Below are 57671 nucleotides of genomic sequence, written 5' to 3'. Positions count from 1 at the left end.
GATTCATAGTAGATGATTTTATGTTCTAAATCGACCATATCCTCTTCTACGTAAGGGAATGGTATGGTACTAAGATCTTTTACCTCCACCGTATCAGTAGAGCCCAGGAGTCGGCCAGAAATGTGGCGACCACGTACGCCAGGAATCTGCTCTTCTAAGCCATCCTTGCCAGCGATTAGTGCACTAATAAGTTGATAAAAAGCTTCTTCCCCCTCACCTTGTACGACATAGTCCACAGCAGCACAACGATTTAAGATTTCATCGGCTGTGAAAGACACCTCCGGCCCACCTAAAATAATTTTAATATCTGGTCGCACAGCTTTCACCATGTCTACTACATGTAAAGTCATCTCAATATTCCAGATATAGCAAGCAAAGCCCAATACATCTATATTACGCTCTGTAATATCGCTAAGAATATGTAAAACAGGCATATTAATAGTATATTCTACTATATCGTATGCCTGTCCGTGAGCCTGCCCATACGCTTTGAGATAACGCAAAGCCAAGGAAGAATGTATAAATTTTGAGTTTAATGTGGATAAAACTACGTTCATAGGTCCCCTTTAAATCATCGAATGGCTCAGCCACCGTCTAGTCATAATATATGTATTATACCATTAAAAGAGACTAAATATAATAGAAATAATAGCACCCACTAAAATAACAACAGTTGCGACAGTGAGAATGATACTGCCAAAGAATACAACAGCAGCCAAAATAATCGCTAAAACAATAAACAAGACAATTCGACTAAGCCAGCTTGTACTAGTAAAGCTATACACCTTAACTTTCGGTTCATATTGATTGTTTTCATCGTAATATTGTTGCTCGTCATTGATATTGGTTGGCGTTGAATCTACATGGACGGAATCGCCTACCTCTTCAATAGTTACACCATCAAATTCTCGTCTCTCATCATCGGATAATACGCGTGTATTAGGTTCACCAGAATAAGTACTGCGACTATAAGTATCATCTGATTGACCATTTCTATATGTATATTGATTATTGTTTATATTGTGTTGATCATTCATATGTATTTCCTTTATATGAACAAAGAATAATAAATTTTATACAATTTATTATACCATATTTTACCATCATAATGGCAAATAGAAATCCCTTCAGATATAAAGCCATATATCTGAAGGGATTATTTTTTATATTGCTTAATGCTAATATATGTTAACACTCATATCAGTCATTTAAGAATTTTTTAAGTAATTCATTTACCATTCCCGGATTAGCTCGGCCTTTAGATTCCTTCATAACTTGACCAACTAAGAAGCCTATAGCCTTACCATTACCACTCTTGAAGTCTGCTACTGGTTGTGGATTATTAGCAATAACTTGCTTAACAATTTCTTCAATAGCACCAGTATCTGTGATTTGAACTAGACCTTCCTCTTTTACAATAGTATCAGCATCCTTGCCGGATTCCCACATGGATACGATAACTTTTTTCGCGATTTTACCGGAAATTGTACCTTTATCGATAAGAGCAATCATACCAGCCAAGTTTTCTGGGCTTACTTTAGATTCAGCAAATGTTAAACCGCTTTCATTAATCATCTTGGACAAGTCACCAAGCATCCAGTTGGCCACAGTTTTAGGATCTGCACCTGCTTTTACAGTAGCATCTAAGAAGTCTGCAGTCTTACGAGATACTGTGAGAATTGTAGCATCCTCACGAGACAAGCCATATTCAGATACAAAACGTTCAATCTTAGCATCTTGTAATTCTGGCAGTGCACGGCGCACTTCTTCGATTTTTTCGTCTGTAATTACGATAGGTACCAAATCTGGTTCTGGGAAGTAACGGTAATCGTTTTCTTCGTCTTTTTTACGCATCCCAAGCGTGATACCTTGTGCATCATCCCAAGTACGTGTTTCTTGATCTACTTTGCCGCCAGCTTCGATTAACTTAGCTTGACGCAATGCTTCATATTCAACAACTTTTTGAATTGCAGTTAAAGAGTTAACATTTTTAGTTTCTGTACGTGTACCAAATTCTGTAGTGCCACGTAAACGTACGGATACGTTACAGTCACCACGCAAAGAGCCCTCTTCCATACGACCGTCAGATACTTCTAAATATTGCAAAATAGAACGTAGTTTTTCAACATAGGCTCTCGCTTCTGCACCGGAACGAATATCTGGTTCGGATACGATTTCAAGAAGAGGTACACCAGTACGGTTATAGTCAACATTAGAAGATTTAGAATCGGAAATCGTGTTGCCACTATGAACGAGTTTACCAGCATCTTCTTCCATATGAATACGGGTAATACCAATGCGTTTAGTTTCACCATTAACCTCAATATCTAAATGACCATTTAAGCAAATTGGCAAATCATATTGAGATATTTGATAGTTTTTAGGCAAATCTGGATAGTAATAGTTTTTACGGTCAAATTTGTTAAAGTTTAGTATTTTACAATTCAATGCTAAGCCTACTTTGATAGCAAATTCTACTACTTGTTTATTTAACACAGGCATAGCACCAGGTAAGCCTAGGCATACTGGGCATACATGTGTATTTTGATCACCGCCGAATTCAGTGGTACAACCACAGAAGATTTTAGACTTAGTCTTAAGCTCTGTATGAACCTCTAAACCAACGACTGTTTCGTATTTACTACTCATAGAGAAACCTCCCCAGTTGGTGCTACTAATTGACAGTCTGGACGTGCTTGTTCAAATGTGAAAGCGGCACGTAACAATGTTTCTTCACCCATAGCAGGGCCAAGCAATTGTAAGCCGATTGGCAAATTACTGCTGCTCATACCTGCTGGAATACTAATACCTGGAATACCTGCAAGGTTAGCTGGTACTGTACAGATATCCTCTAAGTACATTGCCAATGGGTCGTTTGCTTTTTCACCAAATTTATAAGACGTATTAGGTGCCGTTGGTGTTAAAATCAAATCCACTTTGGAGAATGCTTCATCAAATTCATTTTTAATGAGGCGGCGGACTTTTAATGCTTTCAAATAGTAAGCATCATAGTAACCAGCGCTCAATACATATGTACCTAACAAGATACGGCGTTGTACTTCAGGGCCAAAACCTTCTGTACGAGTTTTAGTAGACATGTCTACTAGATTATCTGCAGGTACGCGCATACCATAGCTTACGCCGTCATAACGAGCCAAGTTGGAGCTTGCCTCTGCCAATGCGATGATATAGTATGCAGACAACGCATATTTAGAGTTAGGCAAGGAAATCTCAACGATTTCAGCACCTAATTTTTTATACGTTTCGATAGCCTCTTCCATAGCTTTGCGAACTTCACTATTGAGACCTTCACCAAAGAATTCTTTTGGCACACCAATTTTAAGATTTTTTACATCATTTACAAGAGCTGTAGTGTAATCCACACGAGCACCTGGAATCGATGTAGAATCCTTTTCATCGTAACCAGAAATAGCATTCAATACCAATGCAGCATCCGTTACATCCCGTGTAACAGGTCCGATTTGATCTAAAGAAGATGCAAAAGCAATAAGGCCGTAACGGGATACATTACCATAGGTTGGTTTTAAACCTACTACGCCACAGAAAGAGGCTGGTTGACGAATGGAGCCACCTGTATCAGAACCGAGAGCCCAAATTGCAGAACCACTAGAAACAGCAGCTGCACTACCACCAGAAGAACCACCCGGTACACAGTCAATATTCCATGGATTAGTCGTTTTTGCTAATGCAGAATTCTCTGTAGAACCGCCCATAGCAAATTCATCCATATTAAGTTTACCAAGGCTAATATAATGATTGTCTTGTAAGCGCTCGATAACAGACGCATTATATGGAGGCACAAAGTTTTCTAACATTTTAGACGCACAAGTTGCGGGTTCGTCTTTGATACAAATATTATCTTTAATTGCACCAGGAATACCAGCTAATGGAGAAATCGCTTCACCTTTAGCAATTGCTTCGTCTACAACCTTAGCTATAGTTAAAGCACGGTCATGAGAATCTGACAAGTACGCATGCACAGTCGGTTCCACTTTAGCTTTATGAGCAATAACAGCATTCGTCAATTCAACGGCACTGATTTCTTTATTCACAAGTTTTTTATGTAATTCATGAATTGTCGGCACAGCAAAATCTCCTATTCTTGTACAACACGAGGCACTTTAAAGTACCCATCTTCTGCTTCTGGAGCATTGGATAAAGCTAACTCATGATCAAGGGATGGTTTCTTTTCATCCTCTCTAAATACATTGTGTAAAGGTACAGCATGAGCCATTGGTTCAACACCATCTAGTTCTAATGCATCTAGTTCAGCAACATAGGTCAAGATGTCAGACAACTCTTTTTCTACATGTGCCATATGTTCTTCTTTAACTTCCAAACGTGAAAGCAAGGCGATTTTTTTTATTTCCTCTTGGCTGATTTTCATCGGAACACATCCTTTCATAATTACTTATTATAAAGCATAGATGTATTATTTTCAAAGGAATTACTATATACCTATACAGCGGCTTTACGTAGGACGGAGTAAGCAGGTATAGTAATTCTTTTTTTACTAATTAATGCTAATAAAACGGGGCCCATCAAAAATTAAATATCTTCTCCGAGTTCTTTTAATAGCTCTACGAACTCTTCTTCGTTTATCACACGAATACCCAATTCATTTGCTTTAGTGAGTTTACTACCACTATCTTCACCAGCTACGACGAGTGTTGTCTTCTTAGAAACGGAACCAGTAACCTTAGCCCCATGAGCTTCAAGGATTTTACCCGCTTCAGTGCGTCCCATCACCTCAAGTTTGCCTGTGAGAACGACGATTTCGCCTTCCATTTGATTGCCTGCAGCTTCTACTACATCTACGGTCATCTTAAGACCAGCTTGAGTTAAGCCTTCAATAATTTCCTTATGTGCTGGATCTTGACGATATTCAACGATGCTATCTGCCATTGTGGGCCCGATTTCTTCAACTGCTACTAGTTCATCCTTCGTAATAGTCATGAACCGATCTATAGATTGCACCACATTAGCAATTGTAGTTGCAGCCTTTGAGCCGATTAAACGAATTCCCAATCCATATAATACACGGTCTAAACCACGTGATTTAGAGTCATCAATAGCTTTCACCAAATTTTCTGCAGATTTTTTACCCATACGGTCCATCGTAACAAGTTGGTCTACAGTTAAATGATATAAATCAACCACATTTGTAATTAACTTGTTGGTGATCAAATTTTCTACGATACTAGGACCAAGGCCATCGATATTCATAGCGTCACGAGAGGCAAAGTGGATAATTTGTTCCTTTTCAATAGCTGGACAATGTTTATTCGTACATCGAACTGCCGCTTCTCCTTCACGACGAACTGCAGGAGATTCGCATACAGGACATGTATTAGGAATTGTAAAAGGAATTTCGGAGCCATTTCGCTTTTCAGGAACAACACGGATAACCTCCGGAATGATTTCCGCCGCCTTGTGAATAATAACGTGGTCACCAATACGAATATCCTTTTCATCGATAAAATCTTGGTTGTGTAATGTAACTCGGCTTACATTCGTACCAGATACAAATACGGATTCCAGCTCACCAGTAGGAGTTAGAACCCCTGTGCGACCTACATTAATGGTAATATCTTTAAGGATTGTTTCCACTTCTTCAGGTGGATACTTGTACGCAGTGGCCCATTTAGGATCCTTTGCAGTGCTACCAAGAACCTCTTGATCATCAAAGCTATTTACCTTAATAACCATTCCATCTGTATCATATGGAAGTTCATGGCGCTTATCACCCCAATAATTAATGGCTTCAATTACTTCATCAATTGTTTTACATACACGATAATGAGGATTTACAGAGAACTTAAAGTTCTCTAAGCTCTTAAGCAATTCCTCTTGGCTATGAATATTGGCTCCCACTTCAGAACCTATAGCATATGCGAAAAATGCTAAATTCCGGTTAGCAGCAATAGCTGGGTCTTGTTGGCGTAAGGAACCTGCTGCAGCATTTCGGGGATTTACAAAGGTCGGGAGACCTTCTTCATCACGTTCTTCATTAATACGTTTAAATTCACTATGAGGCATATACGCTTCACCACGAACTTCGATAAACTCAGGCGCATTATCTAAAAATAATGGAATAGATTTAATGGTACGTACATTAGCTGTTACATCTTCACCAACGCGACCATCACCACGCGTAACAGCACGGACAAACATACCATTTTCATAGTGTAAATTAACCGCTAAGCCATCGATTTTTAGTTCTACAACATACGAAGATGGCTTATGGCCTAGTTCCTTTTCTACACGATTTCCAAATGCTCGTACTTCATCAGCATTAAATACATTACTAAGGCTTAACATAGGACGTCCATGAACGACCTTTTCAAAAGAGCCTTCCACCTTCATACCAACCCGTTGTGTTGGAGAAGATGGCACAATATATTCAGGATGAGCAGTTTCTAAATCCACAAGCTCACGATATTTTTTATCATATTCAAAGTCGCTCATAGTAGGAGCATCCTTTACGTAGTATAAGTACTGCGCATGAGTGAGTTCCTGTTGCAACTCTTTAATTCTATCTTTCGGATCCATTTTATATCCTTTTTTACAGAAATATAGCTATTTAAATAATTGTATATGTTCCCCATTTAACCATATACATAATTAGGATAATCATCCCTTTTTAACTGGTGCAAATTTTGCCATTACAACGCGCACACCTTGTGTAGGAAACTCAATGGTCAATTTCATACCAGCACCTTCACCAGTTACGTTGATTACTTTGCCATTACCCCATTTACTATGAATCGCCGTATCGCCCACCTTCCAGTCAGCAATTACTTCATTACGTACAATTGGCTTCGTCACGGGGCGGCTAGTAACACTCATATGTTGAGGTACATGACGTTTAATATCATCAGGCACTTTACGCTTAGCACGTAAGCCATCTACTAATTCTTCGGGAATTTCATCGATAAATCGAGATGGTAAATAACTACTAGTACGGCCAAATACTGTTCTAGTAGTGGCATTAGAAATATATAATTCCTTTTCAGCACGCGTAATGCCTACATATGCAAGACGACGTTCCTCTTCAATTTCTTCAGGGTTCATCAAGGTACGACTATGAGGAAATAAACCTTCTTCCAAACCACATAAGAATACGATAGGAAATTCTAGACCCTTTGCGGCATGTAATGTCATCAATGTCACCTTAGACTCTTCTTGCTCGAAAGAGTCTACATCATTGACAAGCGCGACTTGCTCTAAAAAGTCCTCTACAGTACCAGATGGATTTGTATCTTGGAAGTCTTTTGCCACAGATAAAAGCTCACCAATATTCTCAGCACGAGCTTGATCTTGTGGGTCTGTACTCTCTTCTAATTGTGCTAAATAACCTGTTCTATCTAGAATAGATTCCAAGATATCTAGTACAGTTCGATTTTCCATTTCAGATACAAGAGTAAAGATGAGAATACCAAATTCTTCTAATTTTTCCTTAGTTTTTCCCTTAATAGAATCAATTAAATGTAATTGCGTAAGCGTCATAAATAAAGATGTACCATTCGTACGAGCATATTCTTGTAGCTTAGCAACCGTAGTGGCCCCAATACTCCGTTTAGGCACATTGATAATACGCAACAAGCTCAAATCATCAAAAGGATTATATAATACACGTAAATATGCTAAAACATCTTTAATTTCCTTACGATCATAGAACTTTGTGCCCCCTACCATCGTATAAGGTAAGGCCCGCTTAATAAGTGCTTCCTCAAGGACACGAGACTGGGCATTTGTACGATATAAAATGGCCATATCCCCGTATGGAACATCGTGAATATCATGTTTCTTTGCGATTGTGTCACCGATAAAAGCAGCTTCCTCATGTTCAGATTGAGCCGTAAAATGCTGGATTTTCGCACCTTCCGTCTTATCGGTCCAAAGATTTTTCTCTGGACGTCCCTCATTATTATCGATAACAGCATTGGCTGCATCGAGGATAATTTTAGTTGAACGATAGTTTTGCTCCAATTTTATAGATGTGCAATTAGGATAGTCTTTTTCAAAATCCAAGATGTTTTGAATATCTGCACCACGCCAAGCGTAAATACTTTGGTCAGCATCCCCTACGACGGTGATATTCTTCCAATGTGAAGCTAATAATTTCGCCAATAAATATTGTGCATGGTTCGTATCTTGATACTCGTCAATCATGACATAACGGAAACGATGACTATATTTATCAAGAACAGCTGCATTAGACTGTAATAATTTAACGGCTACTAATAAAAGATCATCAAAGTCTAATGCATTATTCTTGCGCAACTCCCGCTCATAATACTCAAAAACATCGGCAACCTTTTGTTGGTAAAAGTCTCGCGCTTGTTTTCTAAAATCAGAAGCAAAAAGCAATTGATTCTTAGCATCAGATATGGCAGCTATCATAGCCCCTACTGGATAGTATTTATCATCCAAATTTAATGCTTTCAATGCGGCCTTAATAACAGCTTGAGAATCAGATGTGTCATAGATAGTAAAATTGCTGTTATACCCTAAGAAACTATCGATTTCAAAGCGTAAAAACTTAGCACAAAAACTATGGAATGTACTAAGCCATATACGATTTGCCACATCGCCTACAAGACCTTCTACACGGCTTTTCATCTCTTTTGCCGCTTTATTGGTGAAAGTAATGGCCAATATTTCATAAGGATTAACACCTTGTGCCAATAAATGTGCAATACGAACTGTTAAAACCTTTGTTTTACCAGATCCAGCACCGGCTAAAATCAATAAAGGGCCTTCCGTATGCTGGACAGCTTGTTGTTGTTCTTTATTTAAACCTGTTAATAATGAATTCATCGGAATACACCTATTGCCCTTACATATACAACATAAACTCCAAATATACATAAATAATCTTTAAAAATCTATCAAACAAGTATGTATAGTTAAAAGCTAAATTGTTATAAGTAAATAAACACATCTATAATAGCAATTACAATATACATGCAATATACTTGAAGTCCTATAAATAGAGAAGAAGAACGTTGCGAGCAACGTTCTCTTTTAGTTTGTATACTATTTCATGGCACCAAGAATTGGTGGTACAATTTGTTTTTTACGAGACATAGTATTAGGTAAGAATACACCATTATCTTTTATTTCTTTTTCAAATGCTTTAGTAACTACAGCTTCTACATCACCACTAAACAACAATGTTGTACTCTCATCGAGAATATTTGTAATCATGATGTAAGATGCATCGTAGTTATTAGTGCTGCGAAGAGCCTCTAAAGCTTGTACTAGCTCGCCTTGTTTAGCCAATACATCAGTTGTATCCATAACAGAAATTTGACCGATAGAAATAGTCTTACCTGCTTCAGAGAACTCTTTCATGTCGGTACGAACAATGTCATCATTAGTTAAATCAGAAATATCTGCTCCCGCTTTCAACATATCTAGCCCATAGGACTCAATATCTACGCCAGCGATTTCGGCTAATTTATGAGCCATTTCTTTATCTGTTTCTGTACATGTTGGAGAACGGAATAATACAGTATCAGAAATGATAGCAGATAACATCAAGCCTGCAATGCCTTTAGGAATTTCTTGATTATTCTCCATGTACAATTTAGTAATGATTGTATTGGAGCAACCAACTGGTTCTAAACGCATAAATACAGGTCCATCAGTTTCGAAATCACCAATACGGTGATGATCAACTACACCACACATATTCATGGATTTGTAACCATCAATAATTTGTTTGGATTCATTATGGTCCGTTAAATACAAGTTGCCGCCTTCTGGAGCAAATTCTTCCCAATTCTTAACAATTTGTGGGTGTTCAAAGCCAAAATGATTCAAAATATATGTTGTTTCTTTGTTAGCTTCACCTGCACAGACTGGAGTTGCTGGTGTTCCCATTTGTGTTAGTAAGTTAGCAAAGGAAATAGCAGAACAAATTGAATCCGTATCAGGGCTTTTATGACCTGCTACATATGTTTTTACATCACTCATAATATACCTCTTTTATATTAATTTCATACTTAATATCGACTTACGTCAATCCGATTTTTAACTATATCATTATATCATAAATCATACAAAAAAACACGCCACTACTAAGTAGTGACGTGTTTTTAACATTCTATAAAATTATCTAATATAAATGATTAGTCGTGATTCTTTTTGCGGTTTGTAAACAAACCAGGTCCAATTGTTTCAATGATGATAAACAACATTGGAATGATAAAGATACCAAACAATGTAGCTGTTGTCATCCCTGCTACTACAGTAATACCCATAGAAGTACGTGCACCAGAACCAGCACCACTAGATACTGCCAATGGTAATACACCAAGGATAAATGCAAAGGATGTCATCAAAATTGGACGCAAACGAATTTTTGCAGCTTCGATAGCAGCATCAACAACATTCATACCACGCTCGTCAACGCGAATCTTAGCATACTCGATAATCAAAATCGCATTTTTCGCAGCCAAGCCAACCAAGGTTAAGAGACCGATCTGCATATAAATATCATTTGCTAAGAAATATCTGCCTGTGAAGTTCAATAAGAATGGTACTAAAGAAGCACCAATCATACCAGATGGTACGGAGAACAATACGGCAAATGGAACCTTCCAAGACTCATATAAGGCAGCCAAGATTAAGAATACAAAAACAAGCCCTAAACCTAGAATCAACATAGTTTGAGAACCGGCTTTTAACTCTTCACGAGATTGCCCTGCCCAATCATATGTATAACCAGCAGGTAATGTTTTAGCGGCGGCCTCTTTTAATGCATTGATAGCATCACCAGAGGAATATCCTCTAGCTTGAGAACCACCAATTTGTACGGCCATCGCATTATCAAAGCGAGTAATGCTAGATGGTGTACCCGTTTGTTCCTTTGTAATATAGTTAGAAACAGGTACCATTTGGCCATTACTATTTCTAACAGCTAACATATTAAGCTGATCTGCATTTTGACGATATGCGTCTTCCGCTTGGACTACAACCTTATAGTTTTTACCATAAGTAGTAAAGTCGTTAACTTGAATACTACCGTAGAACCCTTGCAAAGTAGTAAAGATATCAGCTAATGCTACACCATCTTGAGCCGCTTTTTCACGATTTACATCAAATTGTAATGTTGGCGTAGATGTATCAAAAGTAGTATAAATGGATTGAATTGCTGGGCTCTTACGAGCTTCCGCAATAAATTCATTAGTACGATCAGCCATAACTTGTGGACTATCGCCAGCTTTATTGATGATGTACATACTAAAACCACCAGTTGTACCCAAACCAGGAATGGATGGTGGATTCATAGCAATTACAGTTGCTTCTGGTACACCTTGAGCGGCAAAACCAAAGGTTTGACCAACCATTGCATTAATAGAAGTTGCAGCAGTAGTACGATATTTCCAGTCAGACATAGTAGCAAAAATTACACCAGCACTAGACTTTTGACCACCACCTAAAAGGTCAAAACCAGCGACAGTAAATACTTCTTGGAATAATTGTTCATCCTTAGGTTTTTCAGGATCATTTTTTTCTTCCAAGAAAGATGCAATTTTTTCAAGTGTAGCCATAGTCCGTTCAGATGTAGCACCAGGTGGCTCATTAATAGCAATCATGTAGTAACCACTATCTTCAGCTGGTACGAAAGAAGTTGGTAAGAAGTGGAATACTAAGGCTGTACCACCTGCAAATACTAGCAATGTAATAACAGTTAAACTCAAACGATGGCTTAAACGAGCTAATTGGATGCCATACCAATTACTGAATCGTTCTAGAGCAGCATTAAACTTATTTAATTGGCGATGTAACCAATCTTCACGATTTTTAGATATATGTGGTTTCAACATTGTAGAACATAATGCTGGTGTCAACACAAGTGCAATAATAGCTGAAATTACAACGGAAACAGCAATCGTTAATGCAAACTGTTTGTAAAGGATGCCTGTCATACCACCCATGAAAGCAACTGGTACAAATACAGCAGTCAATACAAAGGCAATACCAATTACTGGTCCTTGCACATTTTCCATTGCTTTAATAGCCGCCTCTTTTGGAGGTAAACCATTATATTTTAACTCATATTCAACAGCCTCTACCACTACGATAGCATCATCAACAACAAGGCCGATAGCCAAAACCATGGCAAAAAGCGTCAAAGTGTTAATAGAGAAATCTAATAAAACAAAAGCGCCAAATGTGCCAAGCAAAGACACTGGCACAGCAATCATAGGAATGATTGTGGATCGCCAAGATTGTAAGAAGACATATACTACAACTAAAACAAGAAGCAATGCCTCTACAAATGTATGCTCAACCTCATTAATAGATGCACTTACGAATTTAGTATTATCTACAACTACATTATATTGCATATCTGGTGGGAAGGATTTAGATTGCTCATCTAGAACCTTCTTAACATTAGCAATTGTTTCTAATGCATTAGCATCATTTTGTAGGGAAATAGCAAAACCGGCAACCTCTTTATGAGCAGATTTTGCGATGAAGTCATACCCTTCAGCCCCAATTTGAATACGGGAGACATCTTTTAGATGTAATACCTTACCATTAGTGCTTTTAATAGCAATATTGCCAAATTGTTCAGGTGTTACGAGACGTCCATCAATTTTGATAGGATATTGAAAGGCTTGTTCACCATTTGTAGGGTTTTTCCCTACTGTACCTGCTGCGGCTTGTAAGTTTTGACCTTTTATAGCCGCCGTAACTTCAGAGATCGTAACACCAAGTTTTTGCATCTTCGCAGGATCCAACCAAATGCGCATAGAATAATCAGATCCGAACTCCTGTACAGAACCAACGCCCTTAATGGATTTGATTGTATCCATCATATAATTGGTACCATAGTTCTTTAAGAATGTTGCATCATATGTGCCATTTGGTGAACTCAAAGAGAATATAAGTGCCATATCACCAGAAGATTTAGTAGTTGTAACACCTACAGCCTGTACCTCTGAAGGCAATTGTGCAAGTGCTGCTTGAACACGGTTTTGCGTATTAACCGCATCCATATCAGCATCTGTACCTTGATTGAACTGAACAGTCAACGAATAGCTACCGTTACTGGAACTATTAGATGTCATATAGTCCATATCTTGTACGCCTACAATCTGCGTTTCAATAACACTGGCTACTGTATCATTAACAACTTGAGCAGTTGCACCAGTATAAGCAGTATTAACTTGAACTGTAGGTGGAGAAATTTGTGGATATCGAGCTACCGGAAGGTTCATCATAGAGATAAGCCCTACCAACGTGATAACAATGGCTATTACGATGGCAAAGATAGGTCGATTAATAAAGAATTTCGACACGATCTATCCTCCTTTTATTTTGTAGCTTTCAACTGTTCTTTAGTTAGTAGTTTGCCATTTACTTTTACGCCATTTTTCACCTTAGTTAAGCCGTCAACGATGATTGTATCACCAGCAGCCAAACCAGATTTAATGATCGTTTCATTACCTTTAGTACCACCAATCTCTACTGTCTTTTGTTCTACTACACCAGCTGCATTTACAACATAAACAAAGTTTTTGTCCATGATTTGTAAAATTGCACGACTTGGTACAAGGATTGCATTTTTAATCTTTTCACCAGGAGAAACAACAGTAGCATACATATTAGGTAATAATAAATGATTAGGATTTGGGAAGGACGCTTTCAATACAAGCTTACCCGTAGATTGATCTAAACTCTTAGCCGCTTGCACGATAGAACCAAGTTCATTATATGTTTCGCCATCAGCAAGTTTTAATTGAATATTTGGACCATTAGAATCATCCGTTGTAGGATTCTTCATAAAATCAAGATATTCTTGCTCAGTCATACTAAACTCAACGAAGATTGGATCAATAGAATCGATTGTAACCAATGTAGTAGAGCCAGCCTGAACATAAGTGCCTGTATCTACGTCATCCATGCGTAATGTACCAGAATATGGTGCATATACCATGGTATCCCCCATATTATCTTGAGCAATTTTCACGGATGCTTCATACGCTTCATAAGTAGCCTTAGCTTGCTCTGTAGCACTACGTTGCGTATCTACACGTTGTTGAGCAATCGCATCTTGTGATGCCAAAGTTTCATAACGTTGAAGATCTACTTCAGCATTTTTCAAGTTTGCATTAGCTTGAGCTGCTTGTGCTTCTGCATTAGCAAGACTCGCTTCATATTGACGAGAATCAATTCGATATAATGGTTGTCCCGCTACTACTTGTTCCCCACCTTTTACAAACTTCTCAACAATATAACCACTTACACGAGCATGTACAGCTACAGAGTTCTCCGCAACTACAGTGCCAGCAAATGTTTGATCAACTTGTGTATCACTTGCTGTAAGTTTATATGTATTAACATTAATCTCACCAGCTTGCTGTTGATTGTTGCCACACCCTGCAATCATCACAGCAGACATTACGAGAGCTGCTAACATACGGGAATAACGATACTTCATTATCTGTACTCCTTTTCAGAAACGAATCATTCATGTCACATAATTTCATAAATATCTTTATATATTTTACAGGATTCTATAGATAAAGTCAATTTTTCCGATACCCCTCTACCTTTGTAGAACATAGATAAAATCTGATTAAACCCACATATATTGTATACAACAAAAATGTTAAAAACTATTGACATTTTATATTCAATATGAACTTAAATAGTTTTAGAATTATAAAACTATATATTACTAGTTTACTTTTTTTCAGTTAATACCGTATAACCATGATCCTCAACTAAGATTACTTCATTATTGTTTATCGGCACTAATGGTATCTTATCTTGATAAGTATCTAATGTTTTCTGAGCAGTCTCTTCAAATGGATACTCTCCTAAATGAGGCACAACATAATGATTAAATACATTTACACCCATATAATCATCTAATTCAGATGCTATACTTTTATCATCCATTATCTGATTATATTCAATATTTTCAGACATAATAATTGCGCCAGCAGATTCACCAATATATAATGAGCCTTCTTTGATTCTTTCATAAAGTAGGCCTATAAGATTTTTCTTTTTCAGCTCTTGTAATAGATAAAATGTGTTACCACCAGATATACAGATACATTCAGTCTTTGAAAGTTTATTCTTTAAATAATCTTCATCATATTTAGAAATATCAATAATTTCCAATTCATATCCTAAAGACTTTAACATCTCAACACCTTCATCAATATATCCAGTATATGGTTCAACATTTCCAGCAGTAGGAATAAAAACTATTTTATTCGAAATCATTTTTGAAAGATACTTTTTTGTTATATTTTTTGTTCCTGCTAAATATGACATAAGTAAAATTTCCATGCTTTATCACCTCAAAGACTCTTTATTTAAATTAATTTGAAAATTTTATTATTAATATACAAAAAACCGCCTAAGAATCTACCTAGACGGTTTTAAAACCACTTAATCGGCTTTCCTTTATCTATTATAGCCGAATAATCACAAATTTATCTGTAAGCGCAAACTTATTTCTTAAAATGTACGCTTCTTATTTGGTGGAGATGAGGGGAGTCGAACCCCTGTCCAAGAGTGTTGCCATATAGACTTCTTCGAGCACAGTCTATGATTGAGATCTCGGGTTGCTATCACTCACAGACAAGCTACACAACCCCAGTTCATATTGTCTCGCCTAATTCATATGAACAACTAAATTAGACCAGCCTACTGTTTGACGTCCATTCACACTTGGTAGGCACAAGTATGAGGGACGTAGCTTATGCAGCTAATGCAAAATTTTCTTCTGCGTTTAAATGTTTTTCCACCGTTTAACGGCCTCATGGAACGCCGACTCGCTATCTATACCACACGCACCCCTGTCGAAACCTTTACATCCCCGTGCGTCGGTCTCATAATTATAATCCCATTTAATACAGCTGTCAATTATACAGAGCCTTTATAATTCAGTTAAATCTATAACTTTTAGATTACTTTATCCACTAATACAGATGAAGCTATTATATAGAATCAAAAAATTAATTCAATTCTTTGATAGCTTTATCCAATGTCCGGCACACATAATCAATTTGTTCTTTATTATGAGCAGCTGTAACGGTTAAACGAATTCTACTTTCACCAACAGGAACTGTAGGAGGACGTATCGCCGTACCTATAATTCCAGCGTTGTATAAATAATTTGATACTGTTAGAGTATCCTCATTGCTACCGATAAGTATTGGGAAAATTGGAGTTTCATTCGTGGCACATATTCCTATAGAATTTAAGCAATCTGCCATATAGTTCACATTATTTTGTAGTCGCCTTAAAACAGATGTATCAGACTCAAGAACATGTAATGCAGCCAGGGCTGCCCCTATGTCAGCAGGAGATAATGCAGTGGAGAATATAAAGCTACGACTCATATTCACAAGATAATCAATGATGGTACTATTAGCAGCTACATAGCCGCCAACAGAACCTAACGATTTGCTCAATGTACCTAGCTGAATATCTACTTCTTTCTCGAGACCATAATAAGCAGCCGTTCCATGACCGTTACCAATGGTCCCCGTCGCATGAGCATCGTCTACCATAAGTAAAGCATTATACTCACGGCTAAGCTCGTAGAGCTTATCTAGTGGAGCTATATCGCCGTCCATGCTAAAGACCCCATCTGTGACAATGAGCTTACGTGCATTACGATCTACTTGTTTAAGTAAACACTTTAACTTCTCTACATCACAGTGACTATAGGCTTTTACAGTAGCCTTACTCAATCTACAACCATCAATAATACTAGCATGGTTTAATTCATCGCTAAAAATGGTCATATTTTTATCTGCTATGGCAGAAATAGTACCTACATTTGCCATGTATCCAGTATTAAACACGAGAGCTTTTTCTGTATTCTTAAATTTTGCTAGTTCTCTTTCAAGATCTGTAAACAAGGGAAATGTACCGGATACCAAACGCGATCCACCTGATCCAGTACCATATTGTTGAGCTCCCTTAATAGCCCCCTCTATTACACGTTCATCAAAAGTAAGACCTAAATAATTATTTGACGCCATCATCAAATATTCTTTATCATTTCTTTTAACACGTACTGCGTCTATAGGACAATATTCCGTTAATGTGCGCAAATTTAGGTTATTAATTTTATTATCTAATTGCTCTTGGAAGAATTTATACATACGATCACCACTGAACAAGTACAGGTTCTTTTTCCAAGTACTCAATTACGCCTTCCAAATCAATATTCGGCTTAACAAAAAATACACGTCCCCCTAAATTAGATCCAATTCCCTTCATATTAGGGATGCGATGGTAAACACCATTACAAGCGACGTAGCCTATTGTGTAATCTGGATCATCAGACCAACATAATTCACCTACAATCCCCTCTGCAGATTGCACTTTAGAAGCCAATACTAAGGCCTCTCTCATATGTTCATTTTTCCCTAGTTTTTCCGAATCAAATGAATCCATATGACTCACGCGAACACCACGGTTACCAGAATCTATGCGCTCACCAGAAATTGCGTCAACCAACATAGCACCTCGCATAGATGAATCCAAACCTTCTAATAGTAAAATAGCATGTTTAACAGCAGTTTCAGTAATATCAGCGCCCTGTAAAAGTTCAACAGCTAATTGATGCGCCTCAGCAACAGTATTAGCAAAATGTTCATTTACTTTTAAGCATTCTATATATGTAATTGTTTCTGAAGTAATCAAGTCCACTGTAATATTAATAAAATCAGCTGTCCCCTTACTATGATGCAGCGCTCGTTCGGCTAAAGACTGAGCGATAGCTCCAACTTGATTTAAGGTCACAATGCGTTCTGCGCCAGAAATATGGTGGCCCCCGTTTTCATGGGGACCACCTTGAGCCGCGCGCATACGCACACTATATAATTCGTCCATTATGATACCTTACCTTTAACTACATTACTTTGAGGTACTTGGTTGTGAATTTTATGGAATACTTTCACAAATACTGGTGCCATAATTACTGTAAAGATCATACCTGGAACTGCGAGAGCTATCATCGGTAATGCAGCCTTACCAACGTATAAAGACAAAGATAATCGCGCTAAAGCAGATGCAATTGGACCAGAAACCATAATACCTATCATGTGATTATGGCACATCCAAAGAATTAGTCCCACAATGAGCCGGAATTGCATAGCAATCATAACATTTAAAATGGTTTGAGTACCTAATGCTAATCCTATTAAACTAGATAAACAACCACTTATAATATACTTTTTAAATCCGAATACGGCACATATCGCTACCGCCAACGGGGCTGATAATTGAAACTCTATACCTGGAATGACATTAGGTATTTTAATAGCCCCTAATACAGTAATCATGGCAGTTAAAATAGCAACCTCTGTAATGTACCGAATGTTCTGATTCATAATGTATCTCCTCTACTTAGAAAATGTCAACTACAAACACCTCTTATTGTTTACATTATAAATTCTCACTGTATTTTTATCAACCACTAAAAATAATACAGTTAACAAATATACAAAAAAAGAACCAAGCCATATCGACTTGATTCCTTATGATTCTTAATATTTTTGTTGTTCTTTGATTCGCTTAGCAATATCGCGCTTGGCATCACGTTCCGCCATATCTTGACGCTTGTCATAAAGTTTCTTACCAGTTACTAAACCTACAGTAACCTTTACATAACCGTGACTAAAATGAAAGTTTAGCGGCACTAAAGAAAATCCTTTTTCCTTAACTTGAGCATGTAACTTATTGATTTCAGATTTATGCATCAACAACTTGCGTGTCCGCTCCGGTTCATGGTTAAAACGATTACCTTGTTCATACGGACTGATATGTACACCATACAACAAAATTTCCCCTTTATCTATACGACAAAAGCTGTCCTTAAGATTAAGCTTACCTTGACGAATAGACTTTATTTCAGTTCCTGTTAAAGCAATACCAGCTTCATAGGTTTCATGAATATGAAAATCATGACGCGCCTTACGATTGTCAGCAATAAGCGATGGGCTAGATTTCTTTGCCATATTCCCCTCTATCGTTTACGTTTACTTTTAGATTTTTTAGATTGACTACGTTTTGTAGCTTTATTTGACTTCTTGCGACTCGATTTACCTTTTTTAGATTTTTTACTGAAAGCATCATATCTAGAACGCCCAGCTTTTGAATCATCTCGTTTAGAAGTTTTTCTACCGTTTTTTCGGGATGACTTTCGCCCCTTTAGATTTCCAAAACTATCACGACTAGTAGCATAGTCAGAGCCACTACTCAATTGTTCTTGGATAGCCATCAGATTATCTACTTCACCAAGAACAAAATCGATTTGTTTCTTTTCTACATCGGCTTTTACAAGTGTAACAGTAACCTTTTCACCTAAGTGATAGGTTTTACCTGTCCGCTTACCAACAAGAACAAAATGTTCTTCGTCAAAGAAATAATAATCGTCGTTCATCATGCTAATATGCACGAGACCGTCGATACCATTCTCTAACTCTACGAACATGCCAAAGGAGGTTATGCTCGCAATAGTGCCTTCAAAAACTTCGCCTACAAATGGAACCATGTATTGAGTCTTCTTTAGATCAGTAGTTTCTCGTTCTGCCTCGGTTGCCACTTGTTCTTGTATGGAAGAATGTTCCACAGCACCAGCTAAGAAAGCTTCATCTACATCTCGTTTAGAGTATCCACCCTTCCAGTGCATATCCGCTTTTAAAAGTCGATGTACCATCAAATCCGGATAACGTCTAATGGGAGATGTAAAATGCGTATAGCAAGTGGATGCTAACCCAAAATGGCCGACGTTTTCAATGCTATATTTCGCTTGCTGCATAGAACGTAAGGTCATAATTTGAGCCACTTGCTCAATATCTTGTCCCTTCACTACATCAAGGATTTTTTGGAAATCTCGTGGTGTTACACCATCAGCACTAAGGACAAGATTTTGACCTAAATAATGTAATACCTTTTGGAATAAATCCAATTTTTCTTCACTAGGATGTTCATGAATACGATATACCGATGTACGTTGAGTATCCTTTAAATGCGTAGCTACCGTCTCATTAGCAATGAGCATACATTCTTCGATAAGTCGCTCTGCCATAGTTCGATCGCGTTTTACGATACGCAACGGTGTACCATCGAGATCAAGTAATACTTTATATTCCGGAAAATCAAAGTCTAATGCCCCTCTACGACGACGCATACGATTTAAAATCTTAGAAATTTCTGCTAAGTCACGAAGCATAGGAATAAAATCTACTAAATCGTCAGGAATAATGTTTTCCTCTAACGCTTTATAAACTTCTTTATAACTACAACGTCGGCCTACATGGATAATAGATGGACGAATACGATAATTAACAACTGTACCTGAATCATCAATTTCCATCATACACGTCATAGCATAGCGATCTTCGTGGGCATTTAAACTACAAATACCATTCGATAATACCTCTGGTAACATTGGTACTACGCGGTCCACTAAGTAAACTGAAGTCCCCCGCTTGTATGCTTCATTATCAATAGGCTGGCCTGAAGTAACATAATGACTAACATCCGCAATGTGTACGCCTAGCTCATAATTACCATTTGGTAATTTACGACCACTTACAGCATCATCAAGATCTTTTGCATCTTCTCCATCGATAGTTACCATTTGTAAGTCTCTAAGATCCCACCGCTTCAGATCTTCATGAACAATAGTATCTATCTTCTCACTTGCCTCAATTACCTCTTTAGGGAATGCAAAAGGAATCTTATGATTAGCCATAATACAGTTAATGTCTAGGCCTACATCTCCCTTATAGCCTAAAATTTCTGTTATAATTCCTTCAGGTTTTTTATTGCCTTCAGGCCATTTTGTAATTTTTACTAGTACCTTAGCTCCACTCCGAGCATCTAAAGTATCTTTTAAATCTACAAAAATATCTGTTCCAATACGTTCATCATCTGGTACAACAAAGCCGAAGTGTTGTTGTCTGTCGTAAGTACCAACTATGGTTTCATTAGCACGCTCAATAACATCAACGATGATGCCTTCACGTTTATGCTTTGTATAATCTGATGGTACAATACGAACACGTACCTTATCATTATGCATAGCAGTTCCTTTATTTTGTTCTGCTACATAAATATCTTCATCATCCAGCATAATAACAAATCCATAAGATTTACGATATCCTTTGTAGATACCTTCATATTCTTCATGCTGTTGATCTTCATATCGGTATACATCTGGTCGAGATGAAGTTAATACGCCTTCACGGGCGAGCATTTTCGCAGATCGAATAAACATTTCAAGATCTTTGCCACCTCGAATACGATTATCCATTGCTGCATCCTCAATATGGTATGCATGTGGTTGTATAGATTTATAAAAGTCCAATACCTTCTTCTTCAAGTCTGCACCCCCTTATTAGGATGAAAAAAGAAAAAGCCTGCAAAGCAGGCTTTTATCATTAGAATTGATTAATCATTGCCCCTAACACTAAGCTCAACACAGCAAAGATAATCCCCAATATAATCGTACATTTAGATAAGAAAGCATCTAAACCGCGTTGCTTACCACCAAAAGAAGAGTCTGCCGCACCAGAAACAGCACCGCCCATGCCTGCATTTTTGCTATTTTGTGCAACAACTACTACAATTAATAAAATAGATACGATTACTTCTACAATCATTAAGAAATTTGTCACGACTGTCATCCTTCCTGTGATGCTCGATGCGAGCCCAATACACGATGTTCTAAATACTTCTCTAATTTACGTTTTACCCTTTGTAGCGCATTATCAATAGATTTAACACTACGATCTGTGACCTCAGCCATTTCTTGATAGGAACGTCCATCAAGGTATCCTTCCAAGACTTCCCATTCGAGATCACTTAAAATATGACCAATATTGTGCTCAATATCATCTAGTTCCTCTTGACTGATAATGAGGTCTTCAGGATTTGTAATCTTTGTTGAAGATAGCATTTCAATCAATGTACGCTCAGAGTCCTCTGTATACACCGGTTTATTTAAGGATATATAGGAGTTCAAAGGCGCATGTTTTTGTCTTGTAGCCGATTTAATAGCTGTAATAATTTGTCTAGTTATACAAAGTTCTGCAAAGGCTCTAAAAGACGCTAATTTATCATGTTTAAAATCTCGCGTCGCCTTATAGAGTCCAATCATCCCTTCTTGGATGATATCCTCTCGGTCAGCACCTACCAAAAAATAGGAGCGAGCCTTAGCTCTTACAAAGTTCTTATATTTATTAACAATATAATCGATTGCAAACTCATTTTGCTCTTCCTGAGCTATGACCACAACTTGCTCATCGGTCATTTCCTTGAAATTGTAATCGGACTTGCGTGTATGAATCATTTTCATAAGCTCCTCCTTACAATTGAGCGAGAAAAACCAATATATTTATTATACTGGAACGGTATATGATTTTCAACTATCAATGACCTCGACGCAATTTCTCGAGCTTTTCAGCAACTTCGGGAGATAATAAACCTCCCACTTCATTACGACGCACTGAGAATTGATCACGTCTATGTTCATGAGCATATTGAAGTCGTTCTTCTTCCTTAGCAATATGAATCATATTTTGCAACTCACGAGCAGGAATACGCAACCCGCCAGAGCCTAAAATTTGATTCTGTTCTGCCCCATCGGAGGTTACAACATATACATTAGTATATTTGCCTTTACGTAAAAATACCTCTCGTTCAATAAAGGAATCCGCCGTTTCTCCATCCTCAGTATACACTTCGATAAATCCACTTGTAATAGATTCAATGGAACCTCCAGATTTTGTATACTTACCATCAAATACAAGGATTACTTCGTAACCCTTAAATTTACCATAGTTCAACAATCTATCTCGAAGCTCGATTCTCGCGTGTTCTAAGGACTCATGAGCCAATTTTTTCAAATGAGTCCAAGCAAAAATAACATTATAGCCGTCTACAATTAAGATATCTTTTAGCATGATTATTTCGCCTGGCGTTGACGTACCGCCTCATACATAAGAACTGCAGCTGCAACAGATGCATTCAAAGAATTCAAATTTCCATACATAGGAATTGTTACAAGGAAATCACAAGCTTCTTTTACAACGCGACTAATCCCTTTACCTTCATTACCAATGACGATAACCGTAGGGATTGTCATATCAGCTTCATACAAGGTACGATCACCTTCCATATGAGCCCCCATTACCCAAAAGCCTTGTTTTTGAAGTTGTTTAATGGTTTGCGCTACATTGCCAACTTGTACAAGTGGAATTTGTTCAATAGCTCCAGCAGATGTCTTCGCAACAGTAGCATTTATAGGCGCATTATGTCGTTTAGGGATGAGTACAGCCGTAGCTCCCGCACATTCAGCAGTACGAATGATAGCTCCCATATTATGTGGGTCTTCAACCCCATCCGTTAAGATGAGTAAAGGAACCTCATGTGTCGTTTCTTGTAATACCTCTCCCAATTCTTTAAATTGAACGGCCGATACAAGAGCTATAACCCCTTGATGTGGTACCTCCAAATCGTACTTATTCATCTGTTTAACTGGTGTTGGTCTAACTTCAATTCCTTGAGATTTAGCAAGACCTACAATATCAGCTAACCCTGTTTTTACCTTATCTTCACTGACCAGAATACGTTGAATAGAACGGCCACTTTTAAGGGCTTCTTTAACCGCATTGCGACCTACAATATAATTATCCATGCTACATACCTCGTAGAGTTATAGAAAAGGCTTGCCCCAAGATATCCTGTAAGCGCTCTTCTTGGCGCGTTTCATAAAGAAATCCTAGCACTGCTTCAAAGGCCGTACTACTGCGATATTCTTGAACAGTACTACTTTTAGGCACGTTTACATTACTATTTCTAGCACGGCGAGCAATAGCTTGTTCATCTTCTGTGAAAGTATTTTCTATTTCTAGCAATACTTTTGCCTGTGATTTAGCACAAATAAATTCAGTAACGATAGTATGTAAGATCTGTACTTTTGTAATATTCATTTGTACTACGCGTTCGCGCACATACATGGAGTATACTGCATCACCGATATAAGCTAGCATTACTGCATCGGCACTTAGGCACTCCTCTATTGTTCGTTTGCGCAAACGAAGCGGCTCTTCTTCAAGAGCCGTTAGTTTCTTTATCGCTTCATTCTTTAAGAATTGAAATTGTTTAAACTTCACGTTTTTTCCACCGTGCACCTTGAGGAGAGTCCTCAATGGTAATACCAATCTCAGCTAATCGATCACGGATACAATCAGCTAATGCCCATTGTTTTTGCTCGCGACAAGCTTGACGTACAGAAAGAATAACTTGCATTAATTCTTCATATTCAGCAGCATTAGCACCCGTATTCCCTTCCCAAGCTTTTTCTAGAACACCAATAACATCTGTCATAAATTTGAAGATTCGTTTCACTTCAGCAATTGCCTCTTGGCAAACAACGCCTTCTCTACTTGTTACAGCTTGATAGTAGATATTAATTTCTTTTGCAAGACCGAACATACTAGAAGTTGCTAGAGCAGTGTTGAAATCATCACTCATAGCATCCTCAAATTCTTCTTCGTATGCTTTCGCTTTTTCTAATAAGCGTTGAGCTTCATCACATGAGCCTGGCTCACATTTTTCAAGGTAAAGAAGGTTTTCAATAGCTGTGCTTAACCGTTCCAAAGATTTATTAGCTTCTTCTAGACGCTCATCAGAGAAGTCTAATGGACTACGGTAATGCGTGCTCAATAAGAAGTATCGCAATGCATCAGGACTATATTGTTCTAAAATATCTTTTACCAAGAAGAAATTATTCAAGGACTTAGACATTTTTTCAGAGTTAATAGTGATAAAACCATTGTGCAACCAGTATCGCACTGCTGGATGTTGGCCAGAGCAACCTTCTGATTGAGCAATTTCATTTTCATGATGAGGGAAAATCAAATCGCTACCACCACCGTGGAAGTCAAATTCTGTGCCTAAATATTTTTGGCTCATAGCAGAACATTCAATGTGCCACCCTGGACGACCATTCCCCCATGGGCTTTCCCAATAAGGTTCACCAGGTTTTGCTGCTTTCCACAAAGCAAAGTCCATAGGATTCTTCTTACGACCATCTACTTCAATACGTGCGCCTGCTTCCATATCGTCTAATGTACGACCAGATAACTCACCGTAATGTTCAAATTTCTCCACACTATAATATACATCGCCATCGAGTTCATAGGCGTAGCCCTTGTCAATCAATGTTTGAATCATAGCAATGATATCATCAATATGTGTAGATACACGTGGATAAATGTCTGCACGTTGTACACCTAACGCATCCATTACTTCAAAATAACTATCGATATAACGGTTTGCAATGGTATCCCAAGAGACACCTTCACCATTAGAAGTGTTGATGATTTTATCATCCACATCAGTAAAGTTTTGTACATATGTTACTTTATAGCCTACATGTTTCATATAGCGACGAATTACGTCCCAAGTCACGAAAGGACGAGCATTGCCAATATGAGGATGATTGTATGGTGTGACACCACATACGTACATTTTTGCCTCACCTGGTGTTACAGGATTAAAAACCTCTTTTTGGCGCGTCATAGTATTATAAACAGTAATTTCTCTCATCGTTACCGATGCCTCCAATTTTGTAAAATAAAAAAGACCTCTCATCTCATACAGAGACGATGGTCCGCGGTTCCACTCTGTTAGGTACCAATAGCGATACCCACTCATCGCATAACGGTGCGTCGCCGGACAAACCTACCTATAATCGGAGTGTCAGCTCGTGAATGCATTTCATCTACCTATCCATGAACCCTCCCACCATCGGTTCTCGCTAAAAAGTTAGTTGTAGAGTACTTCTTTCAGTCTCAGCTATTAAAATAATCTATATTCATATATAAAAATATTTTACCAATAAAGCTATAGAATGTCAATATTTACAAGAAAGATCCCCATCTTTCATAGGCAGCTATTCACATATCATACATAGGTATTTTAAATAGCTTAATTAGAAAGATGAGGATATATAATTAGAATATTAAATTACTATTATCATTCATAACAATAGCTTTTATAGCACACAAGTAATAATAATGTCATTACATCAAATCAATTAATATTAAGCATTTTCTAATTTATCTTGATCATCATGTTTACGGCAAATACCTGCAAAAATAGATCCTGTAAAGTTATGAATGATGGAGAATACTGCACCTGCTACCGCAGCTTGTGGTGTAAAGTGTTTTAGTGCTAAAGATACGGATAATGCAGAATTTTGCATAGCCACTTCGATTTGCATAGCACGACGAGAAGACACATCAATACTGAGAGCTTTACATATAAAGTATGTCACAACATAACCACTCAAATTTTGTACTAAACACGCTACAAAAATAATGAAACCAGTTTCGGCAATTTGCTTTTGGTTAACTGCAGTTACAGCTGCCAAGATAAGCAATACCGCGATAGCTGCAATGGTTGGACATACAGATTTTACAGGTTCAATTTTTGCGCCAATAAAGTAATTCAATACAATCCCCAAAATAATTGGTACTAACACGATTTTTACAATGGATATAAACATTGGCATAAATTGAATTTCAATAGAAGATGTTGCACCTGCATATAATACGACAAATAAAGGCGTTAAAATAGGTGCCAATAATGTGGATACAGTTGTTGCTGATACGGATAAGGGAACATTACCATTTGCAAGGAAGGTCATTACATTAGAAGCAGTACCACCAGGACATGCACCCAACAAGATAAAACCAATCCCAACTTCTGGAGGAAAATTAAATGCTAAGGCTACTAAGAAACCTGCCAATGGCATCCATAAGAATTGGATTACGGATACAAGAATAACCTTCATTGGTTGCTTAAATACATCAATAAAGACTTGAGCCGTTAATGTTAACCCCATCGCAAACATAACAAACTGTAGCATGTAAGCAATATATGGAGTCATCCAAGAAAATACTGCAGGTAGCATATATGCTAAAACAGCCATCAATAGTACTATCCAGGATAGATAACTATTGAATAAGTGATTAATAGAACGAATAACACTCATAAAAACACTCGCTTTCATAATAAATCAAAATTTAATACGCCGATTATTATAGCATTTCTATAGAATATTAACAACATATACAAAAGGAGTTCACATAACACCTGTTACGTGAACTCCTTTGATTAATTGATCAAATTTATTTTGTTAATGCACCTACATTATCTAAACGATGTAAGCACTTTTCTTTACCAAGTAATGTAACAATATTATTCAAATCCGGACCATGCATTTGACCTGTTAAAGCTACACGGATTGGCATAAATACGAATTTACCTTTTAAAGAGGTTTCTTTCATTACGGCCTTGATTGTTGCTTTTACAACTTCAGGTGTAATTTCATCAAGTTCAGCCAATGCATTCCGGAAAGCGCCGAGAACTGTTGGAGCTGTTTCTTCATTCAATACAGCACGCAATTCTTCTTCATGCCCCTCTTCAAGGAATACTGTTTCACCCATAAACAAGCCTACATGATCTTTGATTTGAGCACCATAGCTAATATGATCACGGAATGTAGAGCATAATAATGTCAACCAATCAATATCAGCTTGATTCAAACTATCTGGAGCTAAACCAACCTCTTTCAAATGCGGTAAACAAAGGTGGAATAACTCTTCATCACTCAAATTCTTCATGTAGTGGAAATTTATATGATTCAACTTATCAATATCAAACACAGCAGGATTTTTCGCTACCCGATCCATAGAAAAAGCCTGAATTAATTCATCTTGTGTGAAGAATTCTTCTTCACCTTCAGGAGCCCAACCAAGAAGTGCCAAGAAGTTTACAAGTGCTTCTGGCAAGTACCCTAATTGTTTGTATTGTTCAACAGAGGTAGCTCCATGACGTTTAGACATTTTCTTGTAGTCTTTACCAAGAATCAAGGAAATATGACCAAACTTAGGAACCTCCCAACCTAAAGCTTCATAAATAGCCATTTGACGAGGTGTATTGGATAAATGTTCCTCTGCACGAATAACATGAGTGATACCCATCATATGATCATCCATTACTACGGCAAAGTTATATACAGGAATACCATCGGATTTAACGATAACGAAGTCACCTACACCATTGGACTCAAAGGATACATGCCCACGTACCATATCATCAAAAGCGTATGTTTTATTCAACGGTACACGCAAACGAATTGTAGGTTTACGACCTTCAGCAATGTATTTAGCCTTTGTCTCTTCATCTAAGTGTTCACAATGACCGTTGTATTTTGGTGTTTCCCCACGATCCATTTGATCTTGACGCACCGCATCTAACTCTTCAGGTGTGCAATAACACTCATAAGCTTTACCTTCATCTAATAAACGTTGTGTTACTTCTTTATATAAATCAAGACGTTCTGTTTGACGGTAAGGACCATTATTACCACCTACATCAATGCCTTCATCCCAGTTCATGCCAAGCCATTGTAAGGAAGCTTTAATATTCTCTTCACTTTCACGTGTAGAACGAGCTAAATCTGTATCTTCAATGCGCAATACAAATGTGCCTTTTTCCTTACGTGCTAATAACCAGTTAAATAAAGCAGAACGAGCACCACCAATATGGAATGGACCCGTAGGGCTTGGAGCAAAACGAACTTTCATGGAACTCATGATTAAATCTCTCCTTCATATACAGAAACGACAGCTTGTGCAGCAATGCCTTCGCGGCGACCAATAGCCCCTAGCATTTCATTTGTTGTCGCTTTAATACTAATGCGATCTAATGGTATCTCTAATATAGACTGTAAATTAGACTTCATCATATCGATGTGAGGTTTTAATTTAGGTGTCTCAGAAATAACCATAATATCAATATTATAGGCTTGTAACCCACGTTCTTTCAATAAGAAATTTACTTTTTCTAGTAAAAGCATGCTAGAAATCCCTTTATACTGGTCGTCTTCAGGTGGAAAATAGTATCCAATATCCCGTAAACCAGCGGCACCTAGCATGGCATCCATCAATGCATGAATGAGAACATCTGCATCGGAGTGACCATCAGGGCCAAGGTCAGACTCGATATGAACACCACCTAAGATACAAGGACGTTCTGCTTTTAATTGATGAATATCATAACCAAATCCAACGCGCATACGCTTATCCTCAATTCCTAAATATCGTTTTGCTACTGCAATATCATTAGGTGTGGTCACCTTAATATTACAATAGTCTCCACTTACTATATGTACAGGCTTACCTAAATACTCGACGAGGGACACATCATCAGTGCCTAAATATTTTTCATCATAAGCCTTTTGATGGGCCTCTTTAAATAGATCTTTTTGAAAGCCTTGTGGCGTTTGAATTTGGTATAATTCACTGCGTTTTAATGTTTCTATTACAGTATGCTCTGTATCAACTCGTTTAATCGTATCTGTAGCAGGGACACCTACAGTAGCAGCTCCATATTCTATTGTGGCTCTAACAACAGAATCAAATAGTTTCGTTGATGCTAATGGACGCGCTCCATCATGAACTAGCACAATATTACTATCTTCTGATACAGCTTTGAGCCCATATGCCACAGAATCTTGACGTTCTCTTCCACCAAGCACTATCTTTACAGGAATATGCAAATCCAACCCTTGAATATGGTTATACATATATTCTTGTTCGCCTTCAGCTACAACAAGAATAATTTCTTTTAAACCTTCAATCTTTTCTACATTTTGTATGGTACGTTGAATAATAGAATGTCCCCCTAAAGGAATAAATATCTTATTTTCTTTGTATCCCATACGGCGACCAGCACCTGCAGCGAGAACGATACAACTAATTGCCTTGCCCATTTTGTCCTCCATCTACACGAGCAAAAATCATCCGTCCTGCACTCGTTTGTAATATGGATGTAACCATAACCTCTACATTTTGACCAACATAAGGCTTACCATCCTCTACGACAATCATCGTGCCATCGTCGAGATAAGCCACACCTTGGTGTACTTCCTTACCTTCTTTCATGACTTGAACGCGAATCCATTCTCCAGCGATTAGAGCAGGTTTTAATACATTTGCCAATTCATTGAGATTAAGCACTTCAATACCTTGTACACGAGCCACCTTATTCAAGTTAAAGTCATTAGTCATCAATTTCCATTGCTTATCTAAAGCAAGTCGCATAAGTTTTGAATCAACCTCTACAAGATCATCATAATCATCTTCAACAACTTCTATAGCTACCTTATTGGCATCTTGCATATCCTTCAAAATATCAAGGCCACGTCGGCCACGGTTGCGTTTCGTAGCATCCGCAGAATCAGAAATTACCTGTAACTCATTTAATACAAATAGTGGCACCATAAGAGGGCCTTCAATGAAGCCCGTAGCACATAGTTCTTTGATACGACCGTCAATGATAACTGAAGTATCTAGTAATTTTGGCGTACCAGAGGATTTATCTAATTTATGAGTTGAAAACATTTTAAAACGACTTGTTTTTTTAGTGCTATCTCCTCCCCATTGTTGTACGTAATTATTGTACATTTCGGGGCCTTTACGAGCCATGATTTTAAGTCCACTATATCCAAAAATAGCACTCAAAATTATAGGAATATAAGGTCCTATAATAGGTACTTGATTGAATGCAACACCAATTAGATTTGCAATAATAAGGCCGAATAATAAACCGATGGTGCCTGCAATCAACTCTTGATTTGGAATATGAGTAAGAATACGCTCTAATCTTTTAGCAATTACTAAACCTTGTTTCAGAATAAATGATGAAATCAGATAACCAATAACAAGGCCTAATAGAGTACCTACGATTAATACTGCAATACGTGCAATTGTTAACGACATGTCCCCAAAAGATTCAAATTGAGAAACCAAATATGGGTCAATAATAGGTGCTAAGCTATCCATTCCCACGTAGGCGGCTGTACCTACTAAAATGGCTATTACATAGCGTAAAATCCGATAAATCATGAAATCACCTCCTAATTATGAAAATACGAGTTGCATCGCCTCTTGTATAGATTTGACGCCTCTAATTTTGATAGAACTATCATTGTCCTTGATTTGTTTATAGTTGCCTTCAGGAATAATAAACTTTTTAAAGCCTAATTTCTTGGCTTCATTTATACGCTGTTCAATGCGAGGAATACTGCGAACATTACCAGTTAAGCCTACTTCACCTAAAATTACCATATCTGTTGGAACGATTCGATTTTTCAGATTTGACACAATGGCAACCGCCATAGATAAATCACAAGCAGGTTCATTTACCTTGAGACCACCGATGACATTTACATACACGTCTTTATTGCCTAATGTAAAGCCACAGCGTTTTTCTAAGACTGCTAATAATACAATTAATCGGTTAAGATCATAACCAATCGCCGTACGTCTAGGCATACCAAAGGCCGTAGTAACGACCAAGCTTTGTACCTCTACTAAGATGGGCCGAACCCCTTCAAGGTAAATCATAACAGCACTGCCACTTTCTTCATCGGAACGCTCTGCCAAGAGAGAAGCAGATGGATTGGACAATTCCTGTAACCCTTCCTCTACCATGGCAAAAATGCCTGTTTCTGATGTAGAACCAAAACGGTTTTTAATGGACCGTAATATACGGAATTGATAAGAACGCTCCCCTTCAAAGTAAAGCACTACATCTACCATATGCTCTAACATACGAGGCCCTGCAATATTGCCTTCCTTTGTTACATGACCAATGATTACAGTAGGTATATTTCGTTCTTTACAGAAGCGAAGTAGGCGAGATGTGCATTCACGAACTTGACTAACACTGCCTGGCGCAGCATCTATATCTCCAGTATACATAGTTTGTATAGAGTCAATGACTAGTAAGGAAGGAGTCATTGCTTCAGCTTGCTCCAATATATGATCTAGATCAGTATCTGCAATAACTTGTAACCGTTCACTATTAATATGCAGTCGTTCTGCTCTAAGTTTAAGTTGTAACTGAGACTCTTCACCAGATGCATAAAGAACTGCTCCTACTGTATCGGCTACCTTCTGAGATACTTGTAGTAACAGAGTAGATTTACCAATACCAGGATCACCACCTAAAAGCATTAGAGCACCAGGCACTATGCCACCACCTAATACACGATCAATTTCACCAAAGGTTGTAGATACGCGTGCAATAGAAGAAATTTCGATATCTGGCAAGGCGGTAGGCTTCGCCGTTTGATTTCCAACACCTCGAGAAGGTGTTCGACTATGTTTAGTTTCTTTAATTATTTCTTCAACTAATGTATTCCATTCTCCACATTGTGGGCAACGGCCCATCCACTTAGAGGATTCAGCCCCACAATTTTGACAAAAGAATACAGATTTTGCTTTTGCCATAACACCTCAATACATTTAAAAAGAAAGGTCATGAATGATAACCATTCATGACCTTTTATGCATAATTTTACTACATGGTTAACTATCATCATTCTATAGTATACCATTTAACTTATATTTTTTATATGAAAGGTAGTCATCAACTGTATAATTTGTATTTTTATCATATTGATACAACAAGATCGTTATCCTTTGCATCTGCATTAATAATTTTGCCTTCTTTTGCATCTCCTTTCAAAATAAGATCGGACACTGGGTCCTCAATTAAACGTTGAATAGCACGTTTTAATGGTCGAGCCCCCATTGTGAAATCAGAGCCCTCCTTAATAAGTAATTGCATAGCCTCAGGAGAGATTTCTAATTGTAAATCACGCTCTTCAAGGCGTTTTGTAACATCACTCATCAAGATAGTTACAATTTCTTTTAAGTCCTCTTCTGTTAATGGATGGAATACAATCATTTCATCGATACGGTTTAAAAACTCAGGTCTAAAATGACGTTTCACCGCATCCATTACCGATTTCTTAGCCTCTTTAAAATCAATTCCTTTATTTTCATCTACATTAGAATCAGACTTTTTAGCTGCTAAGAAACCAAGTTCTGGCGAGTTCTTATGTAAAGCTTTAGCACCTAAGTTACTTGTCATGATAATAACTGTATTTCTGAAATCAACAGTTCTACCTTGGCTATCAGTAAGACGACCATCATCAAGAACTTGTAACAAGATATTAAAGAAATCTGCATGTGCTTTCTCTACTTCATCGAGGAGAATAACGCTATATGGTTTACGACGTACCGCATCTGTTAATTGGCCACCTTCTTCATAGCCTACATAACCTGGAGGGGCACCGACTAAGCGAGACACAGTATGTTTTTCCATATATTCAGACATATCAAGTCGAATCATAGCAGATTCATCGCCAAACAAGGAGGATGCAAGCGCTCTTGCTAGCTCAGTTTTCCCTACACCAGTTGGCCCAAGGAACAAGAATGAACCAATAGGACGTTTTGGGTCTTTTAATCCAGCCCTTGCACGGCGTACAGCTTTAGCTACAGCAGTAACAGCCTCATCTTGACCTACTACGCGTTTATGAAGTTCTTCTTCCAAATGTAGTAAGGTTGCAGACTCTTCTTCTGCAATTTTAGCCACTGGAATGCCTGTCCATTGCGCTACTACAGCAGCTATGTCTTCTTCTGTTACTATTAATTTTTGATCGCTTTTTTCTTTAGCGATAGATTTTTTATCACCAATTTCTTTTAATAGTGATTGTTCTTCATCGCGAAGCTCTGCAGCCTTTTCGAAATCTTGAGACGTAACAGCAGCTTCTTTTTCTTTCTTAACTGTATTGAGGCGATCCTCTAATGCTTTAACATCAGGTGCTGCAGAAAATACTTTCATACGAACCTTAGATGCAGCTTCATCGACTACATCGATAGCCTTATCAGGCAAGAATCGATCTGTAATATATCGGCTAGATAAAGATACAGCTGCTGTTAATGCCTCATCTGTAATCTTAGCCTTATGGAAAGCTTCATACCGATCTCTTAATCCCTTTAAAATTTCAAGAGCATCCTCTTCGTTAGGCTCTCCTACTTGAACGGGTTGAAAACGACGCTCTAAAGCAGCATCTTTTTCTATATGTTTCTTATATTCATCAAGTGTTGTGGCACCGATAACTTGGAATTCACCTCGTGCTAAAGCAGGTTTTAAGATATTAGCTGCATCCATAGCCCCTTCAGTAGCACCTGCCCCAACCAATGTATGAATTTCATCTATAAAGATAATCATATCATCATGTTGTTGTACTTCATCAATGGCTTTTTTCAACCGTTCTTCAAATTCACCACGGTACTTGGCACCCGCTAACATAGAACCAATACTAAGAGAAATAATGCGTTTATTACGTAAAATCTCCGGTACATTACCAGTCACAATACGCTGTGCCAAGCCTTCGGCAATAGCTGTTTTACCTACACCTGGTTCACCAATAAGAACAGGATTATTTTTAGTTCTACGGCTGAGAATTTGAATGACTCGTTGAATCTCCGTATCGCGGCCAATAACAGGATCAATCTTACCTTGTTTAGCAGACTCATTAAGATCAGTTGCAAAATCTGACAGCTCACCTAAATCATTATTGCTATTTATTCCCTCTTGACCACCATTGTTGCTACCTTTATTCGAGCCAAGAATACTACGAATTGCTTCTACTACGTCATTACTACGTATATTCATAGCTCGTAAAATAGCAACTGCAACACCGCTACCATCGCTAAGTAGGCCCAATAGAATATGCTCAGTACCAACGTAATTGTGATTCATTTGATTTGCTACTTGAATGGCAAGCTCAAGTACATGTTTAACGCGAGGTGTCATATATATTGACGTTGCCTTTTTATTACCACGTCCTACATGTTCTTCTACAGCTTCAAAAATATCTTCTGTAACAAGGCCAAGCTCTTCTAAAGCTTTAGCTGCTACACCATTTTTAACCTTTGTAAGGCCGATGAGTACGTGTTCAGTACCGACATAGTCATGTCCTAACTCCAAAGCAGCCTCTTGAGCTAACGAAAGAACACGCTGTGCATCGTCTGTAAACCGTTGCATCATAATATCACCTCAGCTATCTATGTAAATTGTAATTATTTCTTTTCAAATATATATAAACAATGGTGAAATAACTATTGGAATATTAAAAATATTATTAGACTCTATTAATCTATTATGCTATCTAGTATTAATATTTACTATTTTTTACAAATCTCTTAACAGTAAACTAAGAAAATTATATAAATCAATCTAGACAAAATAAATAATCATGCATTAATTATTTATGTACTTATATTAATTTGAAAGTTTTTGACGTATCACCTTTGCACGATAGCTGTCGCGATCGGTATCTGTCAAATTTTCACTACCTAAGTATTTAGAGAGGAAGTTTGGTCTAGTTATAGCAACAAGCTCATTAAAAGTATCTTTACCCCAGAATGGTAATATTTCTAAATCTACACCTAATTGAATGTCACTAAGCTTACTAAGTGCCTCTTTACCGCTTACACGTCGTGCATATTGTAAAATTCCATAGGATCGCCAAAGTATATCTTCCAAACCTTCTTTATCGTTGTGTAATAAAGATTGCCGAGACTTTCGTTCTTCTGCAATAATTCCTTCTACAATTTTAATTAATTGCTCAATAGTTGCTTCTTCACTAATACCCATCGTTCGTTGATTAGAAATCTGGTAAATACAACCTAAAGCTTCGGAACCTTCCCCATACAACCCTCGTACAGAGTAACCTAATTGTATTATGTTACGAATGAGTCTCGTAATACGACCAGATAAAGTCAATGCGGGTAAATGTAACATAACAGAGGCTCGTAAACCTGTACCCACATTAGTGGGGCAAGCAGTTAAATAACCAAATCGCTCATCAAAGGCATAAGGGTATTTTGCTTCGATAGCTTTATCAATTTGAACCGCATGATTATAAGCTTGTTGCAATTTAAGTCCTGGAGCCATCGATTGAATACGTAAATGATCTTCTTCATTTACCATAATTGCGATAGAAGCATCATCAGATACGATCAAATTACGATACGGTAATTGTTCCTCTAAAGCAGGACTCATTAAATGCTTTTCAACTAAGACAGCACGTTCACGTTGACTTAATTGCTCAAGGCTAATATTTGTATATTGGTGCTCATCAGCCTTTTTTAATATTGGCAATAGGCCTCGAGAGATTGTATTCACTTTTTCTAAGGAAACTGTATCTTCACGATTCGTAAACAATATATCATCAAAATTTCTCGCCAATCGTATACGGCTTGAAATTACAATGTGGTCTGTCGCCTCTGTATCCTGACACAGCCACTGACTTAGCGGAGAGTCCAATATAGTATCTAACATAAGAACCTCCTATTCGTTATCACCATCAATGATAACTTCTAGATTTTTAATTTTATCTCTCAAAATTGCGGCTTCTTCAAAGTTTTCAGCTTGAATAGCTGTATCTAATTGACGGCGCAATTGCTTTACTTCATACTTTGCTTTAAATACATTAGTACCACGACTAGGTATAGTCCCTTCATACTCAGAACTACCTTGTATTCGTTCTAATAATGGATTTATTTCACTATTAAAAGTCTCATAACATTGACCACAGCCAAACTTACCTACCCGATTGAATTCATCATAAGTAATACCACACTGAGGGCATCTCTTAGATTGATGAGCTTTTAATAAGTTATCTGGATACACCATATTCTTAAAAAAATCATTAGTAAAAAAGTTATTATCCCACATATCATTCATAAAAGAACTATAAGGAGATAATTTCCCAGCTTGTTGTAACTCGGTGGCACAAGCACTGCAAAGATGTTGTTCAGTCTTTTGATTATTTATGATATTAGTCATATGGATAGTAGCTTCATTTTTATGGCAATGATCACATAACACAAATCATCACTCCTTTCGTAAAGTGTCTACCATTGATGCATATAATTGACGAACAGCATCATTACGTTCTTCTACGTCTACATTTTCAATTAATGTAGCAAAAGAATTATGCATCAATTGAGCTTCACGACGGGTAATTTTTTCAGATTGTAATAATTGAAATAATGATTGATCTACATCTCGCATATCAATTAATCGTTCTACCGTATTTGGACCTTCATAAATCCGATAAGTTGTAACAGCAGGTAAAGAATCTGAACTTTCTGGGTTAATTTTTTTGATTCGAATATATCCACCCAAGCCACGTCTTGACTCAACATCAAAACCGCGCTCATTAGAAAAACGCGTACTTAATACGTAACTAATTTGGGATGGCGCACAATCTAATTCATCAGCCAATTCATTACGCTTTAAAATTAGCTTTTCTTGTTCTTCACGCATACGGTCTAATATAAATTTTTCTATTTTATCAGCTATCATACTCATAAAAAACACCCCTTTAAAGTTTATTTACTATAGTTTTGACTATTTGTTCTTTAGCATAACTCTATTATATTTGACTTTTTGACCTTAGTCAATATAAAAGTCAAATTTCATAAAAATAACGTTTGACTTTTAATGTATTCTCATATAATTGGACTTAATCCTTAAATCTATGTATAATAAATGAGATATTATTTTCTGAAGGAAGGTGTTGTTATGGCAGAAGCATTAGGACAAGAACTGTTAATTGATTTATATTCCTGCGATGAAGACGCAATTTCATCCGCTACAGCTGTACAGGAAAGTGTAGCAACCGCATTTGACTTAGCTGAACTTGATGTAGATGAAATCAGTTGTCAGGTTATGGACGAGGAAATTGCCCTCCTTTCTGTCGCACCAGGTTTTCACTTTACATTGCACACATATCCTGCACTTGGTTATGTAGCAGTTGATTTGTATTCCTTCGAGCAAACATTACCACTTACATTAATTATGAAAGCCTTACGTAAATCTTTTAGAGCTGAAAAAGTAAAGGCAACAAGTGTGCAACGTGGCGACTTTGGTAACGAACGTGATATGAAGCCACGTCGCAAAACTAAAATTACTACACTTGGTCGTGTTTCTCGTACACGTATCCAACTCAAACAAACAGGGGGCAAGTTGAAAAAACAAAGTGCTAAGGTTATCAAAACATTAGCTAAAAAGAGTGGCCTAAAAAAATAACATAAAATGAAGATGCAAAAAAGCTAGAGGATTTCCTCTAGCTTTTTATTTGGGTTGATATGTAATTCTACTTATATAGCTTATCTACGAACCATCATTTCTTCAAGATTGAGAACATCAGCAATTTCATCAACATCATCACAGATATATTCAGCATCCGCTTCTTTTAACTCAGCTTCCGTACCGTAACCATAGGTAACACCGATGGAGATACAGCCAAGTTCATTAGCTGCCTCTACATCATACTTACGATCGCCTACCATAAAGGCCAATCGACGACCATTTTCATCAGTTAATGGGTTACCACATAGCGTGAGAGCTTTTTTAAGAATTTCTTTTTTGTGTAACAATCCCGCTTCGTAATTAGCACCAACAATAACATCAAAGTATGGTGTCAATTCAAAGTGATCAAGAATATCTTTAGCATAATGTTCTGGTTTTGCAGTAGCTACAGCTATAGTATATTGTTCAGTTTTGCATTTAGCCAATAAGTCTACAATATTCGGATATACTTTATTTTCAAATTTACCGATGGTACCATAACGTTCACGGAATTTAAAGTATGTTTCTTCCGCTTGCTCAAAGGTCAAACCACAATGTTCTTGGAAAGCATCTACCAATGGTGGTCCTAAGAACAATTGTAATGTTTCTTCATCAGGTACAGTATAACCGAAATGTTCCAATGCAAATTTAATGCTTTTAAGAATACCTTCTTGAGAGTCAGTTAAGGTTCCATCTAAATCAAATAATATCGTTTTCTTCATATTATTTCTTTAAAGCCTCTTTCAATGTATGCCATGCAAGAACTGCACATTTTACACGTGCTGGCATATTAGAAATATTTTGTAGAGCCATAGCATCTTCTAATTCTTCTAACTCATTTTCATCGGTAATCTCTTTTTTAATCATACCCAAGAAAATTTCTACTAAACGAAGCGCTTCCTCAACAGATTTGCCCTTAATGATATCAATCATCATAGATGCAGATGCTTGGCTAATAGCACAGCCAGAACCTGTATATGCAGCATCTTTAATGATACCATCTACTACATTGAGTTGTAATGTTAGATCATCACCACAACTAGGGTTATGTCCATGTTCAGAATTTGTAAATTCAGATAATTCATGCTTATTACGTTTATCTTGGTTATGTTCCAAAATAAGTTCCGTATATAATTGATCCATTTCCATTAGTGGTAAATCTCCTAATCTTTAAAACCCATTACTGAACGAACAGTCTTTAATACTTCAAGGAATGCGTCTAAATCTTCCTTGCGAGTGTATAAGTACATACTTAAACGAGTAGATGCAGATACATTGTAGAACGCACCTAATGGTTGTGCACAATGGTGACCGGAACGAACGCAGATTCCCTTAGAATCCAAAATTGTAGCTACGTCATGAGGATGTACATCATCTACAGTGAACGCAATAACGCCATGTTTTTCCTTAGGATTTTGAGAACCAATAACATGGACATGTGGCAATTCAACAATCTTAGGAAGAATATAAGCTACTAACTCCTCTTCATAGGCTTCTATAGCATCCATTCCAAAGGATTCCAAATAATCAATAGCTGCGTGCAAGGAAACGGCACCATCAGCATTTGGAGTACCTGCCTCAAACTTATATGGAAGCTCATTGAATGTAGCAGTTTGCTCTTTTACATACTCAATCATATCGCCACCCAATAGGAATGGAGGCATAGTTTCTAATAAATCACGTTTACCGTATAGTACACCAATCCCTTGAGATGCACACATTTTATGGCCAGAGAATACGAAGAAATCGCAATCCAATGCTTGTACGTCAATTTTTTTATGAGGTGTAGATTGAGCACCGTCTAGAACAACAATAGCACCTACAGAGTGAGCCTTCTCAGTTAATTCTTTTACTGGGAATTCCATACCAAGCACGTTACTAACATGAGCGAAAGCAACAATTTTAGTCTTTTCATCAATTTTATTGATTTCACCATCTTTTAAGTGCCCATGTTCATCAAGATACATGTATTCTAAGGTTGCCCCCGTCTGTTCTGCCACATATTGCCATGTTACAAGATTCGCATGATGTTCAGCAACAGTAATGACAATCTTGTCACCTTTTTTCACATTATGAAGGCCATAGCTGTGGGCAATCAAGTTCATTGACTCCGTACTATTACGTGTAAATATAACCTCTTCTCGTTCGCGAGCATTGATAAATTCAACTACGCGATCCCGTGCATTTTCATAGTCTTCAGATGCTTCAATGGCTAAAATATGAGAACCACGATGTGGGTTACCATTACGTTGTGTCATATGTTCCACAACACGGTCAATTACGGACTGTGGAATTTGAGCAGTAGCACCGCTATCTAAATAGATAACACGATGCCCATTATGCTCTTTATGTAATATAGGAAAGTCTTTGTATGCTTCTGCAATTGGTCTCATAAAAACGCCTCTTTAAATTTTATTACGTACAGCTGCTAACGCTGCTTCTTCAATCGTTTCATCACCAATGCGATCAATAATAGGTCGAATCATAGATTCAACAATGATATGTTTTGCCTCTACCTCACTAAAGCCACGGCTCATGATATAGAACAATTTATTATGATCAATTTGGCCTGCACTTGCTGCATGATTACCAACTACATTATCTTCTTTACACAATAAAAGTGGTAACGAAACAGATTTTACAGTTGGATCTAACAATAAGCAAGTATCTTCTTCCGCACCTTCAGAAGCTGTTGCTCCATTAAGGAAATCAAGGGTCCCTCTGAAGGATTTTTTAGAATTGCCACTAAGAGCACCTAAGGTATGAATATCACTAAATGATTTTTTACCACCATGACTCATAACCATAGAAATATCAAATTTTTGTTCTTTATTACCAAGATAAGCAATGTCATGAACCATACGGGATTCTTGACCTACTAAATCATGATAGTAATTCAAGATGTTTTCACTGCCACCAATTTCAATATTGATGTATTCTACATCTGCTTTTTCTTCTAATTTAGTGTATCGATGCTCGATATGTTGTACATGTTCAGGCAAAAGATTTACCTTTTTTACTACAACCTTACCAGCTTCTTTCACATCGTATTCGTTTAAATAGCTAACATTTGTCAATGCATCGCCAGAACCAGTTACATAGAATTGTACTTCTAGCTCAGCACCTTCACCAACGATAAATTGGAAACGGTTTGCCACACGAGCATTAGCATCAATGCGGATGCCTACAACTTCTTTCGCCTTAGGAGGCACATTGATAGCATAGCCTTCCGCTTTTTCAACTAATACATGAACAGCTTCTTTATTAGCACCTTCATAATTACCATCTAGTAATGCTGTACCAACAGGTAATGGTGAAAGTATATCTTTATTAGCTTCCACAGCGATGGATTGTACCGCTGTATCTTCTCCAGCTAGAGAGCTTACAGTATGATTAACGCGCAACCATCTGAATGTCGGTCTAGGGAGTTCATTAAATAGTAATTCGCTCATAATTCCTCCTTAACCGATAGAACCTTCTAATTCAAGATTGATTAGATTGTTCATTTCTACTGCATATTCAAGTGGCAATTCTTTAGAGATTGGCTCTACGAAGCCACGAACGAGCATCGCACGAGCTTCTTCTTCACTAATACCACGAGTCATAAGATAGAAAATTGCCTCGTCAGAAATACGACCGATTTTAGCTTCATGACCTAAATCCACATTGTCATTTTCTACGATAATAGCTGGGATTGTATCAGATTGAGACTCAGCATCAAGCATCAAGGATTCACAAGAAACGGTTGCTTTAGAATGTTCAGCTTTAGGGCCAATCTTCAAAAGGCCACGATAAATTGCAGCGCCACCGGATTTAGAAATGGATTTAGAGTTTACATTACTTGTTGTATATGGTGCATTATGTACCACTTTACAACCTGTATCGAGGAATTGTCCTTCACCAGCGAATGTTACACCTGTAAATTCAGCATGTGCACCTTCACCGTTGAGAATACTCATTGGGTACAAACAAGAAACTTTGGAACCAAAGGAACCAGATACCCACTCGATTGTACCATTTTTACCTACAACACAACGTTTTGTGTTAAGGTTGTACATGTTTTTAGACCAGTTTTCAATTGTAGAATAACGCAATGTAGCATTATCTTTAACGAACAGTTCAACAGCGCCTGCATGAAGGTTAGACACATCATACTTAGGAGCAGAACAACCTTCGATAAAGTGCAATTTAGCCCCTTCTTCTACGATAATCATCGTATGTTCGAACTGACCAGCACCTGGTGCATTCAAACGGAAGTAAGATTGCAATGGAATCTCTACTTGTACACCTGCAGGAACGTATACGAAGGAACCACCAGACCAAACGGCACCGTGAAGAGCAGCCCATTTATGGTCTGTAGGTGGAATTAATGTCATCCAGTATTTTTTTACGATTTCTTCATGTTCATGTAATGCTGTTTCGATATCAGTATAGATAACACCTTGCTTAACAAGATCTTCTTGAATACTGTGGTAAACAACTTCAGAATCATATTGAGCACCAACACCAGCTAGAGATGTTTTTTCTGCTTCTGGAATACCTAAGCGGTCAAAAGTACTTTTAATTTCTTCTGGAACTTCATCCCAGTTTTCTTTCATATCTACTTTAGGCTTAACATATGTATGAATATTTGCCATATCTAAGCCCGAGATATCAGGAATCCAATTCGGAATGCCCATGCGATTATAGATTTCCAAAGACTTTAAACGGAAATCGAGCATCCATTCTGGTTCATTTTTATTAGACCAAATCTCACGGATAATATCTTCTGTTAAACCGGCATCAGAGATATAAGAATATTCAAATTCGTTCTTTATATCATAGACGCCACGGTCCATATCCGCGACTTGGGTTTTCTTTCTTTCTTCCATTATGCCTCCTATGCTAATGCTTTGTATGCGTCATAACCTTTTTCTTCGATTTCACGTACAAGAGAAGCATCACCAGTTTTAACAATCTTGCCATTGATCAACACATGAACATAGTCTGGTTTTAGTTTTTGCAAGATTTGGTTATGATGAGTAATAATTAATACAGCATTTTCTTCGTTATGGAAACGTTGTACACCTTCAGATACGATACGAACCGCATCTACGTCAAGGCCAGAATCAGTTTCATCAAGAATAGCCAATTTAGGATTCAAAATAGACATTTGAAGAATTTCATTCTTCTTGCGTTCACCACCAGAGAAGCCTTCATTTACATAACGTTGCGCATAAGATAAATCAAAGGACAATTCATCCATTTTTTCTTTCAATTCTTTTTTGAAAGATAATGCACGTACATTTTCACCAGTAATTGTGGATTTAGCTGTACGAATGAAGTTTTCTACAGTAATACCAGGAATAGAAATTGGATTTTGGAAGGACATAAAAATACCCGCTTTTGCACGATCATTTACTGCATCTTCCGTAATATCCTTACCATCAAAAATGATAGAACCACTATCTACTGTATATGTAGAGTTACCCATGATTGCATTAGCAAGTGTAGATTTACCAGCACCATTTGTCCCCATCACAACATGAATTTCACCTTTATTAATTGTTAAATCAATACCTTTCAAGATTTGTTTCTCTTCAACAGATACCTTTAAATCTTTTATCTGAAGTAATTCAGCCAAAATGTTCACTCCTTTTATTTGTATGTAACCATAAGAAACATACACTCGTTATATATAAAACGTATATACTGACACATATAAAAAGGCGGTACGCACTAACGTGAATACCGCCGTAATTCTCGCCAACTTAGCAAGTATGTGCATAACAATCTACACTCATTATACATTCTTATCTAAATGATAGCAAGATATTCCTACTAAAATATACAGGAATTAAAAGAATATCAAGTATTACATATATTGATAGGTTTCTATTAATATTAATTCTCATCCTATTCGATTCTCAATATTAAATTATAGGTTTGAAAAATCAAGAGTTCCAAATAAATCATCATATGTTTCAGCACGACGAATTTGTGTAACAGAGCCATCTTTATGTAGCAATAACTCTGCAGAACGTAATTTACCATTATAATTGAAACCCATAGAATGTCCATGTGCACCAGCATCGTGAATGATGACACGATCTCCAATATCAATTTTTGGCAGCTCTCGTTGAATAGCAAATTTATCATTATTTTCACATAAGGAGCCTGTTACATCATATACATGATCCTTGGGAGCATTTTCTTTCCCCATTACGGTAATGTGATGATAAGAGCCATACAACGCCGGGCGCATAAGATTTGCCATACAAGCATCTAAACCGATGTAATGACGATAAATATCTTTTTTATGAATAGCAGTAGAAACAAGGTAACCAAATGGACCTGTTACCATACGCCCACATTCATAAGCCAATGCTACATCATTAAGTCCATTAGCTACTAAAATCCGATTATACGCTTCTTCTACACCCTTGCTTAATACGCGGAAGTCTACTGGTGTTTGTTCTGGTTTATAAGCTACACCTACACCTCCACCTAAATCAATAAATTCAACAGTGATACCAAGTTCTTTTTTAATATCTACAGCAAGATTAAAGCAAAGCTCTGCTGTACCAACTAAACCGTCAATATCAAGTTCGTTAGAAACAACCATTGTATGAATACCAAAGTGTTTTACACCTTTAGCTTGTAATTGTTTGTACGCTTCAAATATTTGTTCGCGTGTCATACCATATTTAGCTTCTTCAGGAAGGCCAATAATTGTATTGCCCCCTTCTTTTAAAGAACCCGGATTATAACGCACGCAGAATGTATCTGGCAAAGAGCCGTGATTTTTTTCTAAATATTCTATATGCGTAATATCATCAAGATTGATGATTGCACCCATTTCAAGTGCTTTTTTATACTCCACATATGGTGTGTCATTAGATGTGAACATAATATCATGTCCAGTAATACCCACCTTTTCACATAAAATTAATTCCGCTAAGGAAGAGCAATCTGCACCAACTCCAAGTTTTTGTAATAAACGCATGATATATGGATTTGGAGTTGCTTTAACTGCAAAATATTGCTTGAATCCCTTATTCCAAGAGAATGCATTGATGAAAGATTTCATATTCTCAATAATTCCTTCTTCATCATAAATATGGAATGGAGTTGGATACTGAGCAATAATATTTTCTAATTGTTCTGACGTGAATGGAACTGTTTTTTTGTTCATGATAACCTTTCTACATAAATAAAAGACTCATCAGCCGATGAGTCTTTTATTCTAATTCCCTAATTATTTAAATAAAGCTTTATCTAAACTAAAGCGACCAGCACCAGCAAAGAATAACATAAGTGCACCAAAGCCTAATTGAGATGGGTAGTCCCAGCTAAAGAAACTACCATTCAAACTCACAATAGTCGCAGTTGCTAAAGTACCTACAACTAGAATAGCACCAATACGTGTAAATAATCCTACTGCAATAAGAATACCACCAATCATTTCTGCAAGTGCTGCCATAGTGCCTAGCATCTCATAACCACCGGATACACCTAAAGGTGCCAACATAGTCCCTACTTTGTAGAGCCCTTCAGCTCCGCTAAGCCATTTTAAATAACCATGATAAAACATGGAAATGCCCAATGCAAGGCGATAAATCAATAAGCCAAAGTTTACATAATTAGGTTTACTTTTAAAAATAAAGTTCAACATAGTGATCCTTCTTTCAATTCAAATATAACAAATCGAATAAATTCGATACATTAATTATACTATTAGAGAATAACTATGTCAATAAGACTCACTATTAAATTCTATAGAATTATAACATACATTGTATACAAAATCAATTTTATCGATGTAATCAACATAATATAGTCAGCTTAAATACAATCATAGTTTTTTTGAAATTTGAAATTTAAAATATTACACCCTTACAATAGATTAATTTATCAATAAAAAATAATCCTAATGAATATGAAAAATGTAATTCACAATTCATTAGGATTATTATGTTTCTTATAAAATTAATTCTAAGCAGCTGATTACATCATACCGCCCATACCACCCATTGGAGGCATTGCAGGAACTGCTGCATTTTCATCTACCTTATCAGCTACGATTGTTTCAGTAGTTAATACAAGAGATGCAATAGATGCGGCATTTTGAAGGGCAGAACGAGTAACTTTTGCAGGATCAACAATACCAGCTTTAACCATATCGATGTATTCTTCAGTCAAGGCATTGAAACCTACACCAGCTTCAGTATTTTTAACTTTTTCTACTACTACAGAACCTTCGAGACCTGCGTTGTATGCGATTTGACGAAGTGGTTCTTCTACAGCGCGTTTTACAAGGTTAATACCAGTTTGAACGTCACCAGTAGCTTCCAATGTATTCAATGCAGGGATGATATCGATGAATGTAGTACCACCACCAGCTACAATACCTTCTTCAACAGCTGCACGAGTTGCATTCAATGCATCTTCAATGCGAAGTTTCTTATCTTTCATTTCAACTTCTGTAGCAGCACCTACTTCGATAACTGCAACACCACCGGACAATTTAGCTAGACGTTCTTGTAATTTTTCACGGTCGAAATCAGAAGATGTTTCTTCAACTTGTGCACGGATTTGGTTAACGCGTTTAGCAATTACATCTTTATCACCTGCGCCATCGATGATTGTAGTTTCATCTTTAGTGATGCGAACTTGACGAGCTGTACCAAGATCTTCAAGCTCTACAGAATCAAGCTTACGACCCATATCTTCAGTAATAACAGTACCGCCTGTTAAGATAGCGATATCTTCAAGCATAGCTTTGCGACGATCACCGAAGCCAGGAGCTTTAACGGCTACAGCTTTAAATGTACCACGTAAACGGTTTACTACTAATGTAGCCAATGCTTCCCCTTCTACATCTTCAGCGATAATAAGAAGTTCTTTGCCTACTTTTACTACTTTTTCAAGTGTTGGCAACATATCTGCGATGGCACTGATTTTACGATCAGTGATCAAGATATATGGGTTATCCATAACAGCTTCCATACGATCAGGGTCAGTTACCATATAAGGGGAAATATAACCACGATCAAATTGCATACCTTCTACTACATTTAATGCAGTTTGCAAACCTTTGGATTCTTCAACAGTAATAACACCGTCATTACCAACCTTTTCCATAGCTTCAGCAATTAAACCACCGATTTCTTCGTCAGCAGCGGATACGCTTGCAACTTGAGCAATTTCAGCTTTACCAGAAACTTTGATAGAGCGTTTTTTAATTTCTTCAACCAAAGTTTTTACTGCTGTTTCAATGCCTTTTTTCAAAATCATTGGGTTTGCACCGGCTGCTACATTGCGCATACCTTCTTGAATCATAGCTTGCGCCAATACTGTTGCGGTAGTAGTACCATCACCTGCTACGTCGTTAGTTTTAGTAGCAACTTCTTTTACTAATTGAGCACCCATGTTTTCAAATGGATCTGGAAGTTCAATATCGCGAGCAATGGTTACACCATCATTTGTAATTGTTGGGGAACCAAATTTTTTATCCAACACAACATTACGACCTTTTGGACCTAATGTAACTTTTACAGCATTTGCTAATTGATCGACGCCACGGCCTAAAGCGCGACGAGCTTCTTCATTAAACAAGATTTCTTTTGCCATATGTATTACCTCCTAAATAGTAACACTATCCAATGTAACGAAATATATGTGCCTTTAGGCAATATAGAATGTATCATCAGTTTTTATAGTCATATAGACTATAAATCAGCGATTATAATACTGCTAAAATATCGCGTTCGCTAATAATCAAATGAGTAGCGCCATCGATTTCTAATTCGCTACCAGCATATTTTGCAAACATAACAGTGTCGCCAACTTTAACTTCTGGAGCTACACGTTGACCATTGTCATATACTTTACCAGCACCTACAGCTACAACTACACCTTCTTGAGGCTTTTCTTTAGCTGTATCAGGAAGGAAGATACCACTTTTAGTTTTTTCTTCTTTTGCTTCTAGACGGATAAGAACGCGGTCAGCTAATGGTTTTAACATATAATGTCACTCCTTTTTAATAGTTAATCTCCATAATTTATTAGCACTCTAACTCATTGAGTGCTAATCACAAGTATTATTATAACCGAAGTTAAAATAATTGCAAGTACTAATTTTGATTTTTTGACTTTTTAGATGTTATTTGACTTATTAGACTGTTTAATAATGAGATTACATGTTTCTATAATAGATATTTGTTTATTCATACTTAAGGTGCGAATGCGATTATACGCTTCCGCTTCAGATATAGAATATAGTTCCATTAATATACCAGTTCCCTTTTGAATGATTTTACGATCTTCTAATGACTGTTCTAGCTCAGCCATCTTTTCGCGCAACTGAGCATCACTTTTATAGCGGCCTAAAGCCATCTCTAAGGAAGGAACTAACTGCTCCTCCCGTACTGGTTTAATTAAATAGCCATATACACCAGAATCTCGAGCCTTATCGATTAAATCTTGCTGGCTATAACTTGTTAATAATACTACAGGTGCTTCATGGTGAAAGCCAATTTGACGTGCCGCCTCAATACCATCTAATTCTGGCATTTTAACATCCATCAATATAATATCTGGCTTATGTTTTTTACAAAGTTCTAAAGCTTCAACACCATTTGTACCTTCTGCAACGACTTCATGACCACAAGACTCAATAATATCCCGTAAGTCCATACGTATTAGAGATTCATCATCCACGATTAAAACGCGCATTTATGCCTCCTTCTTCATATGTATCGTCACCAATACACCTGTACCAGTATTTTCTATGGATAAACTACCTTTCAACTCGTGGGCAACTAAATTATTAATAATAGTTAGACCTAAACGTTTATTAGATGTGAAAGAAAAATTGCTAGGCAATCCTTTACCATTATCCCAAAAGATTAGTTCGATACTCCCGTTTATATCCGTTACAGTCAAATGAATTTGACCATTTCTACCGTCTAACCCATGTTCTAAGCTATTCGTAATCAACTCATTAATAATAAGAGATACATAACTTGCCATATGAGAGGAGATTAATATGTCTTCGCCACTGTAAGTAAAAGTAACCTCTTGGTCTTGTCGCACCATACTCATACGCAACAATCGACATAATTCATCGTAAATCGATCGTATACCGATATAATCCTCATCGTAATGAGATACTATATCGTGAACTAGAGCCATACTCTCGATGCGATTAATTCCCTCTTGGAGTGCTTGTTTTACCTCTGGCAAGCTAGAGCGTCTCGCCTCCATGCGCAATAAACCTGCTACTGTTTGTAAGTTATTTTTTACACGGTGATGAACCTCTTTGATAATGGAATTTTTAACTAATAATTCTTGTTGCTGTTTACTTTCACGAGTACAATCATGAAGAACTAAAAAGCACCTCGTTTCATTGCGCCCCATAGCAATAGGAATCATATGCTGACGAATTACCATATCTTGATAGATTTCTTCATTTGTAAGTATATTTCTATCTGATAATACCTGCTGTATAGCGGACATCTTTAAGGTACTGCTAAAAATTGATGAACCAACCAAGCGACGGTCAAAGCCTAATATATCTACTAACTTCATAGCTGCATCGTTAGCATACAGTATTTTATAAGTGTCGTCGAAAATAATTAAACCATCAAAATAGGACATGGGTTCGTAAGACAATATTTGTTCATCAGTAGCTGTCAGCATAAGACGTTGCATCGTATCAGACAAAACGTATTCTTGCTCATATTGTTCTGCCTTAATAGATGGTGATACTGTAAAAGATATCCCCCCAATAATACGACCTCCGTTGTCTACGATAGGAAAGACATGTTGACGCTGCTCGTCATCTAACCCGATAAGTGGCTGACCATCTTTCATCATAGTATGCCACGTATGACTGCCTTTTAATTGACGTGTAGTAATCCCTTGATCACTGCGTTCTATGCATAGCATATCTGCACATTGTTGTGATCTCTCACCTTGTCCTGTCTCTAGTAGGGGTGTAAAAATCTGTATCCTTTGACGAGTTAAAGACTCGCCAAAGGATATGAGTTTACTAATATGCTCAAGTAATGAGGTTTGTAATGGTCCTAATGGTGTTCTATTTAAAATATCTTGACCAATATCCACGATTAATCCTCTTTCCAAGATACGTATCCAATTTCAACACTAGGCTTTGCATTCAATGTTAAATCGCCAAATTTACCGGCCTGCGCCATATAATAAGCTCGGCATCCAATCATGGCCGCATTGTCAGTAGACAAAATTTTATGTGGTTTGTAATAAGTAAAACCTTCTTCTACACACATAGCTTCTAAAGCCTTTTGTAATCCTTTATTGGCTGATACACCACCAGCAATAGTAATACGACTTTCACCTAAAGTATGTGCGGCATCTTTCGTCTTTTCTACCAACACATCAACGATGGCCTTCTGGAATGATGCAGCCACATCAGATTGATTGATAGGTTCATTCTTTTGTTGCTTACTATTTAAATAGTTTAAAACGGCAGACTTTAAACCACTAAAGCTAAATTCAAAATTACCTGGTTCACTTAAAGCCTTTGGAAATTCAATAGCCTCTGGATTCCCTTCAGCGGCAAGGGCATCGATATGAGGGCCCCCTGGATAAGGGAATCCCATGACCCGTGCAATCTTATCAAAAGCCTCGCCAGCTGCGTCATCTCGTGTTTGACCAAGAACATCAAATTCTTCATATCCTTTTACATGTACTAACATGGTATGACCACCAGAGACAACGAGACTTAAAAATGGAGGCTCCAGTTCTGGATTAGCTAAAAAGTTAGCAAAAATATGACCTTCCATATGGTGCACTGGCACCAAGGGTATCCCGGTAGCAAAGGATAACCCTTTTGCAGCAGCTACACCAACTAATAAGGCCCCTACAAGACCGGGACCATACGTAACACCAATATGATTGATATCTTGTAAAGTCACATTTGCATCACGTAATGCTTGGTCTATTACGGGTATCACTTGTTCTATATGATGACGTGATGCAATTTCAGGTACAACGCCACCAAATTTTCTATGTATTGGCACTTGGCTTGAAATAACATTAGACAAAACAGTGCGCCCGTCCTTAAGGACAGAAGCAGAGGTTTCGTCACAGCTACTTTCCAAGGCTAATGTGTATATACTCATTCTATTTCCTCTGAAACGAGAGACATAATATAAGCATCTTCCATAGGCTCTGAATAATAATCTTTACGAATTCCTTTTACAGAAAATCCTAAATTTCTATACATAGCCAATGCTGCAAGATTAGATATGCGCACCTCTAAGAAAATTTCTTTCATACCTCTCATAAGACATTCATCTATTAATTGTTTTGTAAGTTTTGATCCGTATCCCTTACCTCGTGCGGAAGGAATAATGGCGATATTCGTAATTTGACCTTCATCGTATACAAGCCAAGCACCTGCATATCCAACAATTTTGTTCTCCTCACAAATTACCATATATAATTTATTTGATGCCCCTTCTAACTCAACGAGAACAGATTCTAAACTCCAAGGAACAGAAAAAGACTGTTGTTCAATAGTATAGATAGCTTGAGCATCATCTATTGTAGCCAAACGAATCTCCATTATTCGACTCCTGCTGCCTCAGTAACTACAACTGTAGGATTTTGTTTCAACATTTCAGGATTATTTTTATGGCGTTCTTCCCATAACACTTCTGCTTCTGATCGTCGAATATAATAAGGAACCATATCCATAGGGTCAGAACTCTCTTCAGAGCCTACCAATCTACGGCCAGCTAGTAATAGAGAACTAGCTTTTGGAATACGTTGCGATATATCTAAAATCGTTAAATTTGTATCACTTTCATCTAGTAGCTTCTCTATTCGCTTAACGCCATCCCCAAGGAACACTACATATTCTTCAGAGGCTCGGAGTCGATCTAATAAATCATTAGCAGCAATGACAAAAGGCTCCTCTTTGCAGACCAATTCATTACCATCATATTTGTAGATACCTGCATAGACATGTTTTTTCTGAGCATCGATAACGGTACAAATCGTGCGGTCCGTATAAGCTACATTACGAGCTAAACTGTCCATGGTCATTACGCCATATAAAGGAATTTGTAAGGCATAAGCCATAGCTTTAGCTGTCCCCATACCAATACGTAAGCCTGTAAAAGAACCAGGTCCAATGCTAACCATAATACCTTTTAATTCACTTTTTTCAACTTGAGAAGCTCGTAATAGCATATCAATATGAGGTACCAACTGCTCAGAATGAGTCAATCCAGCTTGAATGGTCAATTCCCCAATTAGGCAACTTTCATCTATTAAAGCCACACTCGACACGAGAGAGCTCGTCTCAATTCCCAACCACATATGGGCCTCCTATTTCTACTAAATCACCCGTTGTAAGGTAATCACTAGTTAATGTAATGGAACGGCTTGTATCATCAATACGTGTTAAATGAATCCATAGCGTTTCATCAGGCAATTCATGAGGGAATTTATCTGCCCATTCTACAATGGATACGCAGTCTTCTGTATATTCATAAAATCCAATATTTTCCAGTTCACTAATATCTTCCAAGCGATATACGTCAAAATGATATAAATGAGTTCGATTCACATCATAGGTATTCATTATGGCAAAGGTAGGACTTGTAATTTCTTCAGTAACCCCAAAGCCCTTTGCAATGCCTTGCGACAAATGTGTTTTTCCTGTCCCCAAGTCACCAACTAGTGCTATACAAAGAGGATGCCCATTATGTTTAACCCATTCGCCTAATAATTGGCCAAATTGTTGTGTGTCTTCTACTGTATGAGTCTTTAAATGAACCTGTACCTTATCCTTCATGAAAATGATTATATCCTTTCGCTTCTATGGTCTTAATCGTTTTATCAAGTGTTACCATTTGAACCCGAGGAGGGCCAGATAAAACTTCCCCAATCAACGTAATGCCTGCTAGCTTTTCCAATTCCGAAAGTAGTGATTTTGGCGCTGTAAAGACTAACTGAAAGTCTTCTCCACCATACAAAGCATAATCTACTGGATTAGTTTGTAAATGCTTAGCTAATGCGTAAGTCTCCTCGTGTAAAGGGATTGCTTGTTCTTCAAATACAATGGAAACATTACTAGCTACAGCGATTTCATTCAATTCACTACCTAGTCCATCGCTAATATCATTCATACTATGAATACCAAGTCGTCGCAATTTTTGCCCCAATTCAATCTGTGGTTCAGGACGTTGATGCCCCACTTTGGTCATATCATAGCCTACTAAATTATAAGATAATGCTCCTAAACCTGTAGCTGCATAACCTACATAGTTTGTAACACCTACAACATCTCCTACTTTCGCACCACTTCGCATAACCGCAGTGCCTTTAGGAACCTCTCCGATAATTGTTACAGTCCAAACCATGGGGCCTTCCGTACGTACCGTATCTCCACCCAATATATTGAGTTGATATCTCATACATTGATCTTTAATTCCCCTATAAATTTCATCAAGAATGACTGTATTAACATGGTCTGGTGCGGCTACAGATAATACAATTTGTCTAGGAATGCCACCCATAGCCGCAACATCACTTAAATTAGCCGTCATAAGGCGATACCCTACATCATAGGGCATCATATAGTGAAAGCTAAAATGAACACCTTCCACCATTGTGTCAGTGCTTATCAATTGCTCTGTATTTTGATCTGCTTTATAAATAGCACAATCATCACCAATACCGTACACTACAGTATTAGGATTATAAATCGTGTTATCTTGAATTTGACGAATGAAATTAAATTCCCCTACATCTTTTAATTGCATCTGATCACCTAATTTCCGATTATTACTTATTGTATTGTAACATATATAAAAGACAACAAAAATAGCAGATAGTTGATATATCAACTATCTGCTATAAATGTCCTTAAAAGAATTATTTTTTAATTAGATTCGTCATTCTCTTAACAGGTTCTTTAGTATCAAAGGAACCTACAGTTGGCACCTTTTTACCATTATTGACGAATAGAACACCATTAATATTATCAAAGGATGTCAATGTATTTACAATAGCAGCCATTTGTAACTTAACAGTTAAGTCTCCGCCATTACCCTTTACGAATGCATCATTTACTTCAACAGAAGCAATACCATCTTTTACAGTAACAGATGTAATTTCAATATCCTTAGAGAAGACTGGATATTTTTGTGCTCTATCAACATTTAACATCGCTAAAAGAGCTGCTTTAGGCGTAACTTTATTCGCCTCTATCTCAACGGTAGTTTGTTTTACCCCAGAACCATCCTCCGTAGGAACAAAGAAGGCCATCTTAACCTTTTCTTGAGATACTTTACTTGTTTCTGCATCCTTATTGACTTTCGTCTCTTGCGTAGGTTCACTTTTACCTGTTGTAGGAGCTTGTTCATGTGTACAACCCACTACAAATGCCAGCATACCTACACAGAGAATCGATAGAACTTGTTTACGTAATTTCATCGATTAACCTCCAAAGTAATTAGCAATACCATTTGCAATGCGGTTAGCAAAGTCTTCTTGAGTTTGAGGAGATTGTAGCACACGTTCCTCATTAGGGTTAGAGATAAAACCAAGCTCTACAAGAATTGCAGGCATATTAGAATGTCTCAACACGTATAAGTTACCCTCTTGAATGCCACGATCACCATTGAAACCAGGTGTGTTAGCAATTTGAGATTGTACCTTTTGTGCTAATCGAGCATCGTTACCAGTTTTGCTATAGTAATATGTTGCAATACCACCAACGCTAGGATTATTAAATGCGTTGATATGAACGCTCACAAGAACATCAGAATTACTACGGTTAGCCACGTTAACACGAGCCCCCAATTCATCAACACCACTTGCATTAGGACCATATACATCTACATCGGTAGTACGAGTCAAAAGTACTTTAGCACCACGATTTTCTAAAGATTTTTTCAAATACATAGAAATTGGTAGTGTAATGTTTTTCTCTTGTACACCGTGAGGTCCAATAGCACCAGAATCACTACCACCATGTCCTGGGTCAATAGTAATTGTTTTGCCAGATAAACCGCCACTAGTAGAGTATTTACCAGATCCTGTAGGTACATTTTTTGCTGGATGTGCAGATTGAGATGGCTTTTTACCATAGTAAGCAGGCTTAGCTACAGCACCTTTTTTCTGAACATCAACAACGATACGATACGGTTTCTTATTAACCGTATCTTTTTTCAAGGAAAAAACCTTTACATCACTAGTATCAATAGATGAAGGTGTCTTGATTGTTACTTTAACGTCTCTGCCATCTTGTGAAAGTTTAGCAGAGCTAGCAATAGCTGAGTCCATAGAAATGTTCTCTTTAGCCGTCTTTAGCTTTGTATTCTTTAAAGTAACAGTCGTAGTTTTCCCATCTTTGCTAATTGATGCAGATGCCTTTATAGGTGCCGATAAGTCCATAACAATACGAACATATGGTACAGGTGCATCTGTTCTAGTCACCCATCGAGCATCTTCCAAATTAGCTGCCTTTGCTTGAGTCAATAATAAAGGTATCGCCATCAAGACTGCAAGGCACATTAAAAATAGTTTACGCAATACATTCACTCCAATCTAACTGACATACATAGTGTCCAAACCATAGAGATGAGTCGATGATATTTTTATCTATCAAAATCTCATCGTTCCAATCTATCCATAAACTAATGTTAGATTATAAATAGATTATTTCATACAAACATGAAGATTAGTATGCCGATTACACATATTACTATATAAAGACCTTATTCAGAATACACAAAAAACAGTTTCATAAAATTATTTTTTGTATAAGCAATCAAAACTAACGTTCAGTTGTAATTTGCCATTCATTCCCATCCGTACTAATATGAATACGTCCCATCGTATCTGTACGGTAAATAGCAATATTATTTTCCTGCAAGCGACGTAATGTCACATCGTGAGGATGACCATACTTATTATACATGCCATTTGAAATTAATGCACTTTCAGGCTTAATAGATTTCAAAAAATCTTCAGAGCTACTTGTACGAGAACCGTGATGACCTACCTTAAGAATACGAGAAAACAATCTAGAATTCTGCTCTTTTATAAGTTTTTTCTCTTCTTGTAATTCAGCATCACCCGTAAAGAGCATAGAAAATTTACCGAAGATTAATTTACCTACAATAGAATTATTATTAAGATCTGTCTCTCCTTTTTTATCAGTCAAAGGTTCAACCCAAGGAGCATATACTATGAATACAGCACCATGCCCAAAATCAACTACATCTCCACTTCTCAAAGTAGTTCGTTGAATTTTATTTTTCTCAATCCATTTTTCATAGGTTTTGTACATATTATTATCAACAGCAATACCATCATCATATACATGTTCAATAGGCATAGCCTTTGCAATAGCATAAAAACCACCCATATGATCAGCATGAGGATGTGTGATAATAATATTTTTTAGCTTTGTTACACCCATAGTTTTAAGTTGAGCTACAATATTTTCACGATGTTCTATGTCACCAGTATCGATCATGCTATACTCATCGCCTACCTTAAGTAATATAGCATCCCCCTGACCAATATCTAGCATATATACATCTAGCTTACCTTCAGGGGTAGTCGTTTTAGTATCGATTGAGTAAGTCCCATTAGCGTTAGTAGTTACTTGATTTGCTGCGTTTGCTACATCATTATTTGTGCATCCTGCAATGGCGAAGATAGGAATACATAATACCAACAAGAAAGCTATAAAGCGTTGTATTCTATTTGTCATTCATAATCTCCCAATAATTCACTAACCACGAAGCCTAAAGAAGCACTGACATCACTCGGAGTATAACCCCAACTCTTTGTTTCATTCAGAATATCTGCACTACGACTATGTACATAAACACCGAGAATAGCACTATCTTGTAGTGAATAACCCTGACTTATAAAACCAGCAATTACACCAGTCAGCACATCTCCCATACCGCCAGTACCCATGCCCGCATTACCGATAGTATTTACATACACCGTTCCATCAGGGAATGCCACAATTGAAGGAATTCCTTTTAGTACAAGAATAACTTGATGAGCCTTAGCAAATTCTCTAGCCAACGTGATATAATGACGCTCAATCCATTTAATAGGTAAATCAATAAGTCTACTAAATTCACCTAAATGCGGTGTCATAACACAATATGGAAGTTCTCTTTCCACTGTATATGCAGACTCAATATCACCATCTCGCAAAGCATCTTTATTAACACAACCAACATGTCCCACTGCATACAAAGCATCAGCATCTAGTACTAATGCTCCTTCGTAAGCATCTAAGATATGATCCACTAAATCACAGATTTCACGGGTGCGACCTAAACCAGGTCCCATAGCAACAACTTGACGACAATCAAAAAGTTCTTTATTAGTCTCTGTGGAAGTAACCATCACCTCAGGTATGACACGGCTTTGTACAATCTGTTTAATTATTTTGGGTACAGCTAATGTTACTTTACCAGCACCACTATGAACTGCCGCTTCAGCAGCCAAAATAGGGGCTCCTATCATATCATTTGAACCACCAATAATTAAAGTGTTTCCAT

Annotated in this window: 53 protein-coding genes, 1 other RNA gene and 1 other annotated feature (2 of these 55 cut by a window edge); of the genes, 1 reads left to right on the top strand and 53 read right to left on the bottom strand. The window is 37.3% G+C overall.

The features are described from left to right. The 32 genes from E7A03_RS01595 to E7A03_RS01440 form a co-directional block, all read right to left on the bottom strand. Positions 1–557: the 5' end (the start) of a B12-binding domain-containing radical SAM protein gene (locus E7A03_RS01595; protein ID WP_287509698.1), read on the bottom strand. The gene continues 1282 nt to the left of window position 1, outside the view; 557 of the gene's 1839 nt are visible here — the first part of the coding sequence; its start codon is at positions 555–557; its stop codon lies off the left edge, out of view. Between the two features lie 63 nt (positions 558–620). Continuing rightward, complete coding sequence (locus E7A03_RS01590) at positions 621–1037, bottom strand: transcriptional regulator (protein WP_101928314.1); 417 nt, start codon at positions 1035–1037, stop codon at positions 621–623. A gap of 163 nt (positions 1038–1200) precedes the next feature. Further along, the gene (gene gatB, locus E7A03_RS01585) at positions 1201–2649 is read right to left on the bottom strand and encodes an Asp-tRNA(Asn)/Glu-tRNA(Gln) amidotransferase subunit GatB (RefSeq protein ID WP_287509696.1); all 1449 of its coding nucleotides are present in this window, start codon (positions 2647–2649) and stop codon (positions 1201–1203) included. After that, on the bottom strand, positions 2646–4106 hold the full coding sequence (gene gatA, locus E7A03_RS01580) for an Asp-tRNA(Asn)/Glu-tRNA(Gln) amidotransferase subunit GatA (RefSeq protein WP_287509694.1): 1461 nt from the start codon (positions 4104–4106) through the stop codon (positions 2646–2648). Before gatA ends, gatB begins: the two co-directional genes overlap by 4 nt. A gap of 11 nt (positions 4107–4117) precedes the next feature. After that, positions 4118–4408, bottom strand: a complete 291-nt coding sequence (gatC, locus tag E7A03_RS01575; protein ID WP_004695967.1) for an Asp-tRNA(Asn)/Glu-tRNA(Gln) amidotransferase subunit GatC — start codon at positions 4406–4408, stop codon at positions 4118–4120. 161 nt (positions 4409–4569) lie between these two features. Further along, positions 4570–6573, bottom strand: coding sequence for an NAD-dependent DNA ligase LigA (gene ligA / locus E7A03_RS01570; RefSeq protein ID WP_287509692.1), 2004 nt, complete (start codon positions 6571–6573; stop codon positions 4570–4572). 81 nt (positions 6574–6654) lie between these two features. Then, positions 6655–8844, bottom strand: coding sequence for a DNA helicase PcrA (pcrA, locus tag E7A03_RS01565; RefSeq protein ID WP_287509690.1), 2190 nt, complete (start codon positions 8842–8844; stop codon positions 6655–6657). A 219-nt stretch (positions 8845–9063) separates the two neighbouring features. Then, positions 9064–10005 (bottom strand): manganese-dependent inorganic pyrophosphatase, encoded by a 942-nt coding sequence (locus tag E7A03_RS01560; RefSeq protein ID WP_316059617.1) that lies wholly within the window; start codon positions 10003–10005, stop codon positions 9064–9066. A gap of 155 nt (positions 10006–10160) precedes the next feature. Continuing rightward, on the bottom strand, positions 10161–13343 hold the full coding sequence (locus E7A03_RS01555) for an efflux RND transporter permease subunit (RefSeq protein WP_287509947.1): 3183 nt from the start codon (positions 13341–13343) through the stop codon (positions 10161–10163). 14 nt (positions 13344–13357) lie between these two features. Continuing rightward, positions 13358–14485: an efflux RND transporter periplasmic adaptor subunit gene (locus E7A03_RS01550; protein WP_004695978.1), complete on the bottom strand. Its 1128-nt coding sequence runs from the start codon at positions 14483–14485 to the stop codon at positions 13358–13360. A 245-nt stretch (positions 14486–14730) separates the two neighbouring features. Beyond that, positions 14731–15348 carry a Type 1 glutamine amidotransferase-like domain-containing protein gene (locus E7A03_RS01545; protein ID WP_287509950.1) on the bottom strand — a complete coding sequence of 206 codons (618 nt, stop codon included), beginning with the start codon at positions 15346–15348 and terminating at the stop codon, positions 14731–14733. Positions 15349–15540: 192 nt separating this feature from the next. Further along, positions 15541–15882, bottom strand: a transfer-messenger RNA (tmRNA) gene (gene ssrA, locus E7A03_RS01540). A gap of 137 nt (positions 15883–16019) precedes the next feature. Beyond that, positions 16020–17177, bottom strand: coding sequence for an 8-amino-7-oxononanoate synthase (bioF, locus tag E7A03_RS01535; protein WP_316073660.1), 1158 nt, complete (start codon positions 17175–17177; stop codon positions 16020–16022). A 4-nt stretch (positions 17178–17181) separates the two neighbouring features. Then, the gene (locus E7A03_RS01530; protein ID WP_287509954.1) at positions 17182–17910 is read right to left on the bottom strand and encodes a 6-carboxyhexanoate--CoA ligase; all 729 of its coding nucleotides are present in this window, start codon (positions 17908–17910) and stop codon (positions 17182–17184) included. After that, positions 17910–18410, bottom strand: coding sequence for a hypothetical protein (locus E7A03_RS01525; RefSeq protein WP_012864432.1), 501 nt, complete (start codon positions 18408–18410; stop codon positions 17910–17912). The genes E7A03_RS01530 and E7A03_RS01525 overlap by 1 nt, the downstream gene beginning before the upstream one ends. Positions 18411–18566: 156 nt before the next feature. Beyond that, complete coding sequence (gene smpB / locus E7A03_RS01520) at positions 18567–19037, bottom strand: SsrA-binding protein SmpB (RefSeq protein ID WP_004695987.1); 471 nt, start codon at positions 19035–19037, stop codon at positions 18567–18569. 8 nt (positions 19038–19045) lie between these two features. Continuing rightward, on the bottom strand, positions 19046–21409 hold the full coding sequence (gene rnr, locus E7A03_RS01515; RefSeq protein WP_021148208.1) for a ribonuclease R: 2364 nt from the start codon (positions 21407–21409) through the stop codon (positions 19046–19048). Positions 21410–21467: 58 nt separating this feature from the next. Further along, positions 21468–21704 (bottom strand): preprotein translocase subunit SecG, encoded by a 237-nt coding sequence (secG, locus tag E7A03_RS01510; RefSeq protein WP_004695991.1) that lies wholly within the window; start codon positions 21702–21704, stop codon positions 21468–21470. A gap of 5 nt (positions 21705–21709) precedes the next feature. Further along, positions 21710–22384 (bottom strand): RNA polymerase sporulation sigma factor SigH, encoded by a 675-nt coding sequence (sigH, locus tag E7A03_RS01505; protein ID WP_004695993.1) that lies wholly within the window; start codon positions 22382–22384, stop codon positions 21710–21712. 73 nt (positions 22385–22457) lie between these two features. Further along, positions 22458–22991, bottom strand: coding sequence for an NYN domain-containing protein (locus E7A03_RS01500; RefSeq protein ID WP_316058372.1), 534 nt, complete (start codon positions 22989–22991; stop codon positions 22458–22460). A 2-nt stretch (positions 22992–22993) separates the two neighbouring features. After that, positions 22994–23725, bottom strand: a complete 732-nt coding sequence (gene rlmB, locus E7A03_RS01495) for a 23S rRNA (guanosine(2251)-2'-O)-methyltransferase RlmB (RefSeq protein ID WP_021148210.1) — start codon at positions 23723–23725, stop codon at positions 22994–22996. Position 23726: 1 nt separating this feature from the next. Next, a complete protein-coding gene (locus E7A03_RS01490; protein ID WP_021148211.1) occupies positions 23727–24203 on the bottom strand; it encodes a Mini-ribonuclease 3 in 477 nt (158 codons plus the stop codon). After that, on the bottom strand, positions 24193–25641 hold the full coding sequence (cysS, locus tag E7A03_RS01485; RefSeq protein ID WP_004696001.1) for a cysteine--tRNA ligase: 1449 nt from the start codon (positions 25639–25641) through the stop codon (positions 24193–24195). Before cysS ends, E7A03_RS01490 begins: the two co-directional genes overlap by 11 nt. A 49-nt stretch (positions 25642–25690) precedes the next feature. Next, positions 25691–25897 (bottom strand) — a binding site (T-box leader). A gap of 240 nt (positions 25898–26137) precedes the next feature. Next, the gene (locus E7A03_RS01480) at positions 26138–27109 is read right to left on the bottom strand and encodes a bile acid:sodium symporter family protein (protein WP_008601073.1); all 972 of its coding nucleotides are present in this window, start codon (positions 27107–27109) and stop codon (positions 26138–26140) included. Between the two features lie 118 nt (positions 27110–27227). Next, entirely contained in the window at positions 27228–28697 is a 1470-nt protein-coding gene (gene gltX, locus E7A03_RS01475; protein ID WP_008714033.1) for a glutamate--tRNA ligase, read from the bottom strand. A 2-nt stretch (positions 28698–28699) separates the two neighbouring features. After that, entirely contained in the window at positions 28700–29875 is a 1176-nt protein-coding gene (gene ispD, locus E7A03_RS01470) for a 2-C-methyl-D-erythritol 4-phosphate cytidylyltransferase (protein ID WP_155086195.1), read from the bottom strand. Continuing rightward, positions 29859–31010, bottom strand: a complete 1152-nt coding sequence (locus E7A03_RS01465) for a PIN/TRAM domain-containing protein (RefSeq protein ID WP_316073605.1) — start codon at positions 31008–31010, stop codon at positions 29859–29861. The genes ispD and E7A03_RS01465 overlap by 17 nt, the downstream gene beginning before the upstream one ends. Positions 31011–31025: 15 nt before the next feature. Continuing rightward, a complete protein-coding gene (gene radA / locus E7A03_RS01460; protein ID WP_278471622.1) occupies positions 31026–32399 on the bottom strand; it encodes a DNA repair protein RadA in 1374 nt (457 codons plus the stop codon). 163 nt (positions 32400–32562) lie between these two features. Continuing rightward, positions 32563–35010 carry an ATP-dependent Clp protease ATP-binding subunit gene (locus tag E7A03_RS01455; RefSeq protein ID WP_278621777.1) on the bottom strand — a complete coding sequence of 816 codons (2448 nt, stop codon included), beginning with the start codon at positions 35008–35010 and terminating at the stop codon, positions 32563–32565. Between the two features lie 234 nt (positions 35011–35244). Beyond that, positions 35245–36306: a protein arginine kinase gene (locus E7A03_RS01450; RefSeq protein WP_123137906.1), complete on the bottom strand. Its 1062-nt coding sequence runs from the start codon at positions 36304–36306 to the stop codon at positions 35245–35247. Positions 36307–36315: 9 nt separating this feature from the next. Continuing rightward, positions 36316–36813 (bottom strand): UvrB/UvrC motif-containing protein, encoded by a 498-nt coding sequence (locus E7A03_RS01445; protein WP_259343144.1) that lies wholly within the window; start codon positions 36811–36813, stop codon positions 36316–36318. A 48-nt stretch (positions 36814–36861) separates the two neighbouring features. Next, positions 36862–37341 carry a CtsR family transcriptional regulator gene (locus E7A03_RS01440; RefSeq protein ID WP_004696020.1) on the bottom strand — a complete coding sequence of 160 codons (480 nt, stop codon included), beginning with the start codon at positions 37339–37341 and terminating at the stop codon, positions 36862–36864. 213 nt (positions 37342–37554) lie between these two features. Here E7A03_RS01440 and E7A03_RS01435 point away from each other — a divergent pair, with 213 nt between their 5' ends. After that, positions 37555–38061, top strand: a complete 507-nt coding sequence (locus tag E7A03_RS01435; protein ID WP_004696023.1) for an S-adenosylmethionine decarboxylase family protein — start codon at positions 37555–37557, stop codon at positions 38059–38061. A gap of 80 nt (positions 38062–38141) precedes the next feature. Here the strand turns inward: E7A03_RS01435 and E7A03_RS01430 are convergent, their stop codons facing one another. The 21 genes from E7A03_RS01430 to E7A03_RS01330 form a co-directional block, all read right to left on the bottom strand. Then, positions 38142–38825 carry an HAD hydrolase-like protein gene (locus E7A03_RS01430; RefSeq protein ID WP_004696024.1) on the bottom strand — a complete coding sequence of 228 codons (684 nt, stop codon included), beginning with the start codon at positions 38823–38825 and terminating at the stop codon, positions 38142–38144. Position 38826: 1 nt separating this feature from the next. Beyond that, positions 38827–39252: a Fe-S cluster assembly sulfur transfer protein SufU gene (gene sufU / locus E7A03_RS01425; protein WP_004696027.1), complete on the bottom strand. Its 426-nt coding sequence runs from the start codon at positions 39250–39252 to the stop codon at positions 38827–38829. A gap of 14 nt (positions 39253–39266) precedes the next feature. After that, the gene (locus E7A03_RS01420; RefSeq protein WP_004696029.1) at positions 39267–40496 is read right to left on the bottom strand and encodes a SufS family cysteine desulfurase; all 1230 of its coding nucleotides are present in this window, start codon (positions 40494–40496) and stop codon (positions 39267–39269) included. 12 nt (positions 40497–40508) lie between these two features. Beyond that, a complete protein-coding gene (locus E7A03_RS01415; RefSeq protein ID WP_004696032.1) occupies positions 40509–41555 on the bottom strand; it encodes a SufB/SufD family protein in 1047 nt (348 codons plus the stop codon). Positions 41556–41564: 9 nt separating this feature from the next. Continuing rightward, positions 41565–42974 (bottom strand): Fe-S cluster assembly protein SufB, encoded by a 1410-nt coding sequence (sufB, locus tag E7A03_RS01410; RefSeq protein ID WP_004696034.1) that lies wholly within the window; start codon positions 42972–42974, stop codon positions 41565–41567. Between the two features lie 8 nt (positions 42975–42982). Next, the gene (gene sufC, locus E7A03_RS01405; RefSeq protein WP_004696035.1) at positions 42983–43726 is read right to left on the bottom strand and encodes a Fe-S cluster assembly ATPase SufC; all 744 of its coding nucleotides are present in this window, start codon (positions 43724–43726) and stop codon (positions 42983–42985) included. A 294-nt stretch (positions 43727–44020) separates the two neighbouring features. Next, positions 44021–45277 (bottom strand): diaminopimelate decarboxylase family protein, encoded by a 1257-nt coding sequence (locus E7A03_RS01400; RefSeq protein ID WP_287509004.1) that lies wholly within the window; start codon positions 45275–45277, stop codon positions 44021–44023. 63 nt (positions 45278–45340) lie between these two features. Further along, positions 45341–45757, bottom strand: coding sequence for a DoxX family protein (locus tag E7A03_RS01395; RefSeq protein ID WP_004696040.1), 417 nt, complete (start codon positions 45755–45757; stop codon positions 45341–45343). A gap of 332 nt (positions 45758–46089) precedes the next feature. Then, on the bottom strand, positions 46090–47715 hold the full coding sequence (groL, locus tag E7A03_RS01390) for a chaperonin GroEL (protein ID WP_004696042.1): 1626 nt from the start codon (positions 47713–47715) through the stop codon (positions 46090–46092). Positions 47716–47827: 112 nt separating this feature from the next. After that, positions 47828–48109, bottom strand: coding sequence for a co-chaperone GroES (gene groES / locus E7A03_RS01385; RefSeq protein WP_004696047.1), 282 nt, complete (start codon positions 48107–48109; stop codon positions 47828–47830). 131 nt (positions 48110–48240) lie between these two features. Next, entirely contained in the window at positions 48241–48819 is a 579-nt protein-coding gene (locus E7A03_RS01380) for an ANTAR domain-containing response regulator (RefSeq protein WP_012864453.1), read from the bottom strand. After that, positions 48820–50211, bottom strand: coding sequence for a sensor histidine kinase (locus E7A03_RS01375; protein WP_316073602.1), 1392 nt, complete (start codon positions 50209–50211; stop codon positions 48820–48822). It abuts the gene before it with no gap. Between the two features lie 2 nt (positions 50212–50213). Next, entirely contained in the window at positions 50214–51245 is a 1032-nt protein-coding gene (gene tsaD / locus E7A03_RS01370; RefSeq protein ID WP_012864455.1) for a tRNA (adenosine(37)-N6)-threonylcarbamoyltransferase complex transferase subunit TsaD, read from the bottom strand. Then, on the bottom strand, positions 51242–51691 hold the full coding sequence (gene rimI / locus E7A03_RS01365; protein ID WP_278471635.1) for a ribosomal protein S18-alanine N-acetyltransferase: 450 nt from the start codon (positions 51689–51691) through the stop codon (positions 51242–51244). Before rimI ends, tsaD begins: the two co-directional genes overlap by 4 nt. Next, positions 51691–52449 (bottom strand): tRNA (adenosine(37)-N6)-threonylcarbamoyltransferase complex dimerization subunit type 1 TsaB, encoded by a 759-nt coding sequence (gene tsaB / locus E7A03_RS01360; RefSeq protein WP_105086741.1) that lies wholly within the window; start codon positions 52447–52449, stop codon positions 51691–51693. Before tsaB ends, rimI begins: the two co-directional genes overlap by 1 nt. Further along, positions 52433–52927 (bottom strand): tRNA (adenosine(37)-N6)-threonylcarbamoyltransferase complex ATPase subunit type 1 TsaE, encoded by a 495-nt coding sequence (gene tsaE / locus E7A03_RS01355; protein WP_195395084.1) that lies wholly within the window; start codon positions 52925–52927, stop codon positions 52433–52435. The genes tsaB and tsaE overlap by 17 nt, the downstream gene beginning before the upstream one ends. After that, positions 52917–53897, bottom strand: coding sequence for a thiamine-phosphate kinase (gene thiL / locus E7A03_RS01350; RefSeq protein ID WP_278471637.1), 981 nt, complete (start codon positions 53895–53897; stop codon positions 52917–52919). The genes tsaE and thiL overlap by 11 nt, the downstream gene beginning before the upstream one ends. Before the next feature lie 112 nt (positions 53898–54009). Continuing rightward, positions 54010–54570: a GerMN domain-containing protein gene (locus tag E7A03_RS01345; protein ID WP_105086743.1), complete on the bottom strand. Its 561-nt coding sequence runs from the start codon at positions 54568–54570 to the stop codon at positions 54010–54012. A gap of 3 nt (positions 54571–54573) precedes the next feature. Continuing rightward, positions 54574–55671, bottom strand: a complete 1098-nt coding sequence (locus tag E7A03_RS01340; protein ID WP_105086744.1) for an N-acetylmuramoyl-L-alanine amidase family protein — start codon at positions 55669–55671, stop codon at positions 54574–54576. A 244-nt stretch (positions 55672–55915) separates the two neighbouring features. After that, a complete protein-coding gene (locus E7A03_RS01335; protein WP_118091285.1) occupies positions 55916–56860 on the bottom strand; it encodes a ComEC/Rec2 family competence protein in 945 nt (314 codons plus the stop codon). After that, positions 56857–57671 carry the 3' portion of an NAD(P)H-hydrate dehydratase gene (locus E7A03_RS01330; protein ID WP_105086746.1) on the bottom strand. It continues 763 nt past the right edge of the window, so the window shows 815 of its 1578 coding nt (coding positions 764–1578); its start codon lies off the right edge, out of view; it ends in the stop codon at positions 56857–56859. The genes E7A03_RS01335 and E7A03_RS01330 overlap by 4 nt, the downstream gene beginning before the upstream one ends.

Origin of the sequence: Veillonella parvula (assembly GCF_032472435.1) — a bacterium.
GTDB lineage: Bacteria > Bacillota > Negativicutes > Veillonellales > Veillonellaceae > Veillonella > Veillonella parvula_N.
Note: the sequence above shows the minus strand (reverse complement) of the source record. Positions and strands in the feature narration are given on the sequence as shown.

Bases quoted from the DNA above. Each gene is read 5' to 3' on its own strand.
- E7A03_RS01525 (WP_012864432.1), bottom strand. From the start codon at position 18,410: ATGAATCAGAACATTCGGTACATTACAGAGGTTGCTATTTTAACTGCC.
- E7A03_RS01345 (WP_105086743.1), bottom strand. From the start codon at position 54,570: ATGAAATTACGTAAACAAGTTCTATCGATTCTCTGTGTAGGTATGCTG.
- E7A03_RS01480 (WP_008601073.1), bottom strand. From the start codon at position 27,109: ATGAAAGCGAGTGTTTTTATGAGTGTTATTCGTTCTATTAATCACTTA.
- ligA (WP_287509692.1), bottom strand. From the start codon at position 6,573: ATGGATCCGAAAGATAGAATTAAAGAGTTGCAACAGGAACTCACTCAT.
- cysS (WP_004696001.1), bottom strand. From the start codon at position 25,641: ATGAGAGAAATTACTGTTTATAATACTATGACGCGCCAAAAAGAGGTT.
- E7A03_RS01560 (WP_316059617.1), bottom strand. From the start codon at position 10,005: ATGAGTGATGTAAAAACATATGTAGCAGGTCATAAAAGCCCTGATACG.
- E7A03_RS01550 (WP_004695978.1), bottom strand. From the start codon at position 14,485: ATGAAGTATCGTTATTCCCGTATGTTAGCAGCTCTCGTAATGTCTGCT.
- sufB (WP_004696034.1), bottom strand. From the start codon at position 42,974: ATGGAAGAAAGAAAGAAAACCCAAGTCGCGGATATGGACCGTGGCGTC.
- bioF (WP_316073660.1), bottom strand. From the start codon at position 17,177: ATGTATAAATTCTTCCAAGAGCAATTAGATAATAAAATTAATAACCTA.
- sufU (WP_004696027.1), bottom strand. From the start codon at position 39,252: ATGGAAATGGATCAATTATATACGGAACTTATTTTGGAACATAACCAA.
- E7A03_RS01500 (WP_316058372.1), bottom strand. From the start codon at position 22,991: ATGCTAAAAGATATCTTAATTGTAGACGGCTATAATGTTATTTTTGCT.
- gatB (WP_287509696.1), bottom strand. From the start codon at position 2,649: ATGAGTAGTAAATACGAAACAGTCGTTGGTTTAGAGGTTCATACAGAG.
- E7A03_RS01400 (WP_287509004.1), bottom strand. From the start codon at position 45,277: ATGAACAAAAAAACAGTTCCATTCACGTCAGAACAATTAGAAAATATT.
- E7A03_RS01545 (WP_287509950.1), bottom strand. From the start codon at position 15,348: ATGGAAATTTTACTTATGTCATATTTAGCAGGAACAAAAAATATAACA.
- E7A03_RS01335 (WP_118091285.1), bottom strand. From the start codon at position 56,860: ATGACAAATAGAATACAACGCTTTATAGCTTTCTTGTTGGTATTATGT.
- E7A03_RS01420 (WP_004696029.1), bottom strand. From the start codon at position 40,496: ATGAGACCAATTGCAGAAGCATACAAAGACTTTCCTATATTACATAAA.
- E7A03_RS01395 (WP_004696040.1), bottom strand. From the start codon at position 45,757: ATGTTGAACTTTATTTTTAAAAGTAAACCTAATTATGTAAACTTTGGC.
- rimI (WP_278471635.1), bottom strand. From the start codon at position 51,691: ATGGAGATTCGTTTGGCTACAATAGATGATGCTCAAGCTATCTATACT.
- E7A03_RS01440 (WP_004696020.1), bottom strand. From the start codon at position 37,341: ATGAGTATGATAGCTGATAAAATAGAAAAATTTATATTAGACCGTATG.
- gltX (WP_008714033.1), bottom strand. From the start codon at position 28,697: ATGAGTTCCATGAAAGTTCGTTTTGCTCCAAGCCCTACGGGTCCATTC.
- E7A03_RS01450 (WP_123137906.1), bottom strand. From the start codon at position 36,306: ATGTTAGATACTATATTGGACTCTCCGCTAAGTCAGTGGCTGTGTCAG.
- rlmB (WP_021148210.1), bottom strand. From the start codon at position 23,725: ATGGATAATTATATTGTAGGTCGCAATGCGGTTAAAGAAGCCCTTAAA.
- gatC (WP_004695967.1), bottom strand. From the start codon at position 4,408: ATGAAAATCAGCCAAGAGGAAATAAAAAAAATCGCCTTGCTTTCACGT.
- thiL (WP_278471637.1), bottom strand. From the start codon at position 53,897: ATGCAATTAAAAGATGTAGGGGAATTTAATTTCATTCGTCAAATTCAA.
- tsaB (WP_105086741.1), bottom strand. From the start codon at position 52,449: ATGTGGTTGGGAATTGAGACGAGCTCTCTCGTGTCGAGTGTGGCTTTA.
- pcrA (WP_287509690.1), bottom strand. From the start codon at position 8,844: ATGAATTCATTATTAACAGGTTTAAATAAAGAACAACAACAAGCTGTC.
- E7A03_RS01530 (WP_287509954.1), bottom strand. From the start codon at position 17,910: ATGGACGAATTATATAGTGTGCGTATGCGCGCGGCTCAAGGTGGTCCC.
- tsaE (WP_195395084.1), bottom strand. From the start codon at position 52,927: ATGAAGGATAAGGTACAGGTTCATTTAAAGACTCATACAGTAGAAGAC.
- E7A03_RS01415 (WP_004696032.1), bottom strand. From the start codon at position 41,555: ATGAGCGAATTACTATTTAATGAACTCCCTAGACCGACATTCAGATGG.
- groL (WP_004696042.1), bottom strand. From the start codon at position 47,715: ATGGCAAAAGAAATCTTGTTTAATGAAGAAGCTCGTCGCGCTTTAGGC.
- E7A03_RS01465 (WP_316073605.1), bottom strand. From the start codon at position 31,010: ATGATTTATCGGATTTTACGCTATGTAATAGCCATTTTAGTAGGTACA.
- sigH (WP_004695993.1), bottom strand. From the start codon at position 22,384: ATGAAAATGATTCATACACGCAAGTCCGATTACAATTTCAAGGAAATG.
- E7A03_RS01455 (WP_278621777.1), bottom strand. From the start codon at position 35,010: ATGATGCAACGGTTTACAGACGATGCACAGCGTGTTCTTTCGTTAGCT.
- groES (WP_004696047.1), bottom strand. From the start codon at position 48,109: ATGTTAAAACCATTAGCTGACCGCGTTCTTATCCGTCTAGAAGCAAAA.
- smpB (WP_004695987.1), bottom strand. From the start codon at position 19,037: ATGGCAAAGAAATCTAGCCCATCGCTTATTGCTGACAATCGTAAGGCG.
- E7A03_RS01590 (WP_101928314.1), bottom strand. From the start codon at position 1,037: ATGAATGATCAACACAATATAAACAATAATCAATATACATATAGAAAT.
- radA (WP_278471622.1), bottom strand. From the start codon at position 32,399: ATGGCAAAAGCAAAATCTGTATTCTTTTGTCAAAATTGTGGGGCTGAA.
- E7A03_RS01430 (WP_004696024.1), bottom strand. From the start codon at position 38,825: ATGAAGAAAACGATATTATTTGATTTAGATGGAACCTTAACTGACTCT.
- E7A03_RS01435 (WP_004696023.1), top strand. From the start codon at position 37,555: ATGGCAGAAGCATTAGGACAAGAACTGTTAATTGATTTATATTCCTGC.
- tsaD (WP_012864455.1), bottom strand. From the start codon at position 51,245: ATGAGTATATACACATTAGCCTTGGAAAGTAGCTGTGACGAAACCTCT.
- E7A03_RS01380 (WP_012864453.1), bottom strand. From the start codon at position 48,819: ATGCGCGTTTTAATCGTGGATGATGAATCTCTAATACGTATGGACTTA.
- E7A03_RS01445 (WP_259343144.1), bottom strand. From the start codon at position 36,813: ATGACTAATATCATAAATAATCAAAAGACTGAACAACATCTTTGCAGT.
- ispD (WP_155086195.1), bottom strand. From the start codon at position 29,875: ATGGGCAAGGCAATTAGTTGTATCGTTCTCGCTGCAGGTGCTGGTCGC.